Raw genomic sequence first — 55,987 nt, 5'->3', positions numbered from 1 at the left:
CGGCATCGCTCTGTCATGAAGGACGTCCTGAACCAGGCACGCTTGAACCCTGACCTGCCATGCCTGCAATTCCGTCATGATGACGACGATGCGGTTGCGGTGGATTTCATCGAATTGCTGCGCCGCGCGGTTCAGGACGCCGAAGGGCTGGTACGGCGCAACAAGATGGTTGCCATTGATTTCAATCACGGCTTCCTTGCCCGGTTCAACGCCAGCGGAATCCAGGCCACGCCGTTTCACCAGTCGCTGCTGGGTGTTGGTTTTGGGATGTATGTGCGCGGCGGGTGTGAGCTGACGATCATGAACTTTGCCCACCACAAGATCGGCAACTTCATGCCAGTCATCAGCCAGAACGAACCGCCGATGTGGGTGCGCAGTCTGAACGGGTTCAACGATTCACCCAACACCCGTACAAGCAAGGCCAAGCTGGAACCGTTGACCCCCGCTCTGGCAAAGCAGTTCGAAACCCGGTTTGCAATTGATCCGGCGGTGGTCCGACGCGTCTATTCGGACGCCTGAAGTGCCCGCTCGCGAAAGAGGGTGAACAGGCCCGCGGTGACCACCAGTGCGGCACCCAGCATGGTGATCCGGTCAGGCCAATCTCCGAATACCGCCCATCCCAGACCCAAGGCCCAGATCAGGCTCGAGTATCGGAACGGCGCGACAAAGCTGACCTCGCCAACGCGCATCACCATGACGCTGAAGAGATACCCCAGCAGGACGAAAACTGCTGCCGAGGCAATCAACATCCCCGACCCGGCCGTCATCGGCACCCAACCCTGGAAGACCGAGGCAATTGCCGCACCGGTGGTAATCGTCAATGAGGTTGCCAAAGTGACGACCATCGACGGCACCTCGGGCGACATTCGGCGGGTGATCAAATCCCGAGCCGTCACGCAGATGACGGCAATCAAGGCATACATGGCATAGATGCTGAATCCGTCCGGACCCGGTCGCACGATCAGCAACATGCCTGCAAACCCCAATGCAATGGCCATGATCCGCCGCCACCCGATCTGTTCCGAAAAGAACAGGGCCGCACCCAAGGTGACGGTCAGCGGCAGGGCCTGCAGAACCGCGGTCACATTGGCCAGCGGCATGTGCATCAAAGCCGTGAGGAAGAAGAACGTCGCCGACAATTCCGCCACGCAGCGAAAAGCCACCAACCAGCGGTCGTGCCGCCCAAACCGCAGATGCAATGCCCCCAGATGCCGCGCCAGCGCAAAAACCAGGATCGTCGCCAACAACCCACGCAGTGCCACCAACTGGAACAGTGGCACCTCCTGACCGGCCGCCTTGACCAGCGTATCGTTCACAGTGAATGCGGCCATGCTGCCCATCATCAGCAGGGCGCCTTTGACGTTCGGTGTCATTGCCATGGCCCGGTTTCAATCTGGTCCCGGCATTGGCATCTCACCTGAGCAGATTGTCAACTTGTGATCCGGCCAATTCGGTGTTGTTTGGTCCGATCGCAGTTGTACCTGATCGCTGCCATGGGGCGGTTTTCTGTGTTCCAGCCTACAGGTAGTTCAGCTTCTGCGTGACCCAGAACAGTATCTCTGCAAGTGGCGAAATCGGCCCGGCCTTGTCTGTCATCACAAGCGCGGTGCCCGACGCGCCGAATTGAAGTGTTTCCAGAGGTACATCGCCAGGAAGTTCGATGAGGACCGGAAAGCTGGTGATCCCGACAAGTTCGCGCATCGAGGGCAAACCGGAGCGGAGATCCAGTGCGCCCTCTGACAGGGCCGGCGGAAACCCCGAAATAGTTCCCGTGATCTCGGATCCCGGCTGGGTTCGCAGCGCCACACGGATTTCATCGCCAAGGCCGACATTGGATCGGCTGGATTGGGGCAGCGAGGCCACCAACGCGTGGTTCGTCGGGTCTATGAAGGTCAATGCGCCCTGGAAGGTCGTCGCGCGATTGCCCGGGCGCAGCGTGACCGCACTGACGATCCCGTCGCCCGGCGCGAAGACTTCTGTCTGCTTGAGGTTCCATTCGGCCTGCGCAAGCGCCTGTTCGGCCTCCACGACCGCCACATCCTCACCGTCGATCTGAGCCGCGATCCGGCGCTCCAGCCCCGCTTTTCGCGCTTCTGCTGCACGAATGCTTGCGGTGAGCTGTTCGATCGTCGCAACCGCTTCCTGCAGTTTGAAGGTGGTGGATGCGCCACGCTCTTCCAGTTGAACGATGTCATCCCGCCGCTGCTGCCCAAAAACGAGTTGCGCGGTCAATGAAGCGATATCGGCTTCGGCAGCCGCCAGATCCGTGGTCAATTGGTCCGCTGCAGACCGGGCGGCTTCCAGAGATGCCTCCAGCCGCGCTACCTCGAGCACGTAGAACTCGGGATCGATTCTGAACAAGAGATCGCCTTCGTTCACCTTCTGGTTCGGCTCAACGGCAACTTCGACGACCGTTCCGGAGACATTGGGCACAATGCTTGTCTGAACGCCCAGAACCGACACTGGCCCCGTAGGCGCCGTGTGGTTGAGTGCGCCGATGACAACCAACGCGACGACGCCGGCCCCACCGTACGAAACGGTCTTCCAGAAGCCATTCCAGGGCAGCAGGCTGAACTTGGAAAAGACCAGCCAAATCACGCCGAAATACAATCCGAGGACTATGAGCATCCGAGCAAGACCCGTGTTGAGTTTCAAACAGTGATGGCGGGAGTAAGTCCATTACCACATTCTGATTTTTGAGTATGCAGCAGTTCCGTTTGAAATCACAGTGTTTGGATCGAACCCTGGCCGCTTCCGGCACCGGCCGAAACAAAAAAAGGCCCCGCGGAACCGCAGGGCCTTTCTGAGTTTCTCGTCGCCGATATTATTCGCGGCTTTCCGGAGTTTCCACCAGCGAGTCCAGCTCGTCGCCGACCATGTCATCATCCATCATCGGAGCGGCCAGCGCGGCTGCGGCCTCGGCCTCTTCGCGACGTGCCTCGATGACGACATTGTCACGCTGCTGCGCGATCTGGCGAACACGCTGTGTCGCACCACCGGTACCGGCCGGGATCAGACGGCCGACGATGACGTTCTCTTTCAGGCCAACCAGCTTGTCCTTCTTGCCTTGAACCGAAGCTTCGGTCAGCACACGGGTGGTTTCCTGGAACGACGCCGCCGAGATGAACGAACGCGTTTGCAGCGATGCCTTGGTGATCCCCAGAAGGATCGGCTCGCCCTGGGCCGGACGACCACCGCGTGCGATGGTCTTCTCGTTGGCCGCGTCGAACTCCTGTTTGTCGACATGCTCGCCCTTCAGCAGGGTGGTGTCGCCCGAGTCCAAGATCTCCCACTTCTGCAGCATCTGGCGCACGATGACTTCGATGTGCTTGTCGTTGATCTTCACACCCTGCAGGCGGTAGACCTCTTGCACCTCGTTGATCATGTAGTCAGCCAGCGCCTCGACACCCATGATCGACAGGATGTCATGCGGAGCCGGGTTGCCGTCCATGATGTAGTCACCTTTCTGCACGAAGTCGCCTTCCTGCACCGGGATGTGCTTGCCCTTGGGCACCATGTACTCGATCGTCTCCAGCGACTCGTCGACCGGCTCGATGCTGATGCGACGCTTGTTCTTGTAGTCGCGGCCAAAGCGCACGTAACCATCGGCTTCCGCGATGATTGCGTGATCTTTCGGACGACGCGCTTCGAACAGTTCGGCCACACGCGGCAGACCACCGGTGATGTCCTTGGTCTTGGCGCCTTCACGCGGAATACGCGCAACAACGTCACCGGCTTCGATCTTCTGACCGTCTTCGACCGACAGGATCGCGTCCACAGACATCGGATAGTGAACCGGGTTGCCCGCATCGTTTCGGACCGGCTCGCCGTTGTCGTCCACCAGAATGATCTCGGGCTTCAGATCGCTGCCTTTGGGGGCGGCGCGCCAGTCGATCACGATCTTCTGGGTCATGCCGGTTGCATCGTCGGTCTCGTCGCGGACAGCAATGCCCGAAACCAGGTCGACGTATTTTGCGGTACCGGCTTTCTCGGCGATGATCGGCAGGGTGTAGGGGTCCCACTCGAACAGCTTGTCGCCGCGCTTGACCTTGGTGCCTTCCTTGACGAACAGCTTCGAACCGTAGCCCAGCTTGAAGCTGGCGCGCTCTTCGCCGTGTTCGTCGTTGATCACCAGCTTCATGTTCCGGCCCATGACCAGGCTTTCGCCGGCGGCATTGACCAGAATCTGCGGGTTCTCAAAGGCAACGACACCGTCCTGGTTCGCTTCCTGGAACGACTGCTGACCACCTTGCGCAACACCACCGATGTGGAAGGTCCGCATCGTCAGCTGCGTACCCGGTTCACCGATCGACTGCGCGGCGATGATGCCGACAGCCTCACCGGTGTTCACCATGGTCCCGCGTGCAAGGTCACGACCGTAGCAGGTTGCACAGACGCCTTCCTCGGACTCACAGGTCAGAGGCGAGCGGATGCGCATCGAGGCAACACCGGCCTCGTCGATCGTATCGGCCATGCGTTCGTCGATCAGCTGTCCGGCGGCGACGATGACCTCGTCGGTTCCCGGACGCAGAACGTCATCTGCGGCCACACGGCCCAGAACGCGTTCCGCCAGCGACGCGACGACTTCACCGTCATTGACCGCGGCCTCAGCCGTGATCGCACGGTCGGTTCCGCAATCAACCTCGCGCACGATGCAATCCTGCGCCACGTCAACAAGACGACGGGTCAGGTAGCCCGAGTTCGCCGTCTTCAGAGCGGTATCCGACAGACCCTTACGGGCACCGTGGGTCGAGTTGAAGTATTCAAGAACGGTCAGACCTTCCTTGAAGTTCGAGATGATCGGCGTCTCGATGATGTCGCCGTTCGGCTTGGCCATCAGGCCGCGCATGCCGCCCAGCTGCTTCATCTGGGTTACCGAGCCACGCGCACCGGAGTGCGCCATCATGTAGACCGAGTTCGGCTCTTTGTCGGCGCCGCCCTCATCCTTGGCCACGGCCGAGATGGTGCGCATCATGGCTTCGGTTACGCGGTCGTTACACTTCGACCAGGCATCGACAACCTTGTTGTACTTTTCGCCCTGAGTGATCAGGCCGTCCATGTACTGCTGTTCGAAGTCTTTCACCTGTTCGCGGGTTTCGTCCACGATGCCCCACTTGTCCTCGGGGATCACCATGTCGTCCTTGCCGAACGAGATACCGGCCTTGAACGCTTCCTTGAAGCCCATCGACATGATCTGGTCGCAGAAGATCACCGACTCTTTCTGTCCGCAGTAGCGGTAGACGGTGTCGATCACCTGCTGCACTTCTTTCTTCCGCAACAGGCGGTTGACCAGTTCAAACGGTGCCTTGTTGTTCTTGGGCAGCAGAGCCCCCAAGCGAACACGGCCCGGCGTGGTTTCAAAACGCTTCTGAACCTCGTTGCCTTCTTCGTCGATCTGAGTGATCCGCGCGGTGATTTTCGAGTGCAGGTGCACCTCGCCCGCGTCCAGCGCGTGCTGGACTTCGTCGATCGAACCAAAGACCTTGCCTTCGCCTGGCATGCCTTCGCGTTCCAGGGTCACGTAGTAGAGACCCAAGATCATGTCCTGCGACGGAACGATGATCGGCGCGCCGTTTGCAGGCGACAGAACGTTGTTCGTCGACATCATCAGAACACGCGCTTCCAGCTGCGCCTCAAGGCTCAGCGGGACGTGAACGGCCATCTGGTCACCGTCGAAGTCGGCGTTGAAGGCCGAACAGACCAGCGGGTGCAGCTGGATTGCTTTACCTTCGATCAGGACCGGCTCGAACGCCTGAATGCCAAGACGGTGCAGCGTCGGCGCACGGTTCAGCATGACAGGGTGTTCGCGGATCACTTCGTCGAGGATATCCCACACTTCGGGACGCTCTTTCTCGACCAGTTTCTTCGCCTGTTTCACGGTCGAAGACAGACCCTTGGCTTCAAGGCGCGAGTAGATGAATGGCTTGAACAGTTCCAGCGCCATCTTCTTGGGCAGACCACACTGGTGCAGCTTGAGCTCGGGGCCGGTCACGATGACCGAACGGCCCGAGAAGTCGACGCGCTTACCCAGAAGGTTCTGACGGAAGCGGCCCTGCTTGCCTTTCAGCATGTCCGACAGCGATTTCAGCGGACGCTTGTTGGCACCCGTGATCACGCGGCCACGACGGCCGTTGTCGAACAGAGCATCCACGGACTCCTGCAGCATCCGCTTTTCGTTGCGGACGATGATGTCAGGCGCGCGCAGTTCGATCAGACGCTTCAGACGGTTGTTCCGGTTGATGACGCGGCGATACAGGTCGTTCAGGTCCGAAGTCGCGAAACGGCCACCATCCAGCGGAACCAGCGGACGCAGTTCCGGCGGAATGACCGGGATCACGGTCATCACCATCCACTCGGGGCGGTTGCCCGACTCGAGGAAGGATTCAACAACCTTCAGACGCTTGATGATCTTCTTGGGCTTCAACTCGCCGGTTGCTTCGGCCAGATCAGCGCGCAGCTGCTCGGCTTCGGCTTCCAGATCGATCTGGGCCAGCATCTCACGGATGGCTTCGGCACCGATATTCGCGGTGAACGCGTCCATGCCATAAGCATCCTGCGCGTCCATGTACTCTTCCTCGGTCAGCATCTGGCCGTAGGTCAGGTCCGTCAGACCGGGCTCGATGACGACATAGTTTTCAAAGTACAGAACGCGTTCCAGATCGCGCAGCGTCATGTCCAGCATCAGACCGATTCGGGACGGCAGCGACTTCAGGAACCAGATATGTGCGACGGGCGCGGCCAGCTCAATGTGACCCATACGCTCGCGGCGGACTTTCTGCAGGGTGACTTCCACGCCACACTTCTCGCAGACAACGCCGCGATACTTCATCCGCTTATATTTGCCGCACAGACATTCGTAATCTTTGATCGGGCCAAAGATACGGGCGCAGAACAGGCCGTCACGTTCGGGCTTGAACGTCCGGTAGTTGATGGTTTCGGGTTTCTTGATCTCGCCATAGGACCAAGACAGGATCCGCTCGGGCGACGCCAACGAGACCTTGATCTCGTCGAAAACCTTGGGCGGCGTCAGCGGGTTGAACGGGTTGTTGGTGATTTCCTGGTTCATTTGTTACCTCAAATCTTGCGGAAGGGGGGACGGGAGAAAGGGCAGCGCCCTTACTCCTCAACCTCCGCATCCAGGAGTTCCATATTCAGGCCGAGGCCACGGACTTCTTTAACCAGAACGTTGAACGATTCCGGTACGCCCGCCTCGAAGTTATCCTCGCCCTTGACGATCGACTCATAGACCTTGGTCCGGCCGGCGACGTCATCCGATTTCACGGTGAGCATCTCCTGCAGGGTGTAGGCGGCGCCGTAAGCTTCCAGAGCCCAGACCTCCATCTCACCAAAGCGCTGACCACCGAACTGCGCCTTGCCGCCCAGCGGCTGCTGGGTCACCAGGCTGTACGGCCCGGTCGAACGCGCGTGGATCTTGTCGTCCACCAGGTGGTGTAGTTTCAGCAGGTACTTGATGCCCACGGTCACCGGACGCGCGAACTGCTCGCCGGTGCGACCGTCGAACAGGATCGACTGACCGCTTTCCGAGAAACCGGCGCGGATCAGCGCGTCGTTGACGTCGGCCTCTTTGGCGCCGTCAAAGACCGGGGTTGCGATCGGAACGCCGCGGGTCACGTTGCTGGCCGCTTCGATCAGCTGATCCTCGTCCATGCCGCTGATGCCCTCTTCGTAGACATCCTCGCCATAGGCGTGTTTCATCGCGTCACGGACCGGCGTCAGGTCGCCCGAGCGGCGGTATTCCTGCAGCGCCTCGTCGATCTTCAGACCCAGACCGCGAGCGGCCCAACCCATGTGGGTTTCAAGGATCTGACCGACGTTCATACGCGACGGCACGCCCAGAGGGTTCAGACAGAAGTCTACCGGAGTACCATCCGCAAGGAACGGCATGTCCTCCATCGGCACGACCTTCGAGATCACACCCTTGTTCCCGTGACGGCCGGCCATCTTGTCGCCCGGCTGCAGCTTGCGCTTCACGGCGATGAAGACCTTGACCATCTTCATCACGCCCGGCGGCAGGTCGTCGCCACGGCGGACCTTCTCGACCTTGTCTTCGAAACGGGCATCCAGGGCGCGTTTCTGCACCTCGTACTGCTCGTTCAGAGCCTCGACGATCTGGGCGTCCTTCTCGTCTTCCAGCGCCAGCTGCCACCACTGACCGCGGGTCAGCGACTCGAGCAGCTCTTCGGTGATCTCCGAGCCCGCCTTGACGCCTTTCGGCCCCTTGACGGCGGTTTTGCCCAGGATCATCGACTTGAGACGCGCATAGATGTTGCGGTCGAGGATCGCCAGTTCGTCGTCCCGGTCACGGGCCAGACGTTCGACTTCCTCACGCTCGATCTGCAGCGCACGCTCGTCTTTCTCGACACCGTGACGGTTGAAGACGCGGACTTCGACGACCGTACCGTAATCGCCCGGTTTCACGCGCAGCGAGGTATCGCGCACGTCAGATGCCTTTTCACCAAAGATGGCGCGCAGCAGCTTTTCTTCCGGGGTCATCGGGCTTTCGCCCTTCGGAGTGATCTTGCCGACCAGAATATCGCCCGGCTCGACGTCCGCACCGATGTAAACGATGCCCGCCTCGTCGAGGTTGCGCAGCGCTTCTTCACCGACGTTCGGGATGTCGCGGGTGATCTCTTCCGGACCCAGCTTGGTGTCACGGGCGGCGACTTCGAATTCCTCGATATGGACCGAGGTAAAGACGTCGTCACGTGCGATACGTTCCGAGATCAGGATCGAGTCTTCGTAGTTGTAACCGTTCCACGGCATGAACGCGACGACTACGTTCTTGCCCAAAGCCAGTTCACCCATATCGGTCGACGGGCCATCAGCGATGACCTCGCCCTTCTGGACGGTGTCACCCACCTTGATCAGCGGACGCTGGTTGATGCAGGTGTTCTGGTTCGAACGCTGGAACTTGCGCAGACGATAGATGTCAACGCCGGCATCGCCCAGCTCCAGATCTTCGGTGGCCCGGATAACGATACGCTGGGCATCGACCTGGTCGATGATACCGGCGCGTTTAGCCTGGATCGCAGCACCCGAGTCGATCGCAACCTTTTCCTCGATGCCGGTGCCGACCAGCGGCGCCTCGGCCCGCAGCAGCGGAACCGCCTGACGTTGCATGTTCGAGCCCATCAGAGCCCGGTTGGCGTCGTCATTTTCAAGGAACGGAATCAGCGAGGCCGCAACCGAGACCAGCTGCTTCGGCGAAACGTCGATCAGGTCCACGTTCTCGCGCGGGGCAAGCGTGTAGTCACCGGCCTGACGGGTCGAGACCAGATCGTTGATGAACTTGCCATCCGTATCCAGGGTCGCGTTGGCCTGCGCCACGGTATGACGCATTTCCTCGGTCGCGGACATGTAGTGAACCTCATCGGTCACCTGCCCGCCTTTCACGACGCGATAGGGGGTTTCGATGAAACCGTACTTGTTCACGCGGGCAAAGGTGGCCAGCGAGTTGATCAGACCAATGTTCGGACCTTCAGGCGTTTCAATCGGGCACATCCGGCCATAGTGGGTCGGGTGCACGTCGCGCACCTCAAAGCCCGCACGCTCGCGCGTCAGACCACCCGGGCCAAGCGCCGACAGGCGGCGTTTGTGGGTGACTTCCGACAGCGGGTTGGTCTGGTCCATGAACTGCGACAGCTGCGAGCTGCCGAAGAATTCGCGGACTGCGGCCGCCGCCGGTTTCGCGTTGATCAGGTCCTGCGGCATGACGGTGTCGATCTCGACCGACGACATACGCTCTTTGATGGCGCGTTCCATGCGCAGCAGGCCGACGCGGTACTGGTTCTCCATCAGTTCGCCGACCGAGCGCACACGACGGTTGCCAAGGTGGTCGATGTCGTCCACGTCGCCCTTGCCGTCACGCAGCTCCACCAGTGCCTTGATGCAGGCCACGATGTCTTCGCGGCGCAGAGTCCGCAGGGTGTCCGGAGCGTCCAGGTTCAGGCGCATGTTCATCTTCACGCGGCCAACGGCCGACAGATCATAGCGCTCGCTGTCGAAGAACAGGGTGTCGAACAGAGCCGACGCGGCCTCGACGGTGGGCGGCTCGCCCGGACGCATGACGCGGTAGATGTCCATCAGCGCGCTTTCGCGGCCCATGTTCTTGTCCTGCGCCATGGTGTTGCGGATGTACGGACCGACGTTGATGTTGTCGATGTCCAGAACCGGAATATCGGTGATGCCGGCATCGATCAGCTCCTTCACGGTGCCGCCGATCAGCTCGCCATCCTTGTCATATTCCAGCGTCAGCTCATCACCGGCTTCGACATAGATCGCACCGGTTTCTTCATTGATGATGTCCTTGGCGACGAACTTGCCGACGATGTGGTCGAACGGCACCAGTAGGTCGGTGACCTTGCCCTCGTCAATCAGCTGCTTGACCGCGCGCGGGGTGACCTTCTTGCCGGCTTCGGCAATCACTTCACCGCTTTTTGCGTCGATCAGGTCATAGGTGGGACGGGTGCCGCGCACACGTTCGGGGAAGAACGGGGTGACCCAGCCCTTCTTCTTGTTCAGCTTGTAGGACACGGTGTCGTAATACGCGTCCATGATCGCTTCCTGGTCCAGGCCCAGGGCATAGAGCAGCGTGGTCACCGGCAGTTTGCGGCGACGGTCGATGCGTGCGTAGACGATGTCCTTGGCGTCGAACTCGAAGTCCAGCCAGCTGCCGCGGTACGGGATAATGCGGCAGGCAAACAGCAGCTTGCCCGAGGAGTGAGTCTTGCCCTTGTCGTGGTCGAAGAACACACCGGGCGACCGGTGCATCTGGGACACGATCACACGCTCGGTGCCGTTCACGATGAAGGTGCCGTTCGGTGTCATCAGGGGCATGTCGCCCATGAACACGTCCTGTTCCTTGATGTCCTTGACCGATTTGGCCCCGGTGTCTTCGTCGACATCAAACACGATCAGGCGCAGGGTGACCTTCAGCGGCGCGCTGTAGGTCATGTCACGCTGCATGCACTCTTCAACGTCGTATTTCGGTTTTTCCAGCTCGTATTTCACGAATTCCAGCACGGAAGTTTCGTTGAAATCCTTGATCGGAAAGACCGATTGGAACACGCCGTTGATACCTTCGCCGTCGGTCGGCTGATCGGCATCGCCAGAGCGCAGGAATAGATCATAGGAGGATTTCTGGACCTCGATGAGGTTCGGCATTTCCAGGACTTCGCGGATTTTGCCGTAGTATTTCCGAAGACGTTTCTGGCCAAGGAACGATTGAGCCATGTCAGATGTCACCTTTCGATGTTCTCAGCGGGCAAAAACACCGTCGGGCCCCGGCGCCTTGCACATACGAGACGACACGTCCGGATCAATTCGTGGCCACCGTCCCGAATGGTAGCCTCCCGATCCGCGAACCGCGTCTTAGAAAACGCCCCAGCACATGAGGCCCTTTCTAAGACAGGTTCGGCTGGACCCGGATTTCTCCGGGCCCAGCCAAATTCCACGGCGCATCCGCGATGCACCGAAAGACAGGCTTAGGCCAGCTCGACCTCGGCGCCAGCTGCTTCCAGCTTGCCCTTGATCTCTTCGGCTTCTGCCTTGTCCACGCCTTCTTTGATCTTGCCGCCGGCTTCGACCAGTTCCTTGGCTTCTTTCAGGCCCAGGCCGGTGATGCCGCGAACTTCTTTGATGACGTTGATTTTCGAAGCGCCGGCGTTCTTCAGAACGACGTCGAATTCGGTTTTCTCTTCCTCAGCTGCACCGCCGGCATCGCCAGCTGCGCCTGCGACCATGACGGCGCCGCCAGCTGCGGGCTCGATGCCGTACTCGTCCTTGAGGATGGTTTTCAGTTCTTGTGCTTCCAGCAGGGTCAGACCAACGATCTCTTCTGCCAGTTTCTTCAGATCAGCCATTGTATCAGCTCTTTCCGTTTACAGTGTGTGTTCCAACGTCAGGGCATGTGCCCCACGCAGATCATTCAGTGCCAACCGCTTACGCAGCTTCCGCCTTCTCTTCGATGGTGGAAAGGATGCTTGCGATGTTGCTTGCAGGTGCGCCAATTGCACCGGCGATGTTCGAAGCAGGCGCGCCGATGCAGCCCACGATCGAAGCAATAAGCTCTTCACGCGACGGCATTTTCGACACGGCTGTGACACCAGCCCGGTCCAGAGCGTTCTCGCCCATTGCACCGCCAAGGATCTCGAACTTCTGGTTCTCCTTGGCGAAGTCCTCGGCCACCTTGGCTGCTGCCACGGGGTCCTCGGAATAGGTCAGAACAGTCATACCCGTCAGCAGGTCAGCAATGCTCGCACATGGCTTACCGTCGAGGGCGATTTTGGCGAGCCTGTTCTTGGCAACACGCACGGAGCCGCCCGCGTCACGAGCACGTGCGCGAAGGTCCTGCATCTCGGCAACTGTCAGACCGGCGTAGTGAGCAACCACTACGACGCCAGAGCTTTCGAAGATTTGGCCGAGTTCCTCGACCACTTTCTCTTTCTGGGCTCTATCCACAGTTCTCTCCAAGTTAGGGGCGATGTTTCACCCCGGCTCATATTTGCCGAGGGCTGCGCCCCGGCGTTCAGGTCCGTTGTTACGGGATTGGCCAAAATGCGCCCGAGGGTCAGGACCCTCGAAATTCTTTGGTCTTACCCGTCTCAGGCAGGGAATTAAGGGGCCGGAAGGACCCACCCACCGTCTTGGACGAAACGAAATAAAGCGCACGACGAATCGCACGCTTTATTCCGCAGCCCTCTTTAGGGCAGATGGCCGGGGTTTCCAAGGGGTAAATTGCCCGAACCCCAAGCCGGTAGACAATGACCGCAAACCCGAACAGGATCAACGGATGATCAAGTTGAAATCCATTTCCAAGCCGCAATTCCTGTTTCGTCAGATTTCTCGCCAATTATGGGTTCGTACCAGCCTGATCGCCGCTCTCGCCGTGGTCAGCGCGGGGATTGGCACCTACCTCGGCGGCTTCGTCCCCGACTTTCTCGCACAACGGCTGAGCACCGAGGCCGTGGCAAAGATCCTCGGCATTCTGGCGTCGTCCATGCTGGCGGTGACGACCTTTTCTCTGTCGATCATGGTCGCGGCACAGCGATGGGCGTCGAACCAGTCCTCTCCGCGCGCCCAGCAGGTGATCGAAGAAGACAGTGTCTCGCAAAACGTGCTGGCCACGTTTCTCGGCGCATTCATCTTCGCGCTCGTATCGTTGATCCTTGTCGAAACCGGGGTCTATACCCAGCAGTCCATCGCCGTTGCGCTTGCGTTCACCTTGGTGGTGATCTTTTTGGTGACACTGGCGCTCTTGCTCTGGATCGACCAATTGCCCAGCTATGGCAGCATCTCCGAAACGGCGCGCAAGATAGAAAAGAACGCCAAGGACACCATGACCCGAGCCATAGAACTGCCGTGCCTCGGCGCCATTCCGTATCAAGCCGCCGCGGATGTTCCGCAAACCGGTCACGACGTGCGGGCCAGTTCGACAGGGAACGTGCGCCACGTGGATGTCGGCATGCTGCATTCCTGCGCCGAAGAGAACGACTGCGAGATCTGGATCATGGCGCTGCCGGGGCAGTTCGTGACCGAAGGCCAACCCCTGGCCAGAGCGACCCGGAAAATGGATGGTGAAACCATCCGGGAAGCCTTCGTGATCGGGACCGAGCGCAGCTTCAATCAAGACCCCCGCTTTGGCATTCAAACCCTGTCCGAAATCGCGCAGCGCGCGCTCTCACCGGGTATCAACGACCCGATGACTGCAATTCAGATGGTCGAGAGGTTGCTGCGGGTTCTCCTCCCACTTGGCTCGCGGCCCACCCAGCCCGCCGACCCGCAATTCCCGAGAATCCATGCCCCGGAGATCGCGATCGACACGTTCCTACGTGACGCTTATGCGGCCATTTCCCGGGATGCCGGTGACAAGGTCGAAGTCCACGAGGCCATTCTCAGCGCGCTGACCCGACTAACGCAGACTCAAGACGGTGCAATGACAACCGCGGCCCACGCGGCTGCGAACCAGGCATTGACCGTTGCCGAGCGCGACCTCAGGCTGGAGTCCGACAAGGCACGCGTGCGCGAAATACCCAATCAGGTCACAGTCGAACCTGCTATCTGAGAGCAAAAGAAAACCCCGGGCAGCATGACCGCCCGGGGTTCGAATTTCCGAAAGAACGTTTCGGCTTATTCGCCCGAAGCTTGCGCCACATCCACGGTCACGCCGGGGCCCATGGTCGAGCTCAGCGCGATTTTCTTCATATAGGTGCCCTTGGCGCCCGACGGCTTCGCCTTGGCAACGGCCGAGATGAAGGCGCGGACGTTTTCCGCCAGCTTGGCTTCGTCGAACGACGCCTTGCCGACGCCTGCGTGTACGACACCACCTTTTTCCGCCTTGAACTGGACTTCACCACCCTTGGCTGCTTCCACGGCCGCTTTCACGTCCATGGTCACGGTGCCGACCTTGGGGTTCGGCATCAGGTTGCGGGGGCCCAGAACCTTACCCAGACGACCGACGATCGGCATCATGTCCGGGGTTGCGATGCAACGATCAAAGTCGATGTTGCCGGCCTGGATGCTTTCCATCAGGTCCTCGGCGCCGACGATGTCCGCACCAGCTTCTTTCGCCTCATCAGCCTTGGGGCCGCGCGCGAAGACAGCAACGCGCATGTCCTTGCCGGTGCCGTTCGGCAGACCGACGACGCCGCGCACCATCTGGTCTGCGTGACGGGTGTCAACGCCCAGGTTCATGGCGATTTCGATGGTTTCGTCAAACTTCGACGTTGCGTTGGCCTTGACCAGTGCAACTGCCTCTTCGACCGACAGGTTTTCCTTGCCGGCGACGGCTTCGCGCGCTGCGCGGGTACGTTTACCGAGTTTTGCCATCTTACTTCACCTCGATGCCCATGGAACGGGCCGAGCCCAGGATGATCTTCATTGCGCCTTCGACGTCGTTGGCGTTCAGATCCTTCATTTTGGCTTCGGCGATCTCGCGCACCTGCTTGGTGGTCACGGTTGCCACGGTCTCACGGCCGGGGTTCTCCGCGCCACGGGGGCGGTTACGCTTGCCGACCGGCTTCAGACCGGCCGCCTTCTTCAGGTAGTAAGACGCGGGCGGCGTCTTGATGTCCATGGTGAAGGACTTGTCCTGATAGTAGGTGATCACGGTCGGGCACGGAGCGCCGGGCTCCATGTCTGCGGTTTTGGCGTTGAACGCCTTGCAGAATTCCATGATGTTGATGCCGCGCTGACCCAGCGCCGGGCCAACTGGCGGCGACGGGTTCGCCTGACCTGCAGGAACCTGCAGCTTCATCGTACCAGCAAGCTTCTTGGCCATTTGGTTTTCCTTTCAACGTGAATGGGACGCGTCCCATCCGGTTTTATGTTGCGTGGTCCGATCCGGAATCGCGATCCCTGCGATCTCCCACGAGAGAATCTCGCCCGAAGACGATAGGGGCGGCGTTTACAGGGGAACGAATGGGTTGGCAAGAGCATGCCACTGAAAACCGGATGGCTGGCGAAGCCGCCTTCCCAAGGCGTTCGTCGGCATGCAGGCTCCGCCCCCGCTATCGATCGGCAGACGCCTCCGGCTGAACGGCGCGCTGGTAGAGATGCCAAGTAGTATGCCCAAGGATCGGCAACGTAAAGACAAGCCCCAGAAACGCCGGCACCAGCGACAACAGCATAGTGACCGAGATGATGGCCGCCCAGCCAAGCATGACCACAGGACTTTCAGCGACAACACGGAGCGATGTAAGCATGGCCGTTACGAAATCGGTGTCGCGATCCAGCAGCAAGGGCATGGCAACAACAGTCACCGAAAACAGAACGGCGGACAGAAACGCGCCGACGCAGGTGCCAACTGCCAGGAAAGCCCAGCCTTGGGGGGTAAAGAACACGGTGTTCAGGAAACCGTCGAAATCCGAAAACGAGGCATTCTGCAGGATGATCGCCAACCAAAGCCGAACCTGGTAGATCCATACCCAGAAAACGAACAGCGTAACGAAGGCCATCCAGCCCATCTCCCGCTTACGCTGATTGGCCATGACCGTCAGTATTTCCGACCAGCCAAAATCCTCTCCGGCCTGAAGTCGACGCGACATCTCATAGAGGCCTGCAGCGGCGAAAGGGGCGACCAGCGGAAATCCCACGACGGCGGGAATGATCATCCAAATCTTGCCAAGCCAGACCAGGCTCCAGACCAGCAGAAACCCGAAAACGGCATAGAACAGTCCGAAAAATCCGCTCATTATGGGACGCGCCAGAAAGTCGGAAAACCCGGCCTTCAGCGAGTCGGTGATGTCGGCGGCGGTGACCGTGTTGACCACAGGGATCGTCCGCTGAGGCGGGGTCAGCTCGTCGGGTGGCGTGGGGCCTGCAGCCTTGGATGTCATGACAGAGTCCTCCCAAAGCATCACTGCGCGCAAATCCTCTGGCCCACGAGCCCGGCTGCGCAACGGTCATACCTGTACCAAGCACAAGTGTGCATCAGGCAAGGAGTTAGGGCAAGCGGCCAAGGCTGTGGCGTAACCTTACCGGCAACCACCAGAAACAGTTGCGCCGCCTGTTACGGCGGCGCGTTCGATTTCTGCACGATCAGTTCCTGCAGGAAAGATCAGCTCTGCTTGGTGACCTGCGTAAAGTCCAGCTCGACCGGAGTTTCGCGCCCGAAGATCGAGACGGTAACCTTCAGCTTCTGGTTCTCGTCGTCCACGCCCTCGACCATACCGTCGAAATCCTCGAACGGGCCGTCGTTGACTTTGACCTTCTCGCCAACCTCGAAGCTGATCATCAGCTTGGGTGCTTCTTCACCTTCCTGAACACGGTTGAGAATCTGGTTCACCTCGGCGTCGCGCATCGGCATCGGGCGGCCCTGCGGACCCAGGAAACCGGTGACCCGGTTGATCGAGTTGATCAGGTGATAGCCCTGATCCGACATTTCCATGTGCACCAGAACGTAGCCGGGCATGAAACGGCGTTCAGTCGTGACCTTCTTGCCCCGGCGCACCTCGATGACCTCTTCGGTGGGAACCAGAACCTCGTCGATCTCGTCCTCAAGGCCGTGCTCGGCCACCGACGTGCGGATCTGCTCTGCGATCTTCTTTTCGAAATTCGAAAGAACGCTGACCGAGTACCACCGTTTCGCCATGAACCTGTCGTCCTTGTTTGCCTTTGGCGCGCCGCGTCGGGCGGACGCACCTGAATTGAAATTTTGTCGCGGTCCGGCCGCGTGTTCCGGAATAAAAAGCGGCGCGCAGTCCGAATCGCCGCACGCCCATCCCGAAAGGTCCCGCGTCAACTACTCTGACATTGCCTGCTGTGCAAGGGGGCAGTGCCGGTCGGGCGCCCGAAGCGGGCGCGTCTCGGTGCGATCCGACGGGACCCGGCAGTCGGCTTTAGCTGAACATACCCAGGATCAGTTGCAGACCGCCGCGAATGCCCAGATCCACCAGAGCAAAGAACACGGCAGTCAGAGCCGCCATGATGAACACCATGACCGTGGTCAGCAGAACCTCGCGCCGCGTCGGCCAGACGACCTTTGCAACTTCGGCACGGACTTGCTGAATGAACTGGATCGGGTTTGTGGTGGCCATTAGGCTTGGTCTCTCTGCTAGCGGATGGGCCGGACATAGCCGGGCATTGAGGCAATTTCAAGGGCCGTCGGCATCACGATTGCACCCGGTCAGGACTTGGGGCGATCATCCCACTCGTTGCTCAGAATCCGTCGGGCATCGCCTTCGGGGTCGTCATATTGGTTGCTGCGGACCGTGTAGATGAACGCCACCAGCCCAACACCGCCCAACAGCAGCGAAATCGGTATCAAATAGGCCAGAACTTCCATAAGGATCACCTCAGGCGCAGAGCGTTCAGGGATACGGTAATCGACGATGTGGACATCGCCAAGGCCGCGATCAAGGGCGTCGCAAGGCCGGCAACGGCCAAAGGCACCGCGATGACATTGTAGATCGTCGCAATCTGAAAATTCTCGCGGATGCGCTTCGTCGCCCGGACAGCAGTATGGCAGGCATCGGCGATCGGCGACAGGTCATTGCCCAGCAGGACGATGTCCGAAGCCACGCGGGCCGCATCCAGTGCCGATGCCGGAGAGATCGACGCATGGGCCGCCGCCAGCGCGGCTGTGTCGTTCAACCCGTCACCGACCATCAAAACCCGGCGGCCTTGGTCTGCCAGCTTCTGAATGTGTCGCGCCTTGTCCTGCGGCAGCGCCCGCGCGATCCAAGTCTCGATCCCCAGCTTCTCGGCCAGAGCTTTCACGGCGTTGGTCGTGTCCCCGGACATGAGGATGACGTCCTTGCCCGCATCGCGCAAAGCCGCGACCGCATCGGAAGCGCCGGGGCGCAATGAGTCTGCAAAGCGGAATTCGACCGGGCGATCGTCCCCGACCGCCAACCAGGCCGCGGTGTGATCACCTTCCGTCGCGCCCACCCATTCGGCTCGGCCCAGCCGCACGAGTTGCCCCTGAAACTGGCCCTCGGTCCCGTGACCGGGAATTTCGGTGACGTTTTCAACCTCGGCCGGGGTATACCCCTCGGCCCGAGCGGCCCGGGTCAGGGCGACCGCCAGCGGATGCGCCGAAGCCTGTGCCAAGGCCAGAGCGATCTCGATCTCACGGCATGTGTGTTCGCCACCGTTGACCAGTTGGGGCGCGCCTGATGTGAGCGTTCCGGTCTTGTCGAACACCACGGTGTCGACTTCGGCCAACCGCTCTAACGCCGTGGCGTCCTTGATCAGCATCCCCTTGCGGAACAGCCGCCCTGAGGCTGCGGTGGTGACCGCAGGAACCGCCAACCCCAAAGCACAGGGGCAGGTGATGATCAGCACAGCGGCGGCGATGTTCAGCGCTGTGCGCAGATCGCCAGAATAGATGTACCAGCCAACGAAACTGAGTGCGGACAGGATATGAACCCCTGGGGCATACAGCTTGGCCGCCTTGTCCGCCAAGGACGTATAGCGCGACCGCCCGGATTCCGCGATGGCCACAAGATCTGCCATGCGGTGCAGCGAAGTCTCTTCGCCCACCGCCGTTGCCTGAATGGTCAGCGGCCCGGTCAGGTTGACCTCACCCGCGCTGACTTGCGTGCCCGGCTGGGCAAATACCGGCAGGGTTTCACCGGTCAGCAACGACCGATCCAACTCGGATTCACCGGTCACGATCTTGCCGTCCACCGGCATCCGCCCCCCTGGTCGCACCAGGATCAGGTCACCGACGGCCAGTTCGGCAACAGCGACCTCGCGCTCGGCCCCGTCAACAAGGCGGGTGGCGCGCGGCACCTCGAGGGCTGTCAGCTCTTCGGCGGCGGAGCGGGCCGCGGCACGGGTGCGGTAATCCAGATAGCGCCCCGCCAGCAGAAAGAACGTCAGCGTCAAAGCCGCATCGAAATAGGCGTGCTCACCGCTCAGCGCCGTTTCCCAAAGCGAAGTGACCAAGGCCAGCAGGATTGCCAGAACGATCGGCACGTCCATGTTCAGGCGGCGAACACGCAGCGCGCTCCACGCGTTGGCAAAAAACGGTTGGGCCGAGAACGCAATGGCCGGGAGGGCGATGGCCGCCGATATCCAGTGAAACATGTCGCGCGTCGCGTCAGTGGCGCCGGACCAGACGGACACTGACAGCAGCATCACGTTCATCGATGCAAAGCCGGCGACCGCGAGCCGCATCAAAAGGTCTCGTCCGGCCTTGTCTGATTGCGTGGCTGACAGGGCACCCGGATCCAGCTCATGCGCCTCGTACCCGGCCCGATCGAGGACCGGGATCAGGTCCGTTGCCCGAACCTCGGGGCCTGCCTTGATCAGAGCGCGCTTGAGCGTCAGGTTGACCCGCGCGTCCTGTACGCCGGGGTGCGCGTTCAACGCACGTTCGACATTGGCAATACAGGCCGAGCAATGAATGCCCGGCAGTGACAGCGCGATCTGAACGTCGACCGGAACCGGCCTGGCCGGTTCCGCCGGAGCCGCGATGCAGCCCGGACAGGCTGCGGTCCCGGATGTCACCTGCGACGACATCAGCCTAACCCTTGATGTACAACGGAATGCGCCGACTGAATTCCGCGCCGTCCGCATCGCGCGCGACGATACGGACATTCCAGTTGCCTTTTCCAAGTATCGCCGGGGTGGAATACGCCACACCGTCAAAGGTGAAGTCCGGTGAAAAATCCTCGCGCATATGAGTCGCGCGGCCGACCACGGCCTGCAGTTCGGCCACCCGCACAGGCACGCCTTGCGCATCCGTGATGCGAAGGATCAGCAGGCCGCCCTTGGTTTCCACGTCTGCATCCCAGCCCAGAGACTGCTGCTCCTGCAGCTTTTCATTGAACTCCTGACTGGCAACGTAGGAGTTCTTGACCTCGAGCCCGGGAAATGTCGCGACTGCTTTGTATGCCAGAACCAGATTGACGGCGATGATGACCCCGAAGGCCCCGACAAAAACCGCAAGAGCGTGCTTTCCCGTGAATTTGCGCTCGGCCATGGTTCAGTTCCCCCGCCCGTTGAACGTGGTGTCCTTGTAGGCGCGCTCGCCGCTTTGCAGGTCTTCGACCCAGATCCGTACCGGTGTCGTTTCCGCCGATGCGGGCGCTGTATCTTTCGCGGCGACGATGTAGACCCGGGTCAACTGCGCCGTGTCCGCAGTTACGTTTACCGTATCCAGGTCTGTTCCTTCAATCTGAACCTGCAGGCTTGGGTCACCGACCAGAGACAGTTTGAACAGGCGGTCTTCGCCATGTTTGTTCCGCAACCGCACGTCGTAGGTGTTGCGGATCGAACCGTCGGACATGGTCACGAATGTCGGATTGCGCACCGGCGCCACCGTCAGATCGATATCCGACCGGATGAACAACGCAAACAGCAGGCCAAAACCAACCAGCGACCAAAGCGCGGTATACATGATCGTCCGGGGCCGCAGGATGTGTTTCCACACGTTCTTGGGAGGCTGGCCTGCGCGTTCACGCGTTTCGTCGCTGAGCGCCATATAGTCGATCAGACCGCGCGGCTTGCCGATCTTGGCCATCATGTCGTCGCAGGCATCGATGCACAGCGCGCAGGTTATGCACTCCAGCTGTTGGCCATCACGGATGTCGATCCCGACCGGGCAGACATTGACGCAGGCCATGCAATCGATGCAGTCGCCCAGTTCAGAGTCGGCCGTCCGTTTGCCCTTGCCGCGCGGCTCGCCCCGCCATTCTCGGTAGCCAACCACCAGCGTGTCCTCGTCCATCATCGCCGCCTGAATTCGCGGCCACGGACAGGCATAGATGCAGATCTGCTCGCGCGCGAACCCGCCGAAGAAAAAGGTCGTGCCGGTCAGAACCAGCATGGTGGTATAGGCGATCGGATGAGCGTTGCCGGTCACAAGATCCCGCGCAAGGGTCGGCGCATCCGCGAAATAGAACACCCAGGCCCCGCCGGTCGCCAGACCGATCAGGAACCAGACCACCCATTTGGTCAATCGCAGGCGAGCCTTGCGGAAATCCAGCTTCTTCTGACGATGAAGGCGCAGGCGGGCGTTTCGATCGCCCTCGATCCAGCGCTCGACCAGAATGAAAAGGTCGGTCCAAACCGTCTGTGGGCAGGCATAGCCGCACCACACTCGGCCCAAGGCCGACGTAAACAGGAACAGGCCCAAGCCGGCCATGATCAGCAGACCGGCTACAAAATAGAATTCGTGTGGCCAGATCTCGATCCAGAAGAAGTAAAAGCGGCGGTTCGCAAGATCCAGCAGCACCGCCTGATCCGGAAGGCTGGGCCCCCGATCCCACCGGATCCACGGCGTCACATAATAGATGCCAAGCGTGACGGCCATTATGATCCATTTGAGGTTCCGAAACTTGCCGGAAACGCGCCGTGGAAAGATCGGTTCCCTTGCGGCGTAAAGGCTGGGGGCTGGGGTGTGATCGCTCACGGCATGGCTCCGGATCTTGCTGTTTGTCGGGCGACTTGTTCCAGATCATACACCGGACAACTTTGACATGGGTCAAAAGCGCATCGCGCAGACACCTTTTGTCACACCTGGTTCGCTTGGCGTTTCAGCCATCCGACGAACGTCTTCACCGCCTTTCTCTGCGGCGTTTGCGCGGTCACGATGTGGTAGCCTCGGGCGTCAGGTGCGACATGAAGTTCAACTAGTCTTCCGGCCACGATATCACGTTCGACGAAATGTCGCACCGTCACCGTGACCCCCTGCCCCGCGCGCACGCCCTCAAGGACCAGATTGCCCGGCAGACTGGTCCGTCCGGCGCCGGGGTCCATAGCCGCCCCATGTTGTGCCAGCCATGTGCTGGCTTCGGTCGTGCCCACCTCTTCCAGCCACGGCAAACGGGCCAGATCAGCCGGCGACCACTCGGACCTGGACCCTAAGAGACTGGGCGCGGCAACGATGACCATCGGGGTTTTCAACAACATCTCGGACCGGACGCCCGGCCAACCGCCTGCCCCGTATCGAATCGCGACATCCACCCCGCCGGGTCGCAGATCGACCAGTTCCGGTGACGGATCCAAGGTCAGATCGATCCCCGGGTGATCCGACCGGAAAATCGGCAACCGCGGCATCAGCCACGAAGCCGCAAATGAGGAGGTCAGCGAAACGTGTACCGGCCGATCCTCGCCCGCGTTCACCAGGTCCGAGACCGCCGCATGGATGGCGCCAAACCCCAGCTGAACGCTGCGCGCCAGGTGTTCGCCATCCGACGTCAGGACCAGCGTCTTGCCCGACCGGTCCAACAGGGTCACGCCCATATGCGCCTCAAGCGCGCGCAACTGCTGGCTTATGGCGGCATGACTTACATTCAACGCATCGCCAGCTTTGACGATATTTCTGTGCTCGGCAAATGCAGCGAAAGCCCGTAGCGCCGATAGTGGCGGAAGGTTCAGCCAGTCCATATGTAACCTCTGCTTACATTTGAACACGGTAATTGAGTCGCAAATATCCGGTCAAGAGCCGATGCTGGAACCCGAGTTCATCGCATCAGGAGAAAGACCATGCTGAACATCTACGCTGCTTCCTTCATGACCGCCACGCGGCTGAACGCCCCCAAGCTGCGCGACGCGCCCAAACCGAATGCGCCAAAAAGGAAAAAATGGCTGCCCGCCGGACACTGGTGGGTCAGCAAGAGCCGCGAGTTGGATCCGCGCAACCTTTAGGATCAGTTTGCGTGCCCGCGCTGGACCGGGGCCATTGTCGGCACTATTTTCGGAAAATGCGGTGCCGGCTGTTCAGGAAACGCGCGAACAGATGGAACAGCCGGCACCTGGGCCTTCGGGCGGCACGCCGCCCGAAGGTGTTCTCGGATCTTATTGACCGCCACCCAACTGGTGGACATAGGCCGACACGGCGCGGATCTGCGCCTCGGTCAGACGCGTGTCCCAGGGGGGCATGACGCCAAACCGGCTGTAGGTCACCGTTTCGGTCAGCGTTTTCTCATCGCCGCCATACAGCCAGATCGCATCCGTCAGGTTCGGTGCGCCCTGCGCGATATCGCCCTTGCCGTCTTCACCGTGACAGGCTGCGCAATTGTCCTCGTAGACAACCTTGCCCGCCTGCGCCGCAGCATCGTCGGTTTGGGCGTTGGTCAGCGACATCACATATTGCACGACCTGGGTGATTTCCTCGGGCTCGAGGATCTCGCCGAACGCCGGCATTTCGGAGTAGCGCGCGTCGTCGCTTTCTTCGTTGCGAATGCCGTAGCTGACCGTTGTGACGATGTCATCCAAGGTACCGCCCCACAGCCAGGCGTCGTCCAGAAGGTTCGGGAAACCCTTTGCGCCCTGCGCGCCCGAACCGTGGCACTGAGCGCACCAGGTGCGGAACACGGCACCACCGGCGTTGACCGCATATTGCTGCAGCTCGGCATCCTTGGCGATATCATCCAGCGGTGTCTCGACCAGCTTGGCGTTCCACGGAGCGTTGGCCTCTTCGAACGAAACCATTTCCTTCTGCACCAGCTCGCGCGAGGACCAGCCAAGCACACCGGCGGTTGCAGATTGCACCAGCGGCCACGCCGGATACATGATCGTGTAGATCACACCCCAGAAGATGGTCGCGTAGAAGGTCCACAACCACCAACGCGGCATCGGGTTGTCGAATTCCTCGATGCCATCCCAGCTGTGACCGGTCGTCTTGGGATCACCCGGCTGTTTTTCAGGTGTCTTGCTCATTTCCGCGCCTCCTCGGATGTGGCGGGTTTGTCTTGATGCCGGAACGGGATGTTTGCGGTGTCCTTGTATTCCTTGCTGGCACCGGGGCGGAACACCCAGATGACGATGCCGACAAAGAAGGCGAACAACAGAAGCAGCATCCAGCTATCCGCGAATTGCCTCAGGATCGTGTATTCTTCCATCACACCCTCCTTTAGCGGCTTGCATCCGGGGTGAAGGTCGAGAAGTCGACCAGCGTTCCCAGCATCTGCAGATATGCAACCAACGCATCGGCTTCGGTCAGTTCCGGCTGACCATCGAAGTTGCGCACGTTGACGTTTTCGCCATAACGCTCCAGCAGCCCGTCATAGTCGCTGTCCGGATCGGCCTGCGCCCGGAAATCGGCAACTGCGTTTTCCAGCATCTCGTCTGTGTAAGGCGTGCCCAAAACCGCATTGGTGGCCATGATGTCACCGATATACCGGCCGTCGATCTTGCGGTTTTCCAGAAAGCCGTATTTCGGCATCACGGACTCCGGCACCACCGATTGCGGATCACGCAGATGGTCCACGTGCCATTGATCCGAGTAGCGGCCACCCACACGGGCCAGATCAGGCCCGGTGCGTTTGGACCCCCACTGGAACGGGTGGTCGTACATCGACTCGGCCGCCAGCGAGTAGTGGCCATAGCGCTCGACCTCGTCCCGCATCGGGCGGATCATCTGACTGTGGCAGACATAGCAGCCTTCGCGGATGTAGATCTCACGCCCCGCCATCTCGAGAGGGGTGTAAGGGCGCATGCCCTCCACCTTCTCGATTGTGTTCTCAAGGTAGAACAGCGGGGTGATCTGAACGATGCCACCGATGGTCACGACCAGGAAGCTGAAGATCAGCAGGAGGGTCGCGTTGGTCTCGAGGATCTTGTGTTTGTCGAGAAATGCCATTGCTCCGGCCCTCCTTATTCAGCCGGGACCGCGACGGTCAGGCTGGCCTCTTTGGCCGGAGCCCACCGGACGGTCATCCACAGGTTGTAGCACATGATCAGCGCACCAGCGACGAACAGAACACCGCCCAGCGCACGCACCACATACATTGGGAACTTGGCCGCCACGGTGTCGGCGAACGAGTTCACCAGGAAGCCGTTGGCATCCACTTCGCGCCACATCAGGCCTTCCATGATACCGGTGACCCACATCGACGCGGCGTAGAGCACGATACCGATGGTGGCGAGCCAGAAGTGCCAGCTGACCATCTGCAGCGAGTACAGACGCTCGCGCTTCCAAAGAACCGGCACCAGGAAGTACAGCGCACCAAATGTGATCATGCCGTTCCAGCCCAGCGCGCCGGAATGCACGTGACCAATGGTCCAGTCGGTGTAGTGCGACAGCGAGTTCACCGCGCGGATCGACATCATCGGACCTTCGAAGGTGGACATGCCGTAGAAGCCGACCGAGATCACCATCATGCGGATGACCGGGTCGGTACGCAGCTTGTCCCAAGCGCCAGACAGGGTCATTAGGCCGTTGATCATGCCACCCCACGAAGGCATCCACAGCACGACCGAGAACACCATGCCCAGCGTCGAGGCCCAGTCAGGCAGCGCGGTGTAGTGCAGGTGGTGCGGACCAGCCCAGATATACAGGAAGATCAGCGCCCAGAAGTGGATGATCGACAGTTTGTAGCTGAAGACCGGGCGTTCGGCCTGCTTGGGAATGAAGTAATACATCATGCCCAGGAAGCCCGCGGTCAGGAAGAAGCCCACGGCGTTGTGCCCATACCACCACTGGATCATGGCATCCTGAACGCCCGACCAGACGATGACCGATTTCGAACCCCAGATGCTGACCGGAATGGTCATGTTGTTGACCAGGTGCAGCATCGCGACGGTGACGATGAACGCCAGGTAGAACCAGTTCGCCACATAGATGTGGGGCTCTTTCCGCTTGACGATCGTCCCCAGGAACACGGCCAGATAGGCCACCCAGACGATGGTCAGCCACAGGTCCACATACCATTCAGGCTCGGCATATTCCTTGGACTGGGTTCCGCCCAGCACATAGCCGGTCGCGGCGAGAACGATGAACAGCTGATAGCCCCAGAACACGAACCAGGCCAGGTTTCCACCCCACAGACGCGCGGCGCTTGTGCGCTGTACGACGTAGAAGGATGTGGCGATAAGGGCGTTGCCGCCGAACGCGAAAATGACCGCTGATGTATGCAGCGGGCGCAACCGGCCAAAGTTCAGAAGCCCCTGCGCCCATTCGAAGTTCAGCACCGGAAAGGCCAGCTGGAACGCGATGAAGGTTCCCACCAGGAAGCCTACGACACCCCAAAAGGCGGTTGCGATCACGCCATAGCGGATCACGCCATCCATGTACTCACCCGAACGATCGACAAGAATATCCGGCTCATCCGTGTTTCGCAGCGTCCAGATGAACAGGCCACCGGCGATGAGCATCACCAGTATCGCGTGCACCTGATACGCCAAATCCCGCGCATAGTTGGATCCGATCGCTGCGAACAGCACGACCAGACCAAGCGCGATCAGCTTGATGTAATTCGACATATTGCGTCCCTTTGCCATGCTCCGGGCGATTCTTGTGCCGCATAGAGCTTTCGTTGACTGGTTGCTGTATGATCCATGCACAACCAATGCTGCTTTGATCTGCATCAAGACAATAGCCTGAAAACTGTGACAGGCATAAGCAAATGAATGGGTTACCTGGTCGCACAGGTTTCAGAACCCGAAACACGAGGTCGAAATGGCTTATAAATCTCTTCTCACCGTCATGACGGAAACCAAGTTTGCCAAGCCGGCTCTGGCCCAGTTGGTCGCCTTGGCCGAAGCGCAGGACGGCCATGCCGAAGCGCTGTGCCTCGGTGTCGACCGTAGCCAGACCGGCTACTACTACGCGGGCGCAAACGCCCTGATCCTTCAGGAAACCTTGAAGCGTGCAAATGCCGAGGCCGATGAAGTGCTTGCCTTTGCCGAGGATTTCCTGGGCAAGTCGGGCGTACGCTGGTCCGCTGAAAACGGCGTGGCGCAGATCGCCGACCTGGGTCGGCACGTCGCGCATCGGGCCCGTTTCTCGGACCTTGTCGTTCTGCCGCAGCCCTATGGCAAAGATCGCGGCGCCGAGGCCGAACCGATCATCGAGGCCGCCATGTTCGAGGGTCACGCCCCGGTTCTGGTGGTCCCGGATGACGCGAAACCATTCGCCAGCCCTCGGACAGTGCTGATCGGCTGGAATGAGAGTGTCGAGGCGATGAATGCCATTCGGCGCGCGCTGCCGTTCCTGCGGGCGGCCGAACTGACCCGGATCGTTGTGATCGATCCGCCGCGTCACGGCCCTGATCGCTCGGATCCGGGCGGTATGCTGTCGCAAATGCTGTCCCGCCATGGCGTGAAATGCGAAATCGACGTGCTGAGCAAGACGATGACGCGTGTGTCCGACATTCTGAACCGTCACGCCGCAGACGTCGAAGCCGACATGATCGTGATGGGCGCCTATGGTCACTCGCGGTTCCGCGAGGCCATTCTGGGCGGTGCGACCCGGAACATGTTGGAACAGTCCTCGGTTCCGGTTTTCCTGGCCCACTGAACTGCGGGCATGGCAAAAGGAATATCCGCCCCAGACGGGGCGGTTATTTCGTCAGACCTTTTTGACCAAACCGATCAGGAACAGAAGGATGACGGCTCCGATCGTTGCAAAGAAAATCGACGACACCATACCGCCGCCGACGGAAAACCCGAGTGCGGGAAAAATCGTTCCGGCGAGAAAAGCGCCAACGATCCCGACGATGATGTTCCCGATCACGCCAAAGCCGCGGCCCTTCATGATCCTGCCCGACAACCAGCCCGCGATCGCGCCGATGATCAGCATTGCCAATAGGCTACTGAATTCCATGCCTTGCTCCTGAATATTGTTTCACGCAAAGGCATTAGAACACGGCCGGGCCGTTGGGTCACGCACGAACGTAGTGCATCCCCTGGAACCCGGATCGCAGATCCCGCACCTTGGGCGCGACCGATGCGGGATCATCCGCAGACAGCGCCTCGGCGAACAGGGCCACAAGTTCGCTGGCATGTTCGGGCGTCACGCCCCGCCGGACCAATTCGGGCGTTCCGATCCGCAATCCGTTCATGTCACCCGCAACCGGGGCGATCGGCAAACCGATACCACATGCCAGGAACCCAGCCCGCCGCAGGTGTTTTGACACCGCCTGCCCGCCCCCATAGTCGGCGGCCTTCAGCGCGAATTGGTGCGAGGTGGTGGCTCCACCAGCCCCTTTGAACACTGGCAATCCCTGATCTTCCATCTTGCTGGCCATTGCCTGCGCAAGATCGATCATCGCTTGTCCATAGGCCGGCCCGAAGTCGACCCAGTCCAGCAACGAGATTGCCAGAGCCGCCGATTTCGCGGCATCGAAATTGGCCGTCATTCCGGGAAATGCAATGGCGTCCAGCCGTTCGGCAATTTCGGCGTCGTTGGTGACGATCAGCCCACCCGCCGGGCCGCCCAGGCTTTTGTAGGTGCTCATCGTCATCAGATGCGCGCCTTCATCCAACGGATTCGCCCAAGCCCCGCTGGCGATGATCCCGCATTGGTGGGCCGCATCGAACAGAACCTTGGCCCCGATTTCGTCGGCAATTTCGCGCACGGCCGACACAGGATGCGGAAACAGGTTCAGCGAGCCACCGACGGTGATCAACCGGGGCCGGTGCGTTCTGGCCATGTCGCGCAGAGCGGCCAGATCCAGACTGTACCCGTCCGCATCCACTGGTGAATTGACCGTTTGCAGACCATAAAGCCCTGCGCAGCCACCCTCATGGTGGGTGACATGCCCGCCGATCGCGGCCGGAGGCGCGATGATCGTATCGCCCGGCCGTGTCAGAGCCATGAAGCCATACAGATTGGCCAAGGCGCCGGATGCCACTCGGATTTCGGCGTATCGCGCGTTGAACACGCGGGCCGCAAGCTCGGCCGCGATCACCTCGATCTCCTCGATGGCCTCGAGACCCATCTCGTATTTGTCGCCCGGATAGCCCAAAGATGGACGACTGCCCAGACCCGCGGCCAGTGCTGCCTCGGCCCTTGGATTCATGACATTTGTCGCCGGATTCAGATTGAAACACTCGGCATCATGAATATCCGAGTTTCGCGCTATCAGCGCGTCGATCCGAGCCTCGATCGCCTCCGAGTTGCTGTCGGCAACCTTCCGGGCGATGGTCTGAACAAGGTTTTCGCAGTGGCCCGGGACCCAGGCACGGTGAGCAAGGTGCTGCATCTGATCCTCCGTCTTTGCGGCCAACGATGCAAAGATCCTGACTTGCGCGCAAATCAGTTTTGCGAAAAATTAGGGTCAGAAAAATTGAGCCTAAATCCATGCCCGTTGCTCCACCGCGCCCCAAACCCCTACCTCTGAACGCGCTGCGTGCGTTCGAGGCCGCAGCCCGCCTGGGCGGATTCTCGGCGGCGGCTACGGAACTTGGCGTCAGCGCCGGCGCGGTATCAGCCCATGTCAAAACGTTGGAAGACGAACTGGGTGCGCCCCTTTTCGAGCGCACCGCAAGAGGCGTTGCCCTGACCGCGCTGGGACAGAAGGCGTTGCCGGACCTGACCAAGGCCTTCGACACTTTGGGACAAGCCACATTGTCCATGCGCGCCCAGGCACAGCCGCAAGTGGTGCACATCGTGACGCTGCCCTCGATTGCACAGCTGTGGCTGTCGCCAAGGTTGCCCGAACTTCGAGCCGCAGAGCCCGAGATCGAAGTTTCACTCACGGCCGAGGAAACCCCGCCCAACCTCAAGCGCGCGCCCTTCGACATCTACCTGTTTTTCGGCGGAGACTTGGGGGACCCCATCGCCGAAGACGCCATCTTTCCGGTTTGCGCGCCGGCCTTGGCGCATCGCCTGACTACGCCCGAGGACTTGGCGAATGTGACCTGCCTGTCCGATTCGACCTGGTTCGACGATTGGCAAACATGGGTGGCGGCGGCGCGACCCGGATGGGCGTTCACACCCCGCGGGCCGGTCTTCTCTTTGTACGCGCTGGCGGTCGAAGAAGCGCTGAACGGTGCGGGTGTGTTGATGGGACACAAAGCGCTGGTCCAGCCGCATCTGGACAGCGGTCGACTGGTGGCTCCGTTCGAAACGACGGTCACTCTTCCCGACCGGCTCAAGCTGTGGTCGCCACGTGCCGTCCGACCGCAGACACCGGTCGGGCGCGTCGTCGGGTGGCTCAGAAAAACCGCTTAGACCAGAAATCCACCGTCCGAATCATCCCCGGCCTCTTCCATCAGGCGGCCGATATCCGGAACGGTCACGTGGCGCTTGCCCTGCAGCAGGATCACTTCATCCTTTTTCAGCGCAGATATCTGACGGCTGACGGTCTCGAGCGTCAGACCAAGGTAGTCGGCCATCGCCTCGCGGGTCAGCGGCAGGTCAAAGACGATGGGGCCAGATGAACCCTTCTGGCTGGCAGACGCATCCCGGCGCGCGATAATCGACAGCAGGCTGGCGATCTTCTCTCGCGCGGTCTTGCGGCCAAGAACCAGCATCCATTCACGCGCCGCGTCCAACTCGTCCAACGTCATCTGCAGCAAGCGGTGGGCAATATGCGGTGTGCGGCCCATGAGGTCCTCGAACGGTTTCTTGCGGAAACAGCACATGACCACGTCAGTGGTCGCTTGCACGTCATAAGGCGCCGAGTCGCGCCCCGGCCGCCCTACGAAGTCGCTGGGCAGCAGCAGGCCCACCATCTGGGTGCGCCCGTCCTCCATGGTTTGGGTCAGAGACGCGATCCCGGACACGACCGAGCCCACGAAATTCATCTGATCGCCCGACCAGATGATCGTCTGACCGGCCTCGAAGCTGCGGTAATACTTGATCTCTTCCAACGCGACCAACTCGTCCGCATCGCAGCGCGCGCAGACGGCTCGATGCCGAATTGGGCAATCTTCGCAATTGGAGTGGTCAACGAGGGTATTCAGAGTCATGCGCGCGTCCACTTGATCTCGGTCAAGGTTTTCTGGTCGTCGAGCCTATACCGGTGTCGTCATGATAGTAAAACCTCAATTGGCAAAGCTCGGACTATTTGACGCGAAGGTACCGCGTTATACCAGCTATCCGACCGCCCCCCACTTCAGCAATGACGTGGGGCCCGACATGTTCAGCGACTGGATCTCCGCCATCCGGCCGGGCAGTTCGATCTCGCTCTATGTCCATGTGCCGTTCTGTCGCCGGCTGTGCTGGTTCTGCGCCTGCCGCACCCAGGGCACCCAGACCGACAACCCCGTCATCGCCTATGTCGATGTCCTCAAGGCCGAGTTGGACCTGCTGGCCGCGCGCCTGCCCAGCGGGGTGACCCTGTCGCGCCTGCATTGGGGCGGGGGCACGCCCACGCTGTTGAACCCCGACCTGATGCGCGAACTGGCCGCGCATATTCTGGGGATCGTCCCACTTGGACCCAACGCGGAATTCTCGGTCGAGATCGACCCCAACGAGGTGGACGCCGCCCGTCTGGATGCGCTAGCCGAGGCCGGGATGAACCGCGCCTCGATCGGAGTTCAGGATTTCGACGACGAGATCCAGAAGACGATCGGGCGCATCCAGAGCTATGACACCACCCGCGAAGCGATCGACATGATCCGCGAGCGCGGCGTGCCCAGCCTGAACGCCGACATCCTGTACGGACTGCCGCACCAGACCAAGGCGCGGATGACCGAAAGCGTACAAAAGCTGCTGTCCCTCAACCCCGACCGGGTGGCCCTGTATGGCTACGCGCATGTGCCGTGGATGGCGAAACGCCAGCAGCTGATCCCGTCCGACGCCTTGCCGACGCCGGAACAGCGGCTTGATCTGTTCGACACCGCCCGCCGTCTATTCCTGTGGGACAATTACGAAGAAATCGGCATCGACCATTTCGCCACGAAGGATGACGGGCTGACCCATGCACTGAAAGCCGGGCGGCTCAAGCGGAACTTCCAGGGCTATACCGACGATCAGGCCGAGGTTCTGATCGGTGTCGGCGCCAGCTCGATCTCGCGCTTCCCGCAGGGCTATGCGCAGAACGCCCCAGCCACGTCGGTCCATACCAAAGCGGTGCGCGATGGCCGGTTCTCGACCTCGCGCGGGCATCTGTTCAAGGATCAGGACATTCTGCGCGCCCGCCTGATCGAGGCCCTGATGTGCGACTTCCGCATCGAAACGGCCGAGATCCTGCGCGACCACGACATCTCGGCGGCCAAGCTGACGGCGATGTACCAGCGCGCCAATGACGCCTTCGACGGGTTGTTGCAGATCACCGATGACGGGCTGTTCATCCCGCCCGAGGCGCGCGCCTTGACCCGGATGATCGCCCGGACCTTCGACGCCTATGACCTGAGCAAGGCAGGCCACAGTTCGGCGATCTGACGACGGGCGGCAGGCCGCAAGCCGGCCAGTCGCCACAATGCAAAAAAGCGGGGGGTTGACGCGCGCGGTGGGTTTTCCCCACACTCGGAAGGCGGGCGGCCGGCCGCCCGACGCCGAGGCAGGCCATCATTCAGACAGACTCGCCGGCGCATCCGCGTTCGACAGTTCCTTTCGTGCAACCACTCTGCAACTTGACGAAGGGACAGCACCCATGCGCGTTTTTACCGTCCTCGGCCCCAGCCAATCGGGCAAGACAACACTGGTCGAGGCCATCAGTCGCCTTGATGGCCGGCCCACCACATTCGATCTGTCCGGAACCGTGCATCTGCACGGTTTTTCTTATCTGGACGAACCGTGGTGCGCGATCGACGTGGATGGCGGGGGCGATGCGCTGGCCAATGCGGGGCCCGCCATGGCCATTTCCGACGCGGCGGTGGTGGTGGTTCCGCCAGACCCGGACTCGGCGGTTCTGTGCGCCCCCTATCTGCGGCTGGTCGAGGAGGCGGGCATTCCCTGCTTTCTGTTCATCAACCGGATGGACAACCCCAACGGCCGCATCCGCGACATCATCGCCGCGCTGCAGACCTATTGCAGCCATCACATTACCCTGCGACAGGTGCCGATCCGTGAAGGCGAAACCATCGTCGGGGCCGTCGACCTGATCTCGGAGCGCGCGTGGAAATATCAGGAAGGTCAGCCCTCGGCGCTGATCGAGCTGCCGCAGTCGGTGGCAGATCGCGAGGCCGAAGCCCGCACCGAACTGCTCGAGACCCTGTCGGATTTCGACGACCACCTGCTTGAGCAGCTGATCGAAGACAAGCAGCCGCCCAGCGCCGAGATCTATGACCTGGCCGCGCAGGTCTTGCAGAACCATCAGTTGATCCCGGCCTGTCTGGGCGCAGCCAGCCATGGCAACGGGCTGACCCGCCTGATGAAGGCCCTGCGGCACGAGGCGCCCGAATTCGACATCGCCGCCGACCGGGACGCGGCGCCCGAGGCCGCCCGCGCCATCGCCGGGTTCGCCGACGTCAAAAAGCACATTGGCAAAATCATCGTCCTGCGGGGGCTGGGCGACGGGATCAAGGCGCATGACCCGCTGGGCGGCGAAACTGTTGGCAACCTGACCGCGCTGGACGCAAAGACCCAAATCGACGGGCTGAAGGCCGGCGAGATCGGGCTGGCGGTGAAATCCGATCACCTCAACCCCGGCAATATCTATGACAGCAGCGACTCCACGCCGCTGCCGGATTGGGCCACGGCGCATCCGGTCGCCTATCGGCAGGTGGTGTCGTCGGCCCATGAACGCGACGACGTGCGCCTGTCCAACGCGCTGTCCCGGCTGGTCGAGATCGACCCGGGCCTGACGCTGGAACAGGACGAGCTGAGCGGCCACGCCGTTCTCGGTTCCCAAGGGCCGCAGCACATGCGGCGGGTGGTCGCCAAGCTGGCCGAGGATTTCGGGATCGAGATCGAAACCTCTCCGGTCGAGACCGCGTATCGCGAGACCATCCGCGCCACGGTCGAACACCGACACCGCCACCGCAAGCAATCCGGCGGAGCGGGGCAGTTCGCCGATGTGGTGATCTCGGTCGCGCCGCTGCCGCGCGGATCGGGATTTCAATTCGACGAGGTGGTCAAGGGCGGCGCCGTGCCCAAGAACTATATCCCCTCGGTCGAACAAGGCGCGGTCGATGCATTGGCGCAGGGCCCCGAGGGCTTTCCGGTGGTGGATGTGAAGGTCACCCTGCATGACGGCAAGCATCACAACGTAGACAGTTCCGATTTTGCCTTCCGGACGGCAGGCAAGAACGCCGTGCGCGAAGCCTTGCCACAGGCCAAGCCGGTTGTTTTGCAGCCGATCCTGAACGCCGAGATCCATGTTCCGTCGGCCTTCGTGGGCGATCTGGTGCCCACGATCAGCTCGCTTCAGGGGCAGGTACTGGGGTTCGAGGGCAACCCGAACGCGCCGGGCTGGGAGATATTCAACGCCCAACTGCCCGCCGTGGCCGAGGACGAACTACACCGCACACTGGCCAGCGCCACACGCGGCACCGGCTGGGTCAAGCTGCAGTTCGACCACTATGAAGAGCTGCGCGGCCCGGTGCCGAAATCGGCGGCGCGCGAAGCGGCCAACGCCTAGCCTGCCGCAGCGATCAGTTCGCGGGTATAGTCATCCTGGGCGTTGACGAAAAGATCTTCGGCAGCGCCCATCTCGACCACGTCTCCGTTGCGCATGACGATCACCTTGTGTGACATCGCCCGCACCACCTTCAGGTCGTGGCTGATGAACAGGTAGGCCAGCCCGTATTTCTTCTGCAGGTCGCGCAGCAATTCGACGATCTGCACCTGCACCGTCATGTCCAGCGCACTGGTCGGTTCATCCAGCACCAGCAGCTTGGGCCGCAGCACCATGGCGCGGGCAATCGCGATGCGCTGGCGTTGCCCGCCCGAAAACTCGTGCGGATAGCGGTCCATGGCCGCCGGGTCCAGGCCCACCTCGGTCATCACCTCGGCCACCAGTTCGCGCGGGGCACGGTGCGGGTCGACCTTGTGGATCGCCAGACCCTCGGCAATGATCTGCTGGCAGGTCATCCGCGGGCTGAGGCTGCCGAACGGGTCCTGAAACACGATCTGCATGTCCTTGCGCAAGCGGCGCAGCTCGCGCGTGGACCAGCGGCGCACATCCTGCCCGCGGAAGGTGATCCCGCCCTCAGAGGCGATCAGCCGCATGATCGCCAGCGCCAGCGTGGTCTTGCCCGAGCCGCTTTCGCCCACGATCCCAACGGTTTCGCCCGCCCGCACGCTGAGTGTGGCGTCGTTCACCGCCTTCACATAGCCGACCGTGCGCTTCAGGAACCCGCGCTGGATCGGAAACCAGACCTTCAGATGCTCGGTCCGGGCCACTTCTTCGGCGGCGGGGTCGATCGGGTCGGGTATGCCCGTGGGTTCGGCCGCCAGCAGCTTGCGGGTATAGGGGTGCTGAGGGTTGTCGAAGATCTCGGCCACGGGGCCGGTCTCGACGATCTCGCCATCCTTCATCACGCAGACCCGGTCGGCGATGCGTCGCACGATGCCCAGATCATGGGTGATGAACAGCATCCCCATGTTTTCCGATTTCTGCAGTTCGGCCAGCAGTTCGAGGATCTGCGCCTGAATCGTCACGTCCAGCGCAGTGGTCGGCTCGTCCGCGATCAGGATGTCGGGCTTGTTGGCCAGCGCCATGGCGATCATCACCCGCTGCCGCTGTCCGCCGGACAGCTGATGGGGATAGGCGTCCAGCCGTTCCTCGGGGTCGCGGATACCGACCTTGTTCAACAATTCGACGATCCGGGCGCGCGCCGCGTCGCCCGTCAGACCCTGGTGCAGGGCCAGCGATTCCGCCATCTGCTTCTGGATCGTGTGCAGCGGGTTCAGCGAGGTCATCGGCTCCTGGAAGATGAAGCTGATGTCGTTGCCGCGGACCTCCATCAGGCGCTGCTCGGATGCGCCAATCATCTCTTGACCGTCATAGGTAACCGACCCTTCGACGATCGCGCTGTCGCCCAGCAGCGACACGGTGGACAGCGCGGTGACCGATTTTCCCGACCCGGATTCACCCACCAGCGCCACAGTTTCCCCGCGGTCGACATGGAACGACACGCCCCGAACCGCCGTGGTCACCTGCCCGTCCTGACGGAACGAGACCTTGAGGTTTTTCACATCCAGCAAGCTCATGAGAAGGTCTTTCGCGGGTCGAACGCGTCACGCACGCCTTCGAAGATGAAGACCAGCAGCGACAGCATGATGGCAAAGGTGAAAAAGGCAGTGAAGGCCAGCCATGGCGCCTGCAGGTTCTGCTTGGCCTGCAGGGTCAGCTCACCCAGCGAGGGCGCCGAGGACGGCAGACCGAAGCCCAGAAAATCGAGGCTGGCCAGCCCCCCGATCGTGCCGGTCACGATGAAGGGCATGAAGGTCAGCGTGGCCACCATCGCGTTGGGCAGCATGTGGCGGAACATGATGGTCAGGTTGCCCACGCCCAGCGCCTTGGCCGCGCGCACGTACTCCAGATTGCGGGCGCGCAGGAACTCTGCCCGCACCACACCCACCAGACCCGTCCACGAGAACAGGATCATGAGGAACACCAGCAGCCAGAAACTTCGCCCCAGCACCGCGAACATGATGATGATGACGTAAAGCGAGGGCGTCGCCGACCAGATCTCGATGATGCGCTGGAAGATCAGGTCCAGCCAGCCGCCGAAAAAGCCCTGCAGCGCGCCGGCGAAAATGCCGATCAGGCTGGCCGCGCCGGTGACGATCAGGGTGAACAGGATCGACAGGCGGAAGCCATATATGACACGCGCCAGAACGTCGCGCTTGGTGTCGTCGGTGCCCAGCAGGTTCTGCCCGTTGGGTGGCAGGGGCGCCGCACCGGGACGGTCGACGCTGGTATTGTAGGAATAGGGGATCGGCGGCCAGATCGCCCAGCCGCGCTCGAATCCTTCGGCCTGGAACGTCCCCGCCTCGATCTGCTCGATGATGCCTTCGGGGTCGTCGAAACAGTCTTCCAGCCCACCGCTGTCGATCAGGCAACGGACCTCGGGGTCACGATAGATCGCCTCGGTTTGGAAGTCGCCGCCGAACTCGGTCTCGGCGTAGAAGTTGAAGATGGGCGTGTAGAACTCGCCCCGGTACTTCACCAGGATCGGTTTGTCATTGGCAATGAATTCCGCGAACAGCGACAGGCCAAACAGCACCGAGAAGATGATCAGCGACCAAAAGGCCCTGCGGTTGCGGCAGAAATTGCGCCAGCGGCGCTGGTTCAGAGGAGAAAGTGCCATTTACCCCTCGCGTTTCTCGAAATCGATGCGCGGATCGACCAGCACATACATCAGGTCGCTGATGATGCCGACGACCAGACCGAGCAGGCCGAAAATGAACAGCGTCCCGAAGATCACCGGATAATCGCGCGCCACTGCGGCCTCAAAGCCCAGACGACCCAGACCATCCAGCGAGAAGATCGTCTCGATGATGATCGACCCGCCGAAGAACACGCCGATGAACACCGCCGGAAAACCGGCGATCACGATCAGCATCGCGTTGCGGAATACGTGGCCGTACAGAACGCGCTGCTCGCTCAGCCCCTTGGCGCGGGCGGTCATGACGTATTGTTTCTTGATCTCGTCCAGGAACGAATTCTTGGTCAGCAGCGTCAGCGTGGCAAAAGCGGAAATCGTCAGTGCGATGGTCGGCAGGGCGATGTGCCAGAAATAGTCGGCCACTTTGCCCAGCAGGCTGAGGTCTTCCCAATTGTCCGAGGTCAGCCCGCGCAGCGGGAAGATCTGCCAGTAGGAGCCGCCCGCAAACAGCACCAGCAGCAGGATCGCGAACAGGAAGCCGGGAATCGCATAGGCCACGATGATGGTCGCGCTGGTCCATGTGTCAAAGCGTGAACCATCCTTGACCGCCTTGCGGATGCCCAGCGGGATCGAGACCAGATAGGCGATCAGCGTCGACCACAGGCCCAGCGAGATCGAGACCGGCATCTTTTCCAGCACCAGGTCGATCACCGAGACCGAGCGGAAATAGCTCTCGCCGAAATCCAGCGTGAGATAGTTGCCCATCATGTTCAGGAACCGCTCGACCGGCGGCTTGTCGAAGCCGAATTCCTTCTCCAGTTCGGCGATGAATTCCGGCGGTAGGCCGCGGGCGCCCACGTATTTGTCATCGAAGACGCCACCGCCGGGTTCGGCCCCGGCGCCCGCGTCACCGGACCCCGCAAAACCCGCGAACACATCGCCCTGCCCTTCGATCTGGGCGATGATCTGCTCGACCGGACCGCCGGGTACGAACTGCACCAGCGTGAAGTTGACGATCATGATGCCCAGAAGGGTCGGAATGACCAGCAACAGGCGTCGAAGAATATATGCGCCCATGTTAACGCAGCGCGCCTTCTGCTTTCAGGGCCGCTTCCTTCTCGGGATTGATCCACCACAGATCAAGGTATCCCAGCGCATAGGGCGGCAACTGATCGGGGTATTCGTACATGTTGTAGTAGGCTGTCCAGTATTCCGCGATATACCCATCCGGTATGATGAAGAACTCATAGCGCAAGGCGCGATCCAAGGCCATAAGCGCTGCGTCCTGATCGGTTTGATTGTTGGTCGCGAAAGACGCCTCGATGATGGCGTCCACCAACGGGCTGGCAAGGCCTGCCGGGTTGAACAGGCTGAACTCGGCCTCTTTCGAGCCATACATCTGACTGAGGCCGCCGCCAGTGGACAGGAACGCGCCATAGCGTGTCGAATAAACCATGTCATAGTCACGCTCGCGGCTGCGCAGGGTGTACTGCGCCGGATCGACCTTTTCGGCCGAAGCATCCACGCCCAGCGCCTGAAGGTTCTGGACAAAGGTCTCGATCATCGTGGCCGTCGATGTCGGCAGGTTGGACGGATAGGGGATGTTCACCCGCAGGGTCTGACCCTGAGCATTGCGGCGCAAGTTGCCGTCGCCCACGGGCCATCCGGCTTCGTCCAACAGTTTCGAGGCTTTGCGCAGGTTGCGCCGATCGTTCAGGCGCGCCGGGTTGGATTCGTGAACGGTCGTCACCGGTTCGGTCAACATCTCGGGTGGAACCACGTCGCCCAAAGCTTGCAGAAATGACAGCTCTGCCCCCTGCGGTGTATCCATCGCTTCAAGCGGTGTGCCTTCGATGAACGAATCGCGGGGTGAGTTCAGGCCGAACAGCAGAGATTCATTGGCCCATTCAAAGTTGAATGCCAGCGCCAGTGCCTTTCGAACATTCTTGTCCGCGAATTGCGGACGCGCGAGGTTGAACACAAAGCCCGACGGGGTCGGTGGGCTGCCATTCGCAATCGCGTCCTTGACGACGTAGCCCTCTTTCAACTTGGGGAAGTCATAGCCGGTCGCCCACAGCTTGGGGTCGCTTTCGATCCGCAGCGTGTATTCGCCTGCCTTGAAGCCTTCAAAGGCGGCTGTCTGGTCCGCGAAATACTCGACTCGGATGGTATCGTAGTTGTGCCGGCCCTTGTTGAACGGCAAGTCCTTGCCCCAGTAGTCGTCCCGGCGTTTGTAGACGATGCGCCGGTTGATATCGTAGCTGTCCAATTTGTAAGGCCCAGATCCAACGGCGACTTCCAGGCGCGGCTCGTCGAGACGGCGGGACGGGTCTGCCTCGAACCACGCTTTCGAGAATACGGGCGTCGCGCCGACGGTTTCGATCCGGCTGCGGGCCGTCAATTCGGGATTGAACGTGAACTTGACCGTGTGCGTATCCAGCGCCTCGGCGCCGGTCACCATCCGCCCGACGGCCTGCGCATATGACGGCAGGCCCTGTTCGATGAACAGGCGGTGGCTGTAGACCACATCCTCGGCGGTGACGGGCGTGCCATCCCAGAACGTCGCTTCGGGGCGCAGGTGGAAAATGACCCAGTTGCGGTCGGCGTCATACTCCAGGCTCTCAGCCAATACGCCGTAGTACTGGCCGACACTGTCATCGGTGCTGTCCATCAGCCGATCGTATTGCAGTGTCGTCAACGCTCCGGGGCGACCTTTGCGTGAATATGGATTCAGGGAATCAAACGTGCCCGATGCGGCCAATGACAGCTCGCCGCCCTTGGGTGCATCCGGGTTGGCATAGTTCAAGTGCGTGTAGTCGGCGGGGTAGTCGAGATTGCCGAAGTACGAGTAGCCATGGCTGCGAATGATCTGGTCCTCGTCGGCCCGGACTGGCCCCGCCTGCCCCAGAACCAACGCCGCCGAAATGCCCAATGCCGCGACCCAATGACGAAAACCTTGTTCGCGCGCGCCAGGCAGATGGGAAATCATACGGGTCATCCTTCGATGTTGTCTTCTGTCCATGTCCTTGTGGGCAAGCTAAAAGCCCAGCACTGACACTTGCAAGTTTAGAATGCGTGAGCGCTTTGTGAAGTTTTGCTCAGACAAAAAAAGCCGCTGCACATGGCAGCGGCTTTCGCTTTTCGGTGACTGGGTGGGCAGATCAGCCGCCAATCGTCTGCAGGTACGCGATCAGGTCTGCGCGTTCCTGAGCCTTTTTGAGACCGGCAAAGCTCATCGAAGTGCCTTGGATATAGCCTTTGGGGTTTGCAATGAACGCATCCAGCTCTTCCGGGGTCCAGTTGCCGCCATGCGACTGCATCGCCGCCGAGTAGCCGAAGCCCGCAGCCGCCGCCACAGGGCGGTCCACGACGCCATACAGGTAGGGACCGGTGCCATTGGCGCCTTCTTCCAGCTTGTGGCAAGCCGAACACTTGCGGAAAACCTTCGCGCCCTTTTCCGGGTCAGCTGCGGCCAGCAGATCGGCAAAGACCACTTCTTCGCCGTCAGCGCTTTCGCCCGAGCTTTCGGTTTCAATAACATAGGCGGCTTCGCCGTGCCCGCCGACATGGTAGAGAACATCGCCCCCCCATTTTGCCAGGAGGAGTACAAGGAAGGCACCGAACAGGCCGGCTGCGGCCTTGGTAACTGTCATCGTGTCGAACATTGATCGCGTGTCCATTTCAGCTGTCTTCGGGGTGTCTAAGGCTTCCCCTTGCAAGAGGCAAGGTATAGACACCGCGACGAAACGCCCAATTCTGGAACTTGTTGCACGGAATCGACCAAATGACCAAACGCATCGCCTTTCAGGGGGAACCCGGCGCCTACAGTCACGAAGCCTGTCGCAATGCGCGTCCGGATATGGAGGCGCTGCCCTGCCGAACATTCGAGGACGTGATCGAATCGGTGCGCTCGGGCGAGGCGGATCTGGCCATGCTGCCGGTCGAGAACAGCACCTATGGACGAGTGGCCGATATCCACCGCCTGCTCCCGCACAGCGGGCTGCACATCGTGGACGAGGCCTTTGTGCGGGTTCACATCAACTTGCTGGGCGTGCCGGGCGCAAAACTCGAAGATATCACCGAAGCCCATTCGCATCTGGTGCTGTTGCCGCAATGCGCAAACTTCCTGAAGGCCCACGGCATCCGCGGGCGCGTCAGCCCTGACAACGCCCGCGCGGCGCGCGAGGTCTCGGAAGCGGGTGAGAAACATTCGGCGGCCCTGGCCAGCGAACTTGCTGGCGAAATCTATGGCCTTGAACTGCTGGCGCGCCACATCGAAGACAGCGACGACAACACGACCCGCTTTCTGGTGATGTCGCGAGAGGACGACCGCCGCCGCCGTGGCGAGCACGGGATGATCACCAGCTTCGTGTTCCAGGTCCGGAACATTCCGGCGGCGCTGTACAAGGCCATGGGCGGTTTTGCCACCAACGGCATCAACATGACCAAGCTGGAAAGCTACATGGTTGATGGCTCGTTCACGGCGACTCAGTTCTACGCCGACATCGTCGGCCACCCGGAGGACCGCAACGTGCAACTCGCGATGGATGAACTGCAGCATTTCACCACGAATGTGGAAGTTCTGGGCGTGTACCCCGCTGCTCGACCACGCGGTTAGTCTGCTCCCACGCGCAAGCAGCTGGGGACTGTTCACCGCCAGTCAAACGCCGGCTCTCAAGCCCCGTGCAGATAGCGTTCTTCCATTTCGCGCGCAAAATCGCTCAGTCGCATCTGGAACTGGCGCCGGAATCTGGCCTTGCCCAGCTTCAACGACTGCAGAAGCAGACGCGCAGGCAAGGTCTTGGCAGCCAGTGACATCTCGATGCTCAGCCGCGTCTGCTTTTGCGACAGCGACAGAAGATCAATCGTGGTCAGGCCGTTCATCCCCTTGCTGGTCGATCGAAACCGCATGGCTGTGGGGCGATCGAACTCGGCCACCTCGATCGCGACGTGGCGTGGCTTGCCACGGATCATGATATCGGCTTCCCAGCACGACCCGACCCAGTGGCCCGGCATTTCGACAGTGCGTCGAACCTCGACACCGCGGCGCATCGCCATGCGCTCGAACCGTTCGAAGTCCGCGACCATGGCGAACACCGCATCGATCGGCGCCTGGATATCTTCGCGTGCTGAAACCTGCATGTCGGCCTTTTCTGCTCAGTCAGGGTGTCAGTGTTTCGTCAGTCCAGCGTATCTGCAAGCCAGTTACGCAAAAGAAAATGCGCGATTGCCCCCTTTCGCGCCGGCAGAAGCTTGGGGTGCTCGCCTGCAAAAGCCTGCATCATCTCGGACTTGGAGACCCACATCGCGTCCTCGATCTCGACCGGGTCGATCGTGATCTCGCGGGACAGCGCCTGCGCTGCACACCCGAACATCAGCGACGACGGAAATGGCCAGGGTTGACTTGCCAGATAGCTGACGGGTCCGACCGGAACGCCGGCCTCCTCCATGACTTCGCGTCGCACGGCGGCCTCAAGGGTTTCACCCGGTTCGACGAAACCGGCCAGCAGTGAATACATACCGTCGGGCCACCCCGGAGATCTGCCCATCAGGACAGAATCACCATGCGTGACCAACATGATCACCACCGGATCGGTGCGTGGAAAGTGCTGCCCGCCACAGGCCGGGCACAGCCGTTGCCACCCGGCCTGTGAAATGTTGGTCGGGTTGCCGCAGCGCGCGCAAAACCTGTGCGTCTCGTGCCAGCCGATCACGGCCTTGGCGGTGGCTGCCAATTCGGCGTCCCGGGCCGACAGCCGGGTCATGATCCGACGAAGCTCGGCGAACACGTGGCCCACGGGCAGCCCCGGATGCTGCTGTTCGGTTCGATCCACGAACGCTCCAACGCCCGACAGGTCCAACCCGTCGGCAGACCAATTCGAAATGTCCATTGCAAACAGCGGCGCATCCGCATCACTGCGCCCCAGCAAGATCGGTTGGTCGATCGCCCCGCCGGGTCCGTTCGTAACCAGATCGTGGTCCATCGGAACCAAGGCCAACTGGTCCAACGCTTCGCCCATGACCAGCGGTTTGCCCCGCCACATCAGGACGCACCGCGCCGTGGTATCGGACCGTGCTTCCTCCAAAGCTCTGGCATCGGTACGGATCTGCGCCGCCCGGTCCAGTCCAGAGCCGCCAAATGTCACGCTTTCCGCCCGTTTCATGCCTGTCCCTTTGGAATTTGCATAAGGGCTGCCACGACTTGGGCACTGGTGCAATGGGAATTCACACTCGCAAAAAGCATCGTTGTCGCAAAGGACGCATGGAAGCCCTGACGATTACCTGTATTCTACCTTTCAGTGAAAACGTATGCTCAACAGCACCTAAAAGAAGAAAATTGGCTCTGAAATCCTCCCTGCTTCAGGCACATCCCCACTTGAAAACCGCGCACATCCGGATTCTTGCAACGACCGATCTGCACATGAATCTGACCAGTTTCGACTATTATGCTGACCGGCCGGAACCAGGTGTGGGCTTCACCCGAACCGCCAGCCTGATCCGCTCTGCACGTCAAGAGGCGGAAGAGGCAAATGCAACTGTCCTGCTGTTCGACAACGGCGATTCCCTTCAGGGGACACTTCTGGGTGACTGGGCGGTCGAACAGACCGACGCGACCCACCCTTTGATGTCCGCCTTTGGGCGCTTGGGCTACGACGCAATTGCGCTGGGGAACCACGATTTCGGCTTTGGCTTGCCGGCTCTGGGCCGGATCGTTTCTCGGGCAACTTGCCCGGTTTTGTGCAGCAACATGCAGTGTCTGACCGGGGTCGCGCCCTGGCAGAAACAGGCCATCCTGACCCGTCATGTCCACATCAACGGCCAAAGCACTCCTGTCCGAATTGGCGTGTTCTCGATCCTGCCGCCGCAGACGGTGAAGTGGGAAGCACCACAATTGGAAGGCCAGGTTGCAGCCGAGGATGCTGTCGCCACGGCGCGCCGGATGGCCGAGAAATTGCGTCGTCAGGGCTGTGACCTGATTATGGCCCTTGCACATTCAGGGATGGGCGAGCCCGACGCCGCGCCGATGTCGGAAAATGTGGTCGCACAGCTTTCTGCTCTGGACGGTATTGATGCAATCGTGGCCGGACACACGCACCTGACACTGCCCGACCCAAGCGATGGTAACCCGCAGCAGGCCAGACCCGTGGTCATGCCCGGATCAGCGGGGTCGCATTTGGGGGTGATCGACCTCACGCTTGCTATGAACGCCGCGGGAGAAGCGAGAATTGCTGGTCACAGCGCGCATCTGCGCGCGATCTGCCCGGGCAGGGCTGAAGCCGGAGATTGGGTCGTTCCTGAAGACCCTGAGATGGTCGAACTTTTTGCCGCAGCCCACAAAGCGACCCGCAAAGCCGCTGCCCAGCCGGTGGGCCGGATCAATCGTCCTTTGCATAGCTATTTCACCTTCTGCGGGGTGGATCAGGGGCTGAACTTGGTCGCCGCAGCCCAGGCGGCAGCCCTGCGACCGGTTCTGGCCGGGACGGCCTTTGAGACTCTGCCAGTTCTGTCCGCAGCCGCACCTTCGAAATTCGGAGGCCGGGCCGGCCCAAGACACTACACCGAAGTCCCGGCTGGCGATGTCACCGTACGGCATGTCTCGGACTTGCATGTGTTCCCGAACCAATTGGCCGCCATGCTGCTGGATGGCCGCCAGATCGCCGATTGGCTGGAGATGTCGGCTGCCCAATTCTCGCAACTTGGCGATAGCGACGAGCAGGTTCTGATCAACCCCGAGGGCACCGGGCACAATTTCGACGTGCTGCATGGGGTGACCTACAGGTTCGATCTGACGCAGCCCGCGCGATATGATTTGGGCGGCCAGTCGATCGACACGTCCCATTCCCGCCTGCGCGATCTTGCCTATCAGGGTCGCCCCGTCGATCCGGATGAACAATTCGTCGTTGCATCAAACAGCTACCGAGCCAATGGCGGCGGCAACTTTCCCGTCCCAGACCCGTCCCGCCTGATCCCGGTGCCGCCGCTGAGCCTTCAGGGTATCTTGCGCGACTACCTGGCGGGACGATTGGGTCCGGATCCGTTGGAAAACACCGCCCAAAGCTTTTCCTTTGTTCCGCAGGCGGGCTGGTCCGTGATTCTGAAAACCGGACCAAGCGCTGCGAACTACCTGCACGAGCTGGACCACTTTGCAGCCACCACCGACGGGCAGGACGCGCGCGGGTTTCTTCGGATACGCCTGTCTTTGTGACGGGTTGCCAAGCGGCTGCGTGATGCCTATATCGGCGGTCGAGAGGTTGGCGCGGGCAAGCGCCTCGCCAACCTGGTCAGGTCCGGAAGGAAGCAGCCACAACGAGCCCCGCTTGGGTCGATGTCCAACCTCTCACTTGACGCCGCGCCGCGTATTCGGCCGGGTCAATCCAACCTCTGCATTTCGTCGTTGTTCCTGAAAACCGCGCTTACGGGCGGGTCAGGCGATCAATCGCGGCCAAACGGCACTGCTGCGGCGGGCGAAGGCGCCGATATGACCGATTTCGGACAGTCCGAAATCCTTGGGCTCCAACAAGTGCCGACGGGCGGTCGGACCATAGAGTTCAGCCAGCCGCCAGACGGCGGGCGGTGGCACTGTCTGGTCATCCTCAAACGCAATGATATCCGCCGTGGCGTTCGCCCGGCTCCAATCCGCCTGGGGAAGCGTGTCACCAAGTTCGGGCAGATAGCTGGTGGGCGATGTACACCACTTGCGCCATTGCCAATAGACGCCAGCCGGCAAGTCGGCTCCGAATCCCAGTAGTTTCCCTGGCAGGTACCCCAGGAGACGCACCAGAGGTGGCACATGGCCATACCAGAACAGAGTCGCCAAGCCCTTGTAGGGCCACGGGTGATCAGCCACCGTCACCAAACCTGCGCACACACAGATCATCCGGTCGATCTGTTCGATTTCCGGTTGCAGCGGAGCCAGCATTCCACCGACCGAATGCCCGATCACCCACAGTTTTGCCTGCGGGTAGCGACGGCGCATCTCGGCACGCGCTGCGGGCATGTCGATCAGCGCCCAGTCCGCCATCGTGGCCTTCGAGTCCTTCAGCCGCCCGGTCAGCGAATGCTCGAAATCCCGGTAATCATATGTCAGGCAAGCCATACCGCGCTCGGCGGCCAGCCAGCGAGCAAAGTGCTGATAGTAGTCACGTGGCACTCCTGTTGCGCCGTTCAGCACAACAACGGTTTGCGGCTCGACCGCCGGAGTGTAAAGCCGCGCCGCCAGCTGGGTCTGGCCCGACGGAAACTTAAAGTCTCCCACGTCAACCGCGTGCTGCGAATCCAACATCTTTGCCTCCAAACACTCTGGACCGATCGGTCTAATGCTTTGTGTCTGGACCAATTGGTCTAGGCCTGTCAATATTTGGCCTGCATGACCCAACGTCCACCAAACACCAAAGATCGCCTGATCGTGACTGCCGCCCAACTGTTCCAGCGCTCGGGCTATAACGGTGTCGGTCTGGCGGAATTGCTGGCCGAAGCGCAGGCCCCCAAGGGTTCGCTTTATCACCATTTTCCAAAGGGCAAGCCGGATCTGGCCCTGGCGGCGGCCAGTTGGGCCTCGGACGGGATGTTGAGCATGATCGCTGCGGCATTCAACGAGGCCGCCGATTTTCGCGACGGGGTCACCACCCTGTGCCACAAAATCGCGAAGCTGTTCGACACCTCGGCCCAATGGGAGACCTGCCCCATCGCCGCCACCCTGTTCGAAAGCCCCGACAACCGCGCGTTTCGGGAACATGCCGACCGTCTGTATGAAAGCTGGATCATCGAAGTTCGAAACCACGCCGCGCGGTTTGAAGTTTCCGACCCTGAAAATGCTGCGGACACCCTGTTCATCGTAATGCAGGGCGGCTGGCAATTGGCCCGTGCCCGCAGGGATTCGAATGTACTGCGCAGACTGCCTGATCTGTTCCCTTGGGACTCACTCCGGCAACCGGGCTGAAACCGTCTTGACTCGATCCCGGATACACCGCTAGCGATGAGGGGATGGTTCCCGGGCCGTTTCGGTCCGGGATGAAAAGGGAACACGGTGCGGTCCAACCCGGAACTCCGGAGCGGACCAAGGCCGCGACTGCCCCCGCAACTGTAGGCGGAGAGCGATGCCTAAATACCACTGACCGCAAGGTTGGGAAGGTTGGCAAAGCAAAGACCCGCAAGTCAGGAGACCTGCCATCAAACGTGAAACCGAAACTCGGACGGGGTGTCCGGGCAGGGTCTGGCCTTGAAACCGGCGTCTGTCCAAATCCACCTCGCCCAGCGCGCGGAGGGCGCAACATGATTTGGAAGACCGATACCCATGAATTCGCGGCAACCATCTGCCAGCGCACCGGAAAGACCTGCCCGGCATTGGCGCGCATGGCACGGGCCATCGCGCAGGCAATGGCGACGGCGCAGGCCGCTACATCCCCCGACTTCCAAGTGGAAGGCAGTAGCGAACTGGCCCATTGCGAACATGGCTGCACGGCGCGGTTCGATGCACGTCCCGAACGGATCCGCGTGTATTGCGGAGCGGCCGCCGACACCCCGTCCGACTGCCTTGATACCTACGCCGACATGCTGTTTGACGACCAGAGCGACGCCCTGCCTGCGCAGGTCATCAGTGATCGACCCTGTGCGATGCTGCAGGCCACGGCGATCATGCCCGCGGTCAGGGCCGAGCGCGAGTTCCGCGCAACCGCCTGAATGTCAGGTCGCCAGAGCCTCGCGCGCCGGGGCGATGGCCCAGTCCATCTGAGCATCGGTTTCGACCGCGCAGGGACGTACGGCCCGCAGGCGTTTCAGGGCCTGTTCCGGCTGCTCGCCGCTTTCGATCATCAAGCGCAGAACAACCATGCCAGACCGCCCGCAACCGCCCCGGCAGTGGACCAGTACGCGCCCGCCGCCCGACAGCGCATGGCGGGCGGCGGCGCTGACTTCGGGCCATCGGCCGGATATCTCGGTCGACGGCGCCGAGAAGTCGGCGACCGGCAGATGTGCCCACCGACAGGCGCGCCGATGGATGTCACAACCCAATTCGCCTGCACCCACAGAAACCAGTTCGGCAAGGGTAGTCATCGAAATTACCAGCCCCGGCGCCCAGGCTGAAATCAGGTCCAGGTCTCCCTCATAGTCGCCGCCACCGCCGGGAACCGAGGTCAGGGCCAGCGTTCCGCCGCCCACCTGCAATGCATGAACCACAAGATTTGTCATCAGACGTTCCCCCCGAAACTGGCTGATTGAACTTGATCCGCGCAGTATGCCTCACACCGCGCGCTCGCCAAAGCGAAAAACCTGCACCGGTGCTGTGGACGCGGGGCACCTGGAACTCTACCCTGCATCGTCAGTACGAATCCGTCAGAGCAGACATGACCACACAGTCCAGCCCCGCCTATCAGGTTCTCGCCCGAAAATACCGCCCGGAAACCTTTGCCGACCTGGTCGGTCAGGATGCCATGGTGCGCACGCTGAAAAACGCGTTCGAGGCGGACCGGATCGCGCAGGCCTTCATCATGACCGGCATCCGCGGCACCGGCAAGACGACCACGGCCCGGATCATCGCCAAGGGCATGAACTGCATCGGACCCGACGGCAATGGCGGCCCAACGACCGAACCCTGCGGCCAGTGCGAGCATTGCGTGGCCATCATGGAAGGTCGCCATGTGGACGTGCTGGAAATGGACGCCGCCAGCCGCACCGGCGTGAACGACATCCGAGAGATCATCGACAGCGTGCGCTATCGCGCCGCCAGCGCGCGTTACAAGATCTACATCATCGACGAAGTCCACATGCTGTCGACCAGCGCCTTCAACGCGCTGTTGAAAACGCTGGAGGAACCGCCCGAGCATGTGAAATTCATCTTCGCCACGACCGAGATCCGCAAGGTTCCGGTGACCGTGCTGTCGCGCTGCCAACGGTTCGACCTGCGCCGGATCGAGCCCGAAGTGATGATCGGCCTGCTGCGCAAGATCGCCACCGCCGAGGGCGCGGAAATCTCGGATGACGCGCTGGCACTGATCACCCGCGCCGCCGAAGGCTCGGCCCGGGATGCGACCTCGCTGCTGGATCAGGCAATCAGCCATGGTGCCGGCGAAACCACCGCCGACCAGGTGCGCGCGATGCTGGGACTGGCCGACCGGGGCCGCGTGCTGGACCTGATGGACATGATCCTGCGCGGCGATGCGGCCGGGGCCCTGACCGAACTGGGCGCGCAATATGCCGAGGGCGCCGACCCGCTGGCGGTGTTGCGCGATCTGGCCGAAATCACGCATTGGGTCTCGGTGGTGAAGATCACCCCCGACGCAGCCGAAGATCCCACCGTCTCGCCCGATGAACGCACCCGCGGCCAGCAGATGGCCGAGGCGCTGCCGATGCGGGCGCTGACCCGGATGTGGCAGATGCTGCTGAAGGCGCTCGAGGAAGTCTCGGCCGCCCCCAACGCGATGATGGCCGCGGAAATGGCGGTGATCCGTCTGACCCATGTGGCCGACCTGCCCAGCCCTGAAGAGTTGATCAAGCGCCTTCAGGACAGCCCTCCGCCGCCCGTCGGCGGGCCGGGGGGCGGCGTTCCGGTCGCCGGAAACAGCGCCCCGCCCGTGACCGCGACGGCCTCGGCCCATGCGCCGGGCCCGCGCGGCGTGGGCGGTGCGCCGACGGCGGCGTTGGCTCAGGACGTGCAGACCGCGCTGGCGCGTTATCCAACTTTCGAGCATGTGGTCGAGCTGATCCGCGCCAACCGTGACGTGAAACTGCTGGTCGAGGTCGAGAACGGCGTCCGCCTCGTCTCGTACCAGCCGGGCCGGATCGAATTCACGCCCACCGAAAAGGCCCCTACCGACCTGGCCGCGCGGCTCGGGTCCGCGCTGCAGCGCTGGACCGGCAATCGCTGGGCGGTCTCGATCGTCTCGGACGGCGACGCCCCCACCATCGCCGAACTGCGCGACGCGGCCGAGCTGGCGCTGAAGGCCAAGGCCGAAGGACACCCTCTGGTGCAGGCGGTTCTGACTCAGTTCCCCAAGGCCCGCATCACACGGATCGAAACCCCCGAGGACCGTGCGGCCAAGGTCGAAACCGAAGCCCTGCCCGAGGTCGAAGACGAATGGGACCCGTTCGAGGAAGACTGATCATCCGCGCAGAAGGCGCGCTGCCCTTGTGAAGGACGCAGACGGCCCGTATTTAGGCCGCAAATCGAATGACAGGAGACATACAGATGCTCAAAGGACTCGGTGGTCTGGGCGACATGGCCAAGATGATGAAATCCGCGCAGGAACTGCAGACCAAGATGGCGCAGATGCAGGAAGAGCTGAACACCATCATGGTCGTCGGCGAATCCGGCGCGGGCCTGGTCAAGGCCACGGCCTCGGCCAAGGGCGAGCTGAAAGGTCTGGACATCGACCCCTCGATCTTCAACAGCGACGACAAGGAAGTGGTCGAGGACCTGATCCTGGCCGCAATCAAGGACGCGCAGACCAAAGCCGCCGAGCGGTCGCAGGAAGAAATGGCCAAGCTGACCGAAAGCATGGGCCTCCCGGCGGACGTCAAGCTGCCGTTCTGATCTTCGCCCCTCAAACCCCCGACGCCAAAGCCACGCAGGACAGGCCATGAGTTCGAACAGTGACATCGACGCCCTGATCGATCTGATGGCCAAGCTGCCGGGGCTGGGACCGCGCTCGGCCCGGCGGGCGGTGCTGCACCTGATCCGCAAACGCGCCCTGCTGCTGACGCCGTTGTCGGACGCCATGCAGCAGGTCGCCGCCACCGCACGCGAATGCCTGAACTGCGGCAACGTGGGCACCACCGACATCTGCGACATCTGCAATTCCGAAGACCGCGCCACCGGTGAGCTGTGCGTGGTCGAAGACGTGGCCGACCTGTGGGCGATGGAACGCGCGGGCGTGTTCAAAGGCCGCTACCATGTGCTTGGCGGAACGCTCTCGGCGCTGGACGGCGTCGGCCCGGATGACCTGCGGATCCCCCGGCTGCGCGACCGGGTGACCGCCGAAAACATCTCCGAAGTGATCCTGGCCCTGAACGCCACGGTCGACGGGCAGACCACGGCCCATTACATCGCCGACCAGCTGGAAGGGCGGGTCCGCCTGACCTCGCTGGCGCAGGGCGTGCCGATCGGGGGCGAGCTGGACTATCTGGATGACGGGACCATCACCGCAGCGCTGCGGGCGCGGAAAGAACTGTAGCCGCCGCGTGCTGCCTGCAAGCAGCACGCTCTCGCCCCTCCTCGATTGCAAGGTACCACTTTACCCATCGGTCAGGTGTAGGCACCCGACGAGTAGGTCAATTCATAGGAATGGCTGTAGATCTCGAAGACTATCCCGAACGGATCCTCGACATAGACCATGCGGTAGGGTTTCTCGCCGGGGTAGTAGTATCGGATAGGCATGCGTTGTTTCCCGCCGGCCGCCACGATTTTTTCCACCAAGCCTTCGACATCAGGATCCTGGACGCAGAAATGGAACGTCCCGTTCCTGCGAAAGTTGATGTTGTTTTCCGGCGCGTAGTTTCCATCAAACTCAAAAAGCTCGATCCCGATACGATCGGCTGTCGCCAGATGCGCGATACGCAGTTTTTTCCAATTCGGGCCAAACACGTCCGTGCACATCACGCCGATGTCCGTGTCATCCTCGACCACGTCGGTTGGCGGCATGATCACGTAAAATCCCAAAACCTCGGAATAGAATTTCACGGCTTCGTCCACGTTCGGGACGGACAACCCGATGTGAGAGAATGTTCTTGGATGTTGAGGCATGGCTTGCTCCTTGGTCTATTGGGCAAGACGTATTTTGCAACGTCCTTGTTTCAAGCGCCCGCCCCACAAGGCAAAGCCGTGTTGTTCCATGCACATAGATCATCATGCACTGCTGCCGAGGCCTAGAATGATCTTTCCGTCGACCCCGCACCGTGTACTATGCCCTAGCCTGACCCATTTGATATCGGAACCCGCCATGAAACGCCTTCTCGCCCTGACCTTCGCCGCCTTCACCGCCACTTCCGCGTGGTCACAGCAACTGGTCGACAAGGGGTTCGTCGAAGGCTGGAACATCATGATGGACCCCAATCTGGGCAACGGCTGTCTGATCCAGACGGTGTATCAGGACCTGTCCGTGGTGCGCCTGGGCTACGATGCGCTGGACAATCGGGGCTATTTCACCGTTTTCCACAAGGGGTGGGGCAACATCGAGCCCGGCAAATCCTATCCGATCCGGTTCGAGCTGGACGGCAAGAGCTTTGACGCCACAGCCATCGGGTTCAAGCAGGATCGGGTGCCCGGTGCGACCGTGTTCTTCACCGACCGGAACTTTGTTGCGGCCATCGCCCAGAACAAGACGATGACTATCTACAACCCCGCAGGCGAGCGGGTTTTGGCGATCGATCTGAAGGGCACCGCCAAGGCATTGGACTATGCGCGGGACTGCCAGAACAAGAAGCTCTAGCGAATCGGATCGAACAACGCATCCGAAGCGGTGCAGTCCCGGATCACGTCCCGCCCACAGGGCACCGGGTCCAGATCACGTGACAGACAGACGCGCACTTCTTCGATGTAACCGTGCTTGCAAGTGACGGTGATCATGTCTGGCTCGAGCCCCGGATTGGCGTCGAGGAAGGCATCCTCGACCACGCGCGCCGGCAGTTTCACGGCTTTGTCCAACTTGCGAAACACCGGCGGTCGGGTGATGCGGTCATAGGCTTGCCGGGACAACGCGTAGTAGTCCGCTGCGGACAGGCCCGAACAGGTGCCGTGTTTCTTCCACTGGTGCCAGGCCAGACCCGAACTGCCTTGAATATCTTCCATCTGTCGGGTCATCGCACGGGACGGCGGCGCCTTGGCTGTCGGGCAATAGGAGGGCCAGCCTTGGTGGTATTGCGGCCACAACCCGTGCAGGATCCAGCCGTGATCGTGGCGCGCATCGCATTGGTCGGATCCGCGCGCGTCGCCTTCGCGGGCGCACCAGTTGGGCGACCAGCTCAGCGACAGGACGTAATAGTCGAACTCGCCTGACTTCTCGCCATCGGCCAGCGCGGCCATCGCGCCGAAAATCCACACCAGCAGCCCCAATAACGCCCAGCGCATTCGCCTCTTCCCTTCTTGCATCTGCACGACTATATACGGGCCAAGTTCCCCGACAACGGAAACCTGCCCCAAGACCACGGGGCCGCCGAATTCCGGCGACGGGACAGATGTATTCAAAGGAGACGGGCTGATGGCAAAACCCCTGATGGCCAAGGCAACCGCCGTTTGGCTGGTGGACAATACCACGATCAGCTTCAAGCAGATCGCGGATTTCGTGGGCATGCACGAGTTGGAAGTGCAAGGCATCGCTGATGGCGATGTGGCGGCAGGCGTCAAAGGGTTCGACCCGATCGCCAACAACCAGCTGACCCAGGAAGAGATCGACAAGGCCGAGAAAGATCCGCTGCACAAGCTGAAGCTCAAGTTCAACCCGGCCGCCGCCGGCGAGGAAAAGCGCCGCGGTCCGCGCTACACGCCGCTGTCCAAGCGCCAGGACCGCCCGAACTCGATCCTGTGGCTGGTCAAGTTCCACCCGGAGCTGAGCGATGGCCAGATCGCCAAACTGGTTGGCACCACCAAGCCCACGATCCAGTCGATCCGCGAGCGCACCCACTGGAACATCGCCAACATGCAGCCGATCGACCCGGTCGCGCTGGGCCTGTGCAAACAGTCCGAACTGGATGCCGCCGTCCAGAAAGCCGCCGCCAAGAAGGCCGCCGAAGGTGGCGTCATGAGCGATGACGAGCGCCGCAAGCTGGTCTCGACCGAACAGTCGCTGGAAATGGATGCCGCTCCCAAGATCCCCACGGCGATCGAGGGGCTGGAAACCTTCTCGCTGTCCGATGACGGCGACGAGGAAAAAGAAGACGAAGCAGTGGTGGATGCCGACAGCTTCTTCAACCTGCCCAAGGGCGGTGCCGAAGAAGACGACGAGGACGATCTGCGCAACTGACACTGTGCTGGCCCCGGTCCGATGGACCGGGGCCTTTTTGGAACTGGACCATGCTGAACATTCTATCGTCTATCTTCGGGCCGCACCGGGCGGTTTCGATTTACGCTTTCGCAAAAACCAAGGGACTGGCCATTCTGGGCGGCGTGGCCGTTATCGCCGTAGCTGCCGGTCTGCTGCTGTTCAGCGGCGATGGGAAACACGAACACGAAGCGTTTCTGACCGTTCCCGTACTGTCGGCTACGCCAATCAATGGTGATCTCAAGAACGGGGTCATCGCGTCGGTTCGATTGCCGGACGGATCGGCAACTTCAATCACCGCGACCGAGGCGCCGATCGCGCGCAGTATCGGAACCACGGCCTGTGTGGAAAAACGGGTTTACGTGGACAGCGGCGAACCGCGGTATCGGTTCAAATTGCCAAGCAACTGCGGCGCAAGCTGATATGCAAAACCGCCCGGAGTATTCTCCGGGCGGTCTTTCTCTTACAAAAGCTGGAACAGGATACCGGCTGCAATAGCTCCGCTGATCCCAAGCCCGATATAGGCTGCGAACACACGGGGTTTGACCAGAGACCAGACAGCCGCCATGGCCGGAATGGAACTGACGGCCCCGGCGATCATGAAGGACATCGCCGCGCCCGCGCTCATCCCCTGCTCCATCAGGCCGGCCAGAAGAGGCGGCGCGACATACGAATTCAGGTAGGCCGGCATCCCGACAAAGGCGGCGATCACGATCGGCAAGGCACCGTCGCCACCGACCAGCCGCGCGATCAGATCAGCCGGAACATAGCTGACCAGCAGCGCCTCGAGCACATAGGCCAGAGCGAGCCACTTCAGCAGGAACAGGCCGTTCTGCACGAATTCCCGACGGAACCGGACGCGGCGTTCGGGCTCTTGCCAAAAGCGCCAAAGCAGCGTGTCTTTCTTCGGACCGCAGCCACAGCATCCGGCCGGTTCATAGTGGCGCAGAGGTTGGGAAAATGCACCCTGACGCATGAGAAAACGCACCGCGAACCCGCCGAACAATCCCAGTGCCACGGCAGCAACGGCTTTGCCGATCGCAAACGGCCAGCCCAAAGCGCCCGCCGTAATCAAAAGCGTGGGCGGGTCAATCAACGGCGAGCTCAGCCAGAAGGCCATGACCGCCGACAAGGGCGCACCCAATGCAAGCAGGCCTGCGATGAACGGGATCACCTCGCAAGAGCAGAACGGAGCCAACCCGCCAAACAAAGCGGCCAGCAGGATCATCCGGGTTTCGCGGCCCTCGAAGGCCCGGGCAACCATAGTCTCGGCCCCGCTGGCCTTGAGGTAGGACAGCAACAGCACTGCAAACAGGATGTACTGACCGGTGTGCACCAGAGCCTTGGCTGCAAAAGTCGTGACGTTCACCCAATTGCCCGGGTCCAGAATGGCCACAAGAACAAGGATCACCACGATCAGGGCCGAGGGTGTCTTCAGCAGACCGGACAGGGTTTGACCAACGGCCTTCGGGGATTGCGTCAATTCAGCCATCGTTGGCAACCTTTCTGGATTCATCCGCGCAGCATTCGCTGAGGATGAACTGCGCCAGTGATCTCAATTCATCGAAACATGCACGGTTGATTGTGGTCCGCCCGGATTTCTCCTGCTCGACCACGCCGCCTGCCGCCAAGAAACGCAGGTGATGAGCCAGGGT

53 protein-coding genes, 1 other RNA gene and 1 riboswitch (2 of these 55 running past the window's edge) are annotated in these 55,987 nt (G+C 61.3%); of the genes, 18 read left to right on the top strand and 36 right to left on the bottom strand.

Annotation, left to right across the window (positions count from 1 at the left end; all coding sequences use genetic code 11):
• Nucleotides 1-519 carry the 3' portion of a putative rhamnosyl transferase gene (locus tag ACR0JC_RS13085; RefSeq protein ID WP_170342419.1) on the top strand. 288 nt of this gene lie to the left of the window's left edge, so the window shows 519 of its 807 coding nt (coding positions 289-807); the start codon falls outside the window, past its left edge; the stop codon is at nucleotides 517-519.
• Here the strand turns inward: ACR0JC_RS13085 and ACR0JC_RS13080 are convergent.
• From ACR0JC_RS13080 to rplJ, 6 genes are all read right to left on the bottom strand, one after another.
• Nucleotides 504-1,373: a DMT family transporter gene (locus ACR0JC_RS13080; protein ID WP_170342451.1), complete on the bottom strand. Its 870-nt coding sequence runs from the start codon at nucleotides 1,371-1,373 to the stop codon at nucleotides 504-506. The two genes, ACR0JC_RS13085 and ACR0JC_RS13080, sit on opposite strands and share 16 nt — an antisense overlap.
• A 145-nt stretch (nucleotides 1,374-1,518) precedes the next feature.
• Nucleotides 1,519-2,628 (bottom strand): HlyD family secretion protein, encoded by a 1,110-nt coding sequence (locus ACR0JC_RS13075; RefSeq protein WP_170342417.1) that lies wholly within the window; start codon nucleotides 2,626-2,628, stop codon nucleotides 1,519-1,521.
• A gap of 196 nt (nucleotides 2,629-2,824) precedes the next feature.
• The gene (gene rpoC, locus ACR0JC_RS13070; protein WP_170341438.1) at nucleotides 2,825-7,066 is read right to left on the bottom strand and encodes a DNA-directed RNA polymerase subunit beta'; all 4,242 of its coding nucleotides are present in this window, start codon (nucleotides 7,064-7,066) and stop codon (nucleotides 2,825-2,827) included.
• A gap of 50 nt (nucleotides 7,067-7,116) precedes the next feature.
• Entirely contained in the window at nucleotides 7,117-11,253 is a 4,137-nt protein-coding gene (gene rpoB / locus ACR0JC_RS13065; protein ID WP_170341436.1) for a DNA-directed RNA polymerase subunit beta, read from the bottom strand.
• 251 nt (nucleotides 11,254-11,504) lie between these two features.
• Complete coding sequence (gene rplL / locus ACR0JC_RS13060; protein ID WP_093964343.1) at nucleotides 11,505-11,882, bottom strand: 50S ribosomal protein L7/L12; 378 nt, start codon at nucleotides 11,880-11,882, stop codon at nucleotides 11,505-11,507.
• A 79-nt stretch (nucleotides 11,883-11,961) separates the two neighbouring features.
• A complete protein-coding gene (gene rplJ / locus ACR0JC_RS13055) occupies nucleotides 11,962-12,480 on the bottom strand; it encodes a 50S ribosomal protein L10 (protein WP_093964423.1) in 519 nt (172 codons plus the stop codon).
• A 331-nt stretch (nucleotides 12,481-12,811) separates the two neighbouring features.
• Between rplJ and ACR0JC_RS13050 the strand changes: the two genes are divergently transcribed.
• A complete protein-coding gene (locus tag ACR0JC_RS13050; protein ID WP_170342414.1) occupies nucleotides 12,812-14,083 on the top strand; it encodes a DUF2254 domain-containing protein in 1,272 nt (423 codons plus the stop codon).
• A 65-nt stretch (nucleotides 14,084-14,148) separates the two neighbouring features.
• On the opposite strand, the gene rplA is transcribed toward ACR0JC_RS13050, so the two are convergent.
• The 10 genes from rplA to ACR0JC_RS13000 all read right to left on the bottom strand — a co-directional run bounded on the left by rplA (nucleotide 14,149) and on the right by ACR0JC_RS13000 (nucleotide 22,857).
• Nucleotides 14,149-14,847 (bottom strand): 50S ribosomal protein L1, encoded by a 699-nt coding sequence (gene rplA / locus ACR0JC_RS13045; protein WP_093964341.1) that lies wholly within the window; start codon nucleotides 14,845-14,847, stop codon nucleotides 14,149-14,151.
• Nucleotide 14,848: 1 nt separating this feature from the next.
• On the bottom strand, nucleotides 14,849-15,298 hold the full coding sequence (rplK, locus tag ACR0JC_RS13040) for a 50S ribosomal protein L11 (protein WP_093964340.1): 450 nt from the start codon (nucleotides 15,296-15,298) through the stop codon (nucleotides 14,849-14,851).
• 229 nt (nucleotides 15,299-15,527) lie between these two features.
• Entirely contained in the window at nucleotides 15,528-16,355 is an 828-nt protein-coding gene (locus ACR0JC_RS13035) for a DUF2189 domain-containing protein (protein ID WP_170342412.1), read from the bottom strand.
• A gap of 221 nt (nucleotides 16,356-16,576) precedes the next feature.
• Complete coding sequence (nusG, locus tag ACR0JC_RS13030) at nucleotides 16,577-17,110, bottom strand: transcription termination/antitermination protein NusG (protein ID WP_093964422.1); 534 nt, start codon at nucleotides 17,108-17,110, stop codon at nucleotides 16,577-16,579.
• Nucleotides 17,111-17,357: 247 nt separating this feature from the next.
• Entirely contained in the window at nucleotides 17,358-17,555 is a 198-nt protein-coding gene (gene secE / locus ACR0JC_RS13025; protein ID WP_093964338.1) for a preprotein translocase subunit SecE, read from the bottom strand.
• A gap of 89 nt (nucleotides 17,556-17,644) precedes the next feature.
• Nucleotides 17,645-17,803, bottom strand: a complete 159-nt coding sequence (ccoS, locus tag ACR0JC_RS13020) for a cbb3-type cytochrome oxidase assembly protein CcoS (RefSeq protein WP_093964337.1) — start codon at nucleotides 17,801-17,803, stop codon at nucleotides 17,645-17,647.
• Between the two features lie 5 nt (nucleotides 17,804-17,808).
• Entirely contained in the window at nucleotides 17,809-19,986 is a 2,178-nt protein-coding gene (locus ACR0JC_RS13015; RefSeq protein WP_170342410.1) for a heavy metal translocating P-type ATPase, read from the bottom strand.
• 4 nt (nucleotides 19,987-19,990) lie between these two features.
• Nucleotides 19,991-20,449, bottom strand: a complete 459-nt coding sequence (locus ACR0JC_RS13010; protein ID WP_170342408.1) for a FixH family protein — start codon at nucleotides 20,447-20,449, stop codon at nucleotides 19,991-19,993.
• Nucleotides 20,450-20,452: 3 nt separating this feature from the next.
• Nucleotides 20,453-21,880, bottom strand: coding sequence for a cytochrome c oxidase accessory protein CcoG (gene ccoG / locus ACR0JC_RS13005; RefSeq protein ID WP_170342405.1), 1,428 nt, complete (start codon nucleotides 21,878-21,880; stop codon nucleotides 20,453-20,455).
• A 101-nt stretch (nucleotides 21,881-21,981) separates the two neighbouring features.
• On the bottom strand, nucleotides 21,982-22,857 hold the full coding sequence (locus tag ACR0JC_RS13000) for a LysR family transcriptional regulator (protein ID WP_170342403.1): 876 nt from the start codon (nucleotides 22,855-22,857) through the stop codon (nucleotides 21,982-21,984).
• 99 nt (nucleotides 22,858-22,956) lie between these two features.
• Here ACR0JC_RS13000 and ACR0JC_RS12995 point away from each other — a divergent pair, with 99 nt between their 5' ends.
• Nucleotides 22,957-23,118: a hypothetical protein gene (locus ACR0JC_RS12995; RefSeq protein WP_170342401.1), complete on the top strand. Its 162-nt coding sequence runs from the start codon at nucleotides 22,957-22,959 to the stop codon at nucleotides 23,116-23,118.
• A 150-nt stretch (nucleotides 23,119-23,268) separates the two neighbouring features.
• Here ACR0JC_RS12995 and ccoP read toward each other — a convergent pair whose 3' ends face one another.
• The 4 genes from ccoP to ccoN are packed head-to-tail and all read right to left on the bottom strand — an operon-like array spanning nucleotide 23,269 to nucleotide 26,676.
• A complete protein-coding gene (gene ccoP / locus ACR0JC_RS12990; RefSeq protein ID WP_170342399.1) occupies nucleotides 23,269-24,132 on the bottom strand; it encodes a cytochrome-c oxidase, cbb3-type subunit III in 864 nt (287 codons plus the stop codon).
• Nucleotides 24,129-24,314, bottom strand: coding sequence for a cbb3-type cytochrome c oxidase subunit 3 (locus tag ACR0JC_RS12985; protein WP_093964331.1), 186 nt, complete (start codon nucleotides 24,312-24,314; stop codon nucleotides 24,129-24,131). Before ACR0JC_RS12985 ends, ccoP begins: the two co-directional genes overlap by 4 nt.
• Nucleotides 24,315-24,325: 11 nt before the next feature.
• Entirely contained in the window at nucleotides 24,326-25,054 is a 729-nt protein-coding gene (gene ccoO / locus ACR0JC_RS12980) for a cytochrome-c oxidase, cbb3-type subunit II (RefSeq protein WP_170342397.1), read from the bottom strand.
• A 14-nt stretch (nucleotides 25,055-25,068) separates the two neighbouring features.
• On the bottom strand, nucleotides 25,069-26,676 hold the full coding sequence (gene ccoN, locus ACR0JC_RS12975; RefSeq protein ID WP_170342395.1) for a cytochrome-c oxidase, cbb3-type subunit I: 1,608 nt from the start codon (nucleotides 26,674-26,676) through the stop codon (nucleotides 25,069-25,071).
• A gap of 196 nt (nucleotides 26,677-26,872) precedes the next feature.
• Between ccoN and ACR0JC_RS12970 the strand changes: the two genes are divergently transcribed.
• Nucleotides 26,873-27,712, top strand: coding sequence for a universal stress protein (locus ACR0JC_RS12970; protein WP_170342393.1), 840 nt, complete (start codon nucleotides 26,873-26,875; stop codon nucleotides 27,710-27,712).
• A 51-nt stretch (nucleotides 27,713-27,763) separates the two neighbouring features.
• Here the strand turns inward: ACR0JC_RS12970 and ACR0JC_RS12965 are convergent, their stop codons facing one another.
• Nucleotides 27,764-28,018, bottom strand: coding sequence for a GlsB/YeaQ/YmgE family stress response membrane protein (locus ACR0JC_RS12965; protein WP_093964328.1), 255 nt, complete (start codon nucleotides 28,016-28,018; stop codon nucleotides 27,764-27,766).
• Nucleotides 28,019-28,076: 58 nt separating this feature from the next.
• Nucleotides 28,077-29,399: a serine hydroxymethyltransferase gene (locus tag ACR0JC_RS12960; RefSeq protein ID WP_170342391.1), complete on the bottom strand. Its 1,323-nt coding sequence runs from the start codon at nucleotides 29,397-29,399 to the stop codon at nucleotides 28,077-28,079.
• 98 nt (nucleotides 29,400-29,497) lie between these two features.
• On the opposite strand from ACR0JC_RS12960, the gene ACR0JC_RS12955 reads away from it, so the two are divergent.
• Nucleotides 29,498-30,370 (top strand): LysR family transcriptional regulator, encoded by an 873-nt coding sequence (locus ACR0JC_RS12955; protein ID WP_170342389.1) that lies wholly within the window; start codon nucleotides 29,498-29,500, stop codon nucleotides 30,368-30,370.
• Here ACR0JC_RS12955 and fnrL read toward each other — a convergent pair.
• Nucleotides 30,367-31,110, bottom strand: a complete 744-nt coding sequence (fnrL, locus tag ACR0JC_RS12950) for a transcriptional regulator FnrL (protein ID WP_170341416.1) — start codon at nucleotides 31,108-31,110, stop codon at nucleotides 30,367-30,369. The genes ACR0JC_RS12955 and fnrL overlap by 4 nt on opposite strands.
• Before the next feature lie 61 nt (nucleotides 31,111-31,171).
• Here fnrL and hemN point away from each other — a divergent pair, with 61 nt between their 5' ends.
• Both hemN and ACR0JC_RS12940 read left to right on the top strand, forming a co-directional pair.
• The gene (gene hemN, locus ACR0JC_RS12945; protein WP_170342387.1) at nucleotides 31,172-32,527 is read left to right on the top strand and encodes an oxygen-independent coproporphyrinogen III oxidase; all 1,356 of its coding nucleotides are present in this window, start codon (nucleotides 31,172-31,174) and stop codon (nucleotides 32,525-32,527) included.
• 211 nt (nucleotides 32,528-32,738) lie between these two features.
• The gene (locus ACR0JC_RS12940; protein WP_170342385.1) at nucleotides 32,739-34,667 is read left to right on the top strand and encodes an elongation factor G; all 1,929 of its coding nucleotides are present in this window, start codon (nucleotides 32,739-32,741) and stop codon (nucleotides 34,665-34,667) included.
• On the opposite strand, the gene ACR0JC_RS12935 is transcribed toward ACR0JC_RS12940, so the two are convergent.
• From ACR0JC_RS12935 to ACR0JC_RS12915, 5 genes are all read right to left on the bottom strand, one after another.
• Complete coding sequence (locus tag ACR0JC_RS12935) at nucleotides 34,664-36,241, bottom strand: ABC transporter ATP-binding protein (RefSeq protein ID WP_170342383.1); 1,578 nt, start codon at nucleotides 36,239-36,241, stop codon at nucleotides 34,664-34,666. The two genes, ACR0JC_RS12940 and ACR0JC_RS12935, sit on opposite strands and share 4 nt — an antisense overlap.
• Nucleotides 36,238-37,344 carry an ABC transporter permease gene (locus ACR0JC_RS12930; RefSeq protein ID WP_170342380.1) on the bottom strand — a complete coding sequence of 369 codons (1,107 nt, stop codon included), beginning with the start codon at nucleotides 37,342-37,344 and terminating at the stop codon, nucleotides 36,238-36,240. The genes ACR0JC_RS12935 and ACR0JC_RS12930 overlap by 4 nt, the downstream gene beginning before the upstream one ends.
• A complete protein-coding gene (locus ACR0JC_RS12925) occupies nucleotides 37,345-38,439 on the bottom strand; it encodes a microcin C ABC transporter permease YejB (protein ID WP_170341405.1) in 1,095 nt (364 codons plus the stop codon).
• 1 nt (nucleotide 38,440) lies between these two features.
• Nucleotides 38,441-40,351, bottom strand: a complete 1,911-nt coding sequence (locus ACR0JC_RS12920) for an extracellular solute-binding protein (protein WP_170342449.1) — start codon at nucleotides 40,349-40,351, stop codon at nucleotides 38,441-38,443.
• A gap of 172 nt (nucleotides 40,352-40,523) precedes the next feature.
• Nucleotides 40,524-41,027 carry a c-type cytochrome gene (locus tag ACR0JC_RS12915; protein ID WP_170341467.1) on the bottom strand — a complete coding sequence of 168 codons (504 nt, stop codon included), beginning with the start codon at nucleotides 41,025-41,027 and terminating at the stop codon, nucleotides 40,524-40,526.
• Between the two features lie 119 nt (nucleotides 41,028-41,146).
• Here ACR0JC_RS12915 and ACR0JC_RS12910 point away from each other — a divergent pair, with 119 nt between their 5' ends.
• Nucleotides 41,147-41,980: a prephenate dehydratase gene (locus tag ACR0JC_RS12910; protein WP_170342378.1), complete on the top strand. Its 834-nt coding sequence runs from the start codon at nucleotides 41,147-41,149 to the stop codon at nucleotides 41,978-41,980.
• Nucleotides 41,981-42,036: 56 nt separating this feature from the next.
• On the opposite strand, the gene ACR0JC_RS12905 is transcribed toward ACR0JC_RS12910, so the two are convergent.
• Nucleotides 42,037-42,504, bottom strand: coding sequence for an SRPBCC family protein (locus ACR0JC_RS12905; protein ID WP_170342376.1), 468 nt, complete (start codon nucleotides 42,502-42,504; stop codon nucleotides 42,037-42,039).
• Nucleotides 42,505-42,542: 38 nt separating this feature from the next.
• A complete protein-coding gene (gene nudC / locus ACR0JC_RS12900; protein ID WP_170342374.1) occupies nucleotides 42,543-43,526 on the bottom strand; it encodes an NAD(+) diphosphatase in 984 nt (327 codons plus the stop codon).
• Between nudC and ACR0JC_RS12895 the strand changes: the two genes are divergently transcribed.
• Complete coding sequence (locus tag ACR0JC_RS12895; RefSeq protein ID WP_480763964.1) at nucleotides 43,502-45,568, top strand: bifunctional 2',3'-cyclic-nucleotide 2'-phosphodiesterase/3'-nucleotidase; 2,067 nt, start codon at nucleotides 43,502-43,504, stop codon at nucleotides 45,566-45,568. The two genes, nudC and ACR0JC_RS12895, sit on opposite strands and share 25 nt — an antisense overlap.
• Before the next feature lie 39 nt (nucleotides 45,569-45,607).
• An RNA gene (gene ffs, locus ACR0JC_RS12890) (signal recognition particle sRNA small type) lies at nucleotides 45,608-45,706 on the top strand.
• An 81-nt stretch (nucleotides 45,707-45,787) separates the two neighbouring features.
• Here ffs and ACR0JC_RS12885 read toward each other — a convergent pair.
• A complete protein-coding gene (locus ACR0JC_RS12885; protein ID WP_170342369.1) occupies nucleotides 45,788-46,645 on the bottom strand; it encodes an alpha/beta hydrolase family protein in 858 nt (285 codons plus the stop codon).
• Between the two features lie 84 nt (nucleotides 46,646-46,729).
• On the opposite strand from ACR0JC_RS12885, the gene ACR0JC_RS12880 reads away from it, so the two are divergent.
• Together ACR0JC_RS12880 and ACR0JC_RS12875 are read left to right on the top strand one after the other, a co-directional pair.
• Entirely contained in the window at nucleotides 46,730-47,302 is a 573-nt protein-coding gene (locus ACR0JC_RS12880) for a TetR/AcrR family transcriptional regulator (RefSeq protein WP_480763963.1), read from the top strand.
• Nucleotides 47,303-47,332: 30 nt separating this feature from the next.
• Nucleotides 47,333-47,548, top strand: a riboswitch (cobalamin riboswitch).
• Between the two features lie 86 nt (nucleotides 47,549-47,634).
• Nucleotides 47,635-48,042, top strand: a complete 408-nt coding sequence (locus ACR0JC_RS12875; protein ID WP_480763962.1) for a hypothetical protein — start codon at nucleotides 47,635-47,637, stop codon at nucleotides 48,040-48,042.
• Nucleotides 48,043-48,045: 3 nt separating this feature from the next.
• Here the strand turns inward: ACR0JC_RS12875 and ACR0JC_RS12870 are convergent, their stop codons facing one another.
• A complete protein-coding gene (locus ACR0JC_RS12870) occupies nucleotides 48,046-48,549 on the bottom strand; it encodes a protein-tyrosine phosphatase family protein (RefSeq protein ID WP_170391127.1) in 504 nt (167 codons plus the stop codon).
• A 155-nt stretch (nucleotides 48,550-48,704) separates the two neighbouring features.
• Here ACR0JC_RS12870 and ACR0JC_RS12865 point away from each other — a divergent pair, with 155 nt between their 5' ends.
• The 3 genes from ACR0JC_RS12865 to recR all read left to right on the top strand — a co-directional run bounded on the left by ACR0JC_RS12865 (nucleotide 48,705) and on the right by recR (nucleotide 51,530).
• Nucleotides 48,705-50,459, top strand: coding sequence for a DNA polymerase III subunit gamma/tau (locus ACR0JC_RS12865; protein ID WP_170342364.1), 1,755 nt, complete (start codon nucleotides 48,705-48,707; stop codon nucleotides 50,457-50,459).
• 86 nt (nucleotides 50,460-50,545) lie between these two features.
• Nucleotides 50,546-50,890, top strand: coding sequence for a YbaB/EbfC family nucleoid-associated protein (locus tag ACR0JC_RS12860; protein ID WP_170342362.1), 345 nt, complete (start codon nucleotides 50,546-50,548; stop codon nucleotides 50,888-50,890).
• Nucleotides 50,891-50,936: 46 nt separating this feature from the next.
• Nucleotides 50,937-51,530, top strand: coding sequence for a recombination mediator RecR (gene recR, locus ACR0JC_RS12855; RefSeq protein ID WP_170342360.1), 594 nt, complete (start codon nucleotides 50,937-50,939; stop codon nucleotides 51,528-51,530).
• 71 nt (nucleotides 51,531-51,601) lie between these two features.
• Here recR and ACR0JC_RS12850 read toward each other — a convergent pair whose 3' ends face one another.
• On the bottom strand, nucleotides 51,602-52,099 hold the full coding sequence (locus ACR0JC_RS12850) for a lactoylglutathione lyase family protein (protein WP_170342358.1): 498 nt from the start codon (nucleotides 52,097-52,099) through the stop codon (nucleotides 51,602-51,604).
• Between the two features lie 196 nt (nucleotides 52,100-52,295).
• Here ACR0JC_RS12850 and ACR0JC_RS12845 point away from each other — a divergent pair, with 196 nt between their 5' ends.
• A complete protein-coding gene (locus tag ACR0JC_RS12845) occupies nucleotides 52,296-52,784 on the top strand; it encodes a hypothetical protein (RefSeq protein WP_170341383.1) in 489 nt (162 codons plus the stop codon).
• Here ACR0JC_RS12845 and ACR0JC_RS12840 read toward each other — a convergent pair.
• Nucleotides 52,781-53,422 carry a ribonuclease T2 family protein gene (locus ACR0JC_RS12840; RefSeq protein ID WP_170342355.1) on the bottom strand — a complete coding sequence of 214 codons (642 nt, stop codon included), beginning with the start codon at nucleotides 53,420-53,422 and terminating at the stop codon, nucleotides 52,781-52,783. The two genes, ACR0JC_RS12845 and ACR0JC_RS12840, sit on opposite strands and share 4 nt — an antisense overlap.
• Before the next feature lie 130 nt (nucleotides 53,423-53,552).
• On the opposite strand from ACR0JC_RS12840, the gene ACR0JC_RS12835 reads away from it, so the two are divergent.
• Both ACR0JC_RS12835 and ACR0JC_RS12830 read left to right on the top strand, forming a co-directional pair.
• Nucleotides 53,553-54,314, top strand: coding sequence for a DUF1013 domain-containing protein (locus ACR0JC_RS12835; protein ID WP_170342353.1), 762 nt, complete (start codon nucleotides 53,553-53,555; stop codon nucleotides 54,312-54,314).
• Between the two features lie 50 nt (nucleotides 54,315-54,364).
• The gene (locus ACR0JC_RS12830) at nucleotides 54,365-54,754 is read left to right on the top strand and encodes a hypothetical protein (protein WP_170342351.1); all 390 of its coding nucleotides are present in this window, start codon (nucleotides 54,365-54,367) and stop codon (nucleotides 54,752-54,754) included.
• Nucleotides 54,755-54,795: 41 nt separating this feature from the next.
• On the opposite strand, the gene ACR0JC_RS12825 is transcribed toward ACR0JC_RS12830, so the two are convergent.
• Both ACR0JC_RS12825 and ACR0JC_RS12820 read right to left on the bottom strand, forming a co-directional pair.
• Complete coding sequence (locus ACR0JC_RS12825) at nucleotides 54,796-55,824, bottom strand: permease (protein WP_170342349.1); 1,029 nt, start codon at nucleotides 55,822-55,824, stop codon at nucleotides 54,796-54,798.
• On the bottom strand, nucleotides 55,817-55,987 hold the 3' portion of the coding sequence (locus ACR0JC_RS12820) for an ArsR/SmtB family transcription factor (protein WP_170342347.1). The gene runs 138 nt beyond the window's last position; 171 of the gene's 309 nt are visible here — the last part of the coding sequence; the start codon falls outside the window, past its right edge — the gene reads right to left on this strand; it ends in the stop codon at nucleotides 55,817-55,819. The genes ACR0JC_RS12825 and ACR0JC_RS12820 overlap by 8 nt, the downstream gene beginning before the upstream one ends.

This window comes from Ruegeria sp. CH5 (genome assembly GCF_056537025.1).
Note: the sequence above shows the minus strand (reverse complement) of the source record. Positions and strands in the feature narration are given on the sequence as shown.

Bases quoted from the DNA above. Each gene is read 5' to 3' on its own strand.
- ACR0JC_RS13080 (WP_170342451.1), bottom strand. From the start codon at position 1,373: ATGACACCGAACGTCAAAGGCGCCCTGCTGATGATGGGCAGCATGGCC.
- ACR0JC_RS13075 (WP_170342417.1), bottom strand. From the start codon at position 2,628: ATGCTCATAGTCCTCGGATTGTATTTCGGCGTGATTTGGCTGGTCTTT.
- rpoC (WP_170341438.1), bottom strand. From the start codon at position 7,066: ATGAACCAGGAAATCACCAACAACCCGTTCAACCCGCTGACGCCGCCC.
- rpoB (WP_170341436.1), bottom strand. From the start codon at position 11,253: ATGGCTCAATCGTTCCTTGGCCAGAAACGTCTTCGGAAATACTACGGC.
- rplL (WP_093964343.1), bottom strand. From the start codon at position 11,882: ATGGCTGATCTGAAGAAACTGGCAGAAGAGATCGTTGGTCTGACCCTG.
- ACR0JC_RS13050 (WP_170342414.1), top strand. From the start codon at position 12,812: ATGATCAAGTTGAAATCCATTTCCAAGCCGCAATTCCTGTTTCGTCAG.
- rplA (WP_093964341.1), bottom strand. From the start codon at position 14,847: ATGGCAAAACTCGGTAAACGTACCCGCGCAGCGCGCGAAGCCGTCGCC.
- rplK (WP_093964340.1), bottom strand. From the start codon at position 15,298: ATGGCCAAGAAGCTTGCTGGTACGATGAAGCTGCAGGTTCCTGCAGGT.
- ACR0JC_RS13035 (WP_170342412.1), bottom strand. From the start codon at position 16,355: ATGACATCCAAGGCTGCAGGCCCCACGCCACCCGACGAGCTGACCCCG.
- nusG (WP_093964422.1), bottom strand. From the start codon at position 17,110: ATGGCGAAACGGTGGTACTCGGTCAGCGTTCTTTCGAATTTCGAAAAG.
- secE (WP_093964338.1), bottom strand. From the start codon at position 17,555: ATGGCCACCACAAACCCGATCCAGTTCATTCAGCAAGTCCGTGCCGAA.
- ccoS (WP_093964337.1), bottom strand. From the start codon at position 17,803: ATGGAAGTTCTGGCCTATTTGATACCGATTTCGCTGCTGTTGGGCGGT.
- ACR0JC_RS13015 (WP_170342410.1), bottom strand. From the start codon at position 19,986: ATGTCGTCGCAGGTGACATCCGGGACCGCAGCCTGTCCGGGCTGCATC.
- ACR0JC_RS13010 (WP_170342408.1), bottom strand. From the start codon at position 20,449: ATGGCCGAGCGCAAATTCACGGGAAAGCACGCTCTTGCGGTTTTTGTC.
- ACR0JC_RS13000 (WP_170342403.1), bottom strand. From the start codon at position 22,857: ATGGACTGGCTGAACCTTCCGCCACTATCGGCGCTACGGGCTTTCGCT.
- ACR0JC_RS12995 (WP_170342401.1), top strand. From the start codon at position 22,957: ATGCTGAACATCTACGCTGCTTCCTTCATGACCGCCACGCGGCTGAAC.
- ccoP (WP_170342399.1), bottom strand. From the start codon at position 24,132: ATGAGCAAGACACCTGAAAAACAGCCGGGTGATCCCAAGACGACCGGT.
- ACR0JC_RS12985 (WP_093964331.1), bottom strand. From the start codon at position 24,314: ATGGAAGAATACACGATCCTGAGGCAATTCGCGGATAGCTGGATGCTG.
- ccoO (WP_170342397.1), bottom strand. From the start codon at position 25,054: ATGGCATTTCTCGACAAACACAAGATCCTCGAGACCAACGCGACCCTC.
- ccoN (WP_170342395.1), bottom strand. From the start codon at position 26,676: ATGTCGAATTACATCAAGCTGATCGCGCTTGGTCTGGTCGTGCTGTTC.
- ACR0JC_RS12970 (WP_170342393.1), top strand. From the start codon at position 26,873: ATGGCTTATAAATCTCTTCTCACCGTCATGACGGAAACCAAGTTTGCC.
- ACR0JC_RS12965 (WP_093964328.1), bottom strand. From the start codon at position 28,018: ATGGAATTCAGTAGCCTATTGGCAATGCTGATCATCGGCGCGATCGCG.
- ACR0JC_RS12960 (WP_170342391.1), bottom strand. From the start codon at position 29,399: ATGCAGCACCTTGCTCACCGTGCCTGGGTCCCGGGCCACTGCGAAAAC.
- ACR0JC_RS12955 (WP_170342389.1), top strand. From the start codon at position 29,498: ATGCCCGTTGCTCCACCGCGCCCCAAACCCCTACCTCTGAACGCGCTG.
- fnrL (WP_170341416.1), bottom strand. From the start codon at position 31,110: ATGACTCTGAATACCCTCGTTGACCACTCCAATTGCGAAGATTGCCCA.
- hemN (WP_170342387.1), top strand. From the start codon at position 31,172: ATGATAGTAAAACCTCAATTGGCAAAGCTCGGACTATTTGACGCGAAG.
- ACR0JC_RS12940 (WP_170342385.1), top strand. From the start codon at position 32,739: ATGCGCGTTTTTACCGTCCTCGGCCCCAGCCAATCGGGCAAGACAACA.
- ACR0JC_RS12935 (WP_170342383.1), bottom strand. From the start codon at position 36,241: ATGAGCTTGCTGGATGTGAAAAACCTCAAGGTCTCGTTCCGTCAGGAC.
- ACR0JC_RS12930 (WP_170342380.1), bottom strand. From the start codon at position 37,344: ATGGCACTTTCTCCTCTGAACCAGCGCCGCTGGCGCAATTTCTGCCGC.
- ACR0JC_RS12925 (WP_170341405.1), bottom strand. From the start codon at position 38,439: ATGGGCGCATATATTCTTCGACGCCTGTTGCTGGTCATTCCGACCCTT.
- ACR0JC_RS12920 (WP_170342449.1), bottom strand. From the start codon at position 40,351: ATGATTTCCCATCTGCCTGGCGCGCGCGAACAAGGTTTTCGTCATTGG.
- ACR0JC_RS12915 (WP_170341467.1), bottom strand. From the start codon at position 41,027: ATGTTCGACACGATGACAGTTACCAAGGCCGCAGCCGGCCTGTTCGGT.
- ACR0JC_RS12910 (WP_170342378.1), top strand. From the start codon at position 41,147: ATGACCAAACGCATCGCCTTTCAGGGGGAACCCGGCGCCTACAGTCAC.
- ACR0JC_RS12905 (WP_170342376.1), bottom strand. From the start codon at position 42,504: ATGCAGGTTTCAGCACGCGAAGATATCCAGGCGCCGATCGATGCGGTG.
- ACR0JC_RS12895 (WP_480763964.1), top strand. From the start codon at position 43,502: ATGTCACGCTTTCCGCCCGTTTCATGCCTGTCCCTTTGGAATTTGCAT.
- nudC (WP_170342374.1), bottom strand. From the start codon at position 43,526: ATGAAACGGGCGGAAAGCGTGACATTTGGCGGCTCTGGACTGGACCGG.
- ACR0JC_RS12885 (WP_170342369.1), bottom strand. From the start codon at position 46,645: ATGTTGGATTCGCAGCACGCGGTTGACGTGGGAGACTTTAAGTTTCCG.
- ACR0JC_RS12880 (WP_480763963.1), top strand. From the start codon at position 46,730: ATGACCCAACGTCCACCAAACACCAAAGATCGCCTGATCGTGACTGCC.
- ACR0JC_RS12875 (WP_480763962.1), top strand. From the start codon at position 47,635: ATGATTTGGAAGACCGATACCCATGAATTCGCGGCAACCATCTGCCAG.
- ACR0JC_RS12870 (WP_170391127.1), bottom strand. From the start codon at position 48,549: ATGACAAATCTTGTGGTTCATGCATTGCAGGTGGGCGGCGGAACGCTG.
- ACR0JC_RS12865 (WP_170342364.1), top strand. From the start codon at position 48,705: ATGACCACACAGTCCAGCCCCGCCTATCAGGTTCTCGCCCGAAAATAC.
- ACR0JC_RS12860 (WP_170342362.1), top strand. From the start codon at position 50,546: ATGCTCAAAGGACTCGGTGGTCTGGGCGACATGGCCAAGATGATGAAA.
- recR (WP_170342360.1), top strand. From the start codon at position 50,937: ATGAGTTCGAACAGTGACATCGACGCCCTGATCGATCTGATGGCCAAG.
- ACR0JC_RS12850 (WP_170342358.1), bottom strand. From the start codon at position 52,099: ATGCCTCAACATCCAAGAACATTCTCTCACATCGGGTTGTCCGTCCCG.
- ACR0JC_RS12845 (WP_170341383.1), top strand. From the start codon at position 52,296: ATGAAACGCCTTCTCGCCCTGACCTTCGCCGCCTTCACCGCCACTTCC.
- ACR0JC_RS12840 (WP_170342355.1), bottom strand. From the start codon at position 53,422: ATGCGCTGGGCGTTATTGGGGCTGCTGGTGTGGATTTTCGGCGCGATG.
- ACR0JC_RS12835 (WP_170342353.1), top strand. From the start codon at position 53,553: ATGGCAAAACCCCTGATGGCCAAGGCAACCGCCGTTTGGCTGGTGGAC.
- ACR0JC_RS12830 (WP_170342351.1), top strand. From the start codon at position 54,365: ATGCTGAACATTCTATCGTCTATCTTCGGGCCGCACCGGGCGGTTTCG.
- ACR0JC_RS12825 (WP_170342349.1), bottom strand. From the start codon at position 55,824: ATGGCTGAATTGACGCAATCCCCGAAGGCCGTTGGTCAAACCCTGTCC.